Source organism: Stenotrophomonas sp. P2112, assembly GCF_041897515.1.
GTDB classification, from domain to species: Bacteria; Pseudomonadota; Gammaproteobacteria; order Xanthomonadales; family Xanthomonadaceae; genus Stenotrophomonas; species Stenotrophomonas sepilia.
In genome coordinates this window covers 3930584-3987860 of record NZ_CP169216.1, presented here as the reverse complement: position 1 = coordinate 3987860, position 57277 = coordinate 3930584, and the positions used below count along the sequence as shown (strand labels likewise).

Here is a 57277-nt window from a genome sequence, read left to right as displayed (position 1 = left end):
GGTGTGAAAACACCGGGCCGTTTCGTTTTTCTCAAAAAAGGTAAGGAGCCCCCACCCATGCCCTGGATCTACCTGCTGCTGGCCGGCCTGTTCGAGATCGGTTTCGCCCTCGGAATGAAGTACTCCGAAGGCTTCAGCAAACCCCTGCCCACCGTTGCCACGGTGGTATCGGCCCTGATCAGCCTGTACCTGATGAGCCAGGCGATGAAGAGCATCCCGGTCGGTACGGCCTACGCGATCTGGACCGGCATCGGTGCCATGGGCGTGGCTGTGCTCGGCATCTACCTGTTCAATGACAGTGCGTCGCCGGCCCGCCTGGCCTGCGTGGGCCTGATCGTGGCCGGCGTGATCGGCCTGAAGCTGGTCTCGCCCAACTGATTGATGGCCCGACCAACGGTCGGGCCCCCACCGTCGCCCCCCGCACCTCCTGGTAGGCCCGCACCGTTGGTGCGGGCGACCCTTCAAATGCGGTAGGCGATGGTCTTCATCACCCTGGAGGCCAGCGCCATCACGCCAGGGATCGGGAACGGCAGGCGGCGTGCGCCGGCCTGCTCGGCGTGCTCCGCATGGCGGGCTTCGTCTTCCTTCATCACCTCGATGACCGCACGGCTGCGCAGGTCGCCGGCCGGCAGATCGACCAGGTGCTCGTCCAGATGGGCTTCCACCTGGCGCTCGGTTTCGACCACGAAGCCGAGGTTCCAGCCGTCGCCGCGCAGCCCGGCCAGGGTGCCGATGGTGTAGCTGCCGGCGTACCACAGCGGGTTGAACAGGCTCGGGCGGCTGTCCAGCTCGCCCAGCCGGGTGGCACACCACGCCAGGTGGTCGGTCTCCTCCTGGGCCGCTTCCAGCAGGTGTTCACGCGTGGCAGGGTCGCGGGCCACGGCGGCCTGCCCGAAATACAGGCCCTGTGCGCAGACTTCGCCGACGTGGTTGATCCGCATCAGCCCGGCCGCGTGGCGGCGTTCAGCGTTGTCCATGCCCGGCTCGCTGGTGTCCGCGGCCGGGTAGGGGCGGGCTGCCGGCGGGTTGCCGAACACCGTGTCCAAGGCGCGCTGCGCTTCGGTCAGCAGATGGTCCAGCGGTGTGGTCTGGCGGAGCACGGTCATGGCGGTACGCGGTGGGACGGAAGACCCCTCGATTCTCCCCCGGCTCCGGCCCCCTGCCAACCCGGGACATGGCCGGCTTGCACCGGGGGCTTGACCTGCGTACAATCCCGCCTCTTACGCTTCACCTTTCACAACGCGTGGCAGAGTTCCGGCGAGCCGTTCGCCGCAATGAGCCCGACCTAACATAGAGTTCTTCATGAGCACTTTCACTGCCAAGAACGAGACCGTCCAGCGCGACTGGTACCTCGTCGACGCCGAGGGCAAGACCCTGGGCCGTCTCGCCACCGAGCTGGCCCGCCGTCTGCGTGGCAAGCACAAGCCGGTCTACACCCCGCACGTTGATACCGGCGACTACCTGGTCGTCATCAATGCAGAAAAGATTGCCGTCACCGGCAAGAAGCTGCAGGACAAGATGTATCACCGTTTCACTGGTTACATCGGCAACCTGAAGACCGAGTCCCTGGCCCAGGCGCTGGAGCGCCACCCGGAGCGCGTGATCGAGATCGCCGTCAAGGGCATGCTGCCGAAGGGCCCGCTGGGTCGCCAGATGTACCGCAAGCTCAAGGTCTACGCCGGCACTGAGCATCCGCACGCCGCACAGCAGCCGCAGGTTCTGGATATCTAATCATGGCTATCACTCAAAACTACGGCACTGGCCGCCGCAAGTCCTCCACCGCTCGCGTGTTCCTGCGCAAGGGTTCGGGCAACATCACCGTCAACGGTCGTCCGCTGGACGAGTTCTTTGGTCGTGAGACCGCGCGCATGATCGTGCGCCAGCCGCTCGAGCTGACCAAGAACACCGAAAGCTTTGACATCCTGGTCACCGCCGCTGGCGGCGGCACCACCGGCCAGGCCGGTGCGATCCGTCTGGGCATCGCCCGTGCTCTGGTCGAGTACGACGAAACCCTGAAGTCCGAGCTGCGCAAGGCTGGCTTCATGACCCGTGACGCCCGTGAAGTCGAGCGTAAGAAGGTTGGTCTGCACAAGGCCCGCCGCGCCACCCAGTTCTCCAAGCGCTGATCTACCGCGCCTGGTTGGGCTCCTTCGGGAGCCCGCTGGATGGGAAAGCAAAAGCCCGGCTTCGGTCGGGCTTTTGTCGTTCTGGGGGTCATCGATGTCCTGGTTGCCGGCCAGCGGCCGGCACTACCCGGGGCGTCGCATCTCGGAAGGGGTGGGGTGGTGCCGTTTCCTGCGGAGCAGGGTCCGATCCCGCGGGTGCCTCTCTGGAGAAGAGCCCCCTTGTTGTTCAAGGGGGCGCGCCGACAGGCGCAGGGATCAGGTGGAATGCGCGACCAAATTAAAAGCAAAAGGCCAGATCTTTCGATCTGGCCTTTTGCTTTTAATTTGGCTGCCCCGGATGGATTCGAACCACCGAATGCCTGAGTCAGAGTCAGGTGCCTTACCGCTTGGCGACGGGGCAAAACGTGCAACTATTTTCTCACTTTTCACACTGAAAAACAACTTGATTTTCAGTGTGGTGGCTATGGGTGGACTCGAACCACCGACCCCAGCATTATGAGTGCTGTGCTCTAACCGGCTGAGCTACATAGCCTTGGTGAGCCCGCTATTCTGCGGATGTGTATCGGCCCTGTCAACACTTTTGTGCCGTGCTTGTGGGCCGACAGAGGGCATGGGATAGTCCCGACCAGTAGATTTTCTTAGGAGTCCGCATCGTGATCGATCCGGACGGCTATCGACCGAACGTCGGCATCGTGCTGATGCGGCAGGACGGCCAGGTGTTCTGGGCACGACGCGTGCGCCGGGACGGCTGGCAGTTCCCGCAGGGTGGCATGAACACCGACGAGACGCCTGTCGAGGCCATGTATCGTGAACTGCAGGAAGAGACCGGCCTGCTGCCTGAGCACGTGGAAGTGCTCGGGGCGACGCCCGGCTGGCTGCGCTACAAGCTGCCGGCGCGGGCCATCCGCCGCAATGAACGGCAGGTCTGCATCGGGCAGAAGCAGGTCTGGTTCCTGCTGCGCCTGACCGGCGACGAATCGCATGTGCAGCTGGACCATACCGACTCGCCCGAGTTCGACCACTGGCGGTGGGTGGACTTCTGGTACCCGGTGGAGCACGTGGTGATGTTCAAGCGTGGCGTCTATGCGCGCGCGCTGCGACACCTGGCGCCGTTGGCGCGTGGGGTGGCCGGGCAGGGCGTCAGCGCCATGCCCAAGAGTGCCGCCGAGGCCTGGATGCCGGGCCACGCGGCCGGCCATGACAGGCCCCGGAAGCGCACGCCCAAGCGCGGCGGCTACTGGCCGCGCAAGGCCAAGGGGGAGTCCGGGGCGGTTTGAATGGGAGGCCACGCAGGCTGCGGGCCGATCCGTCACAACGCGTCCCCGCCGGCTGTTTCCAGCAGGACCGGGCTGTCCGGCGGGCCGGCCAATCCGACTGTGAACGGTATCGAGAATGGTTCAGGTCTCTGATTGACAACCATTCTCGTTTCCATTGGAATAGGCAACAGGCCGCTTCTGGCCTGCCAGCCCGGTTCCCGCCTGTGTACGTCTGCATCTGCAACGGAGTCACCGACCACCAGATCCGCGAAGCCGCCCACCATGGTGTCAGCACGGTGGCCGAACTGACCATGCGTACCGGTTGCGGTGCCACCTGCGGTTCCTGCCTGGACATGGCCGGCGACCTGCTGGCCAAGGCACGCGCGACGCACGATCTGCCGCTGCCGGTATTGGGCCTGGCCCAGGTTGCCTGATCGTTTCCTCGCGGCCTGTTGACGCCGCGCTTTCGCGTCCTTCACCTGCAACCGCGCAGGCCAATGCGCACGATTCGCGTTCCTTCACCACCGCACGCAAGGCGTTACAGTGCCTGCGTTTTCAGCGTGCAGGAGCATCCCCATGAAGGGCGACACCAAGGTCATCGAATTCCTCAACAAGGTCCTCTACAACGAGCTGACCGCGATCAACCAGTACTTCCTGCACGCCAAGATGCTGAAGAACTGGGGCATCAAGGAGCTGGCCGAACACGAGTACAAGGAATCGATCGACGAGATGAAGCATGCCGACATGCTCGCCGACCGCATCCTGTTCCTCGAAGGCCTGCCGAACTTCCAGGCGCTCGGGAAGCTGCGCATCGGCGAGAACCCGACTGAAATCCTGCAGTGCGACCTGTCGCTGGAACGCGATGGCGTGGTCACCCTGCGCGAGGCGGTGGCCTATTCCGATTCGGTTGGCGACTATGTCAGCCGCCAGCTGTTCGTGAAGATCCTCGACTCGGAGGAAGAGCACATCGACTGGCTGGAAACCCAGCTCGACCTGATCGAGCGCATCGGCGAGCCGAAGTACCTGCTGAGCAAGCTGGAAGAGTGAATCAGCGGTCCTGGCCGGCGCGATGCTGTGCCAGGTAGCCCGTCAGTGCAACGCGCGCCCGGGCGAATTCCGCAACCAGCAGCGCCACCGCGACTGCGGGGCGCTGCAGGCTGCCACTACGGGCCTCGTGCTCGATCCGCTGCGCGATCGCCGACAGCGACAATGCCCCCACGTTCGCGCTTGATGATTTCAGGCTGTGCGCGACGGCCTGCATGCGCGGTTCATCGCTGTTCCGCGCGGCCAGCTGCAACTGCTGCACCATCGCCGGCGCATCTTCAAGAAATACCATGACGATCTGGGTGGCAGCATCGCCGATCACCGCGTGCAGTTCATCCAGTACATCGCGGTCGAGCACCGGTTGTGCTGCTGGCGCCACCTGCTTTTCCGGATTCGGTAGAGCCGAGCCATGCTCGGCTGATGGCGTGCGACTGCAATTGGCCGTCAGCCGAGCATCACCCGGCTCTACAGAAGGCCGTGCAGGTGCTGCGGCTTTACCGCCACCCCAGCGCTGCAGCAGCGCATGCAGCGTGGCGCGTGCGATCGGCTTGGACAGGTAATCGTCCATGCCAGCCTGCAGGCAGCGCTCGCGGTCGCCGGCCATCGCATTGGCGGTCATCGCGATGATCGGCAATCGCGCATGCCCGGTTTCCGCTTCTTCGGCGCGCCAGCGGCGCGTGGCGGCGTAGCCGTCCAGCACTGGCATCTGGCAATCCATCAGCACGATGTCCAGCCCGCCTTCGCGGAGGGCGGCCAGGGCCTGTTCGCCATCGGCGACGTTGCGCACCTCGCACTGGAACACCCGCAGCAGCTGCTCGGCCACCATCCTGTTCACCGTATTGTCCTCCACCACCAGCACGCGCAGATGCAGCGGCGGCAGCGTGGCAGCCGGTTGCTCGTGTTCCGCGCTGGCCAGCAGCGCAGCGGGGCGGGCAGAGGCGACCGGTGCTGCCAGCAGTGCATGCAGGGCGGCGTCGTCGAAGTGGGAGGGCAGCTGGCGCTGGCGGGGGCGTTGCGCAATCGCATCCTCCTGCAGCCACAGTACCTGCAGTGCATCGTCGTCGCCGCGTTCCCCCAGTGCGAGCTGCAGCGTGGCCTCGCCGTTGCGGCGTGCGCGCGCATCGACCAGCAGCCAGGCGGGTGCCGGTTTTCCGGGCCGCGCGGGAGCGCGCAGGCGCTCGACCACGCTGTCCAGTTGCGCCAGCACCTCCACCTGCAGTCCATGGTGGGCAGCGATGCGCTCGATGCGTGCCTGCAGCGTTGCATCGGCACTGAACAGCAGCAGCGGTGCCGGCGCGCGCGTCATCGCCGGCAGGTCGCCAGGAACCTTCAGCAGCGGGATCTCGAACCAGAACGTAGCACCCTGGCCGGGCGTGGACTGCACACCAATACGCCCATGCATCAGGTCGATGATGCGTTTGCAGATGGCCAGGCCCAGGCCGGTGCCGCCGTAGATGCGCGTGGTGGATGCGTCGGCCTGGCTGAAAGACTGGAACAGGCGTGCCTGCAGCGCGTCGTCGATGCCGATGCCGGTATCGATGATCTCGAAGCGCAGCTGGTGCTGCGCGGCACCTTCGCCCAGGCGCAGCACGCGCAGCTGCACCTGGCCGCGGGCGGTGAACTTGATCGCATTGGCCAGCAGGTTGCTCAGCACCTGGCGCAGGCGCACCGGGTCGCCGCGCACCGGCAGGCGCACCGATGGATCCAGCTGCAGGCCCAGTGCCAGGCCCTTGGCGTCGGCGGCGCGCTGCATCAGCTGCACCACGCCATCGAGCAGATCGCGCAGGTTGAAGCTGGTGATTTCCAGCTCCAGCGCCTGTGCTTCCAGCCGGGAGTAGTCGAGGATGTCGTCGACGATGCGCAGCAGCTGCTGCGAGCTGGCCGAGGCGGTGGCCAGCATCTGCCGCTGGTCCTCGCTCAGTGGCCCGCGTGCGATCAGCTCCAGCATCGGCAGGATGCCATTGAGCGGGGTGCGGATCTCATGGCTCATCGTGGCCAGGAACTCGCCCTTGGCCAGCACGGCCGCCTCGGCGGCCTGCTTGGCCTGCAGCAGCTGTTGTTCCAGCTGGCCCTGGCGTTCAGTGGTATGGCGTAGCTGGTCCCGTTCAGCGGCCAGCGCTCCGTGCGTGCGCTGCAGCTGCGCCAGCGCACGGTCGCGCGCGCGAAGCCGCAGGCCCAGCACCATCAGCGCGATGGTGGCCGCGGCGAGGGCAACCAGCAGCACGCCCCACAGCGGCACGTCAGAGCACCGCGTTGTGGAAGTCGAAGTTCAGGTCGCTGCCGGCCGACTGCACCATGTTGCCCTGGATGTAGTCGACGCCGCCGACCCACATCGCCGCCGCAGCCTGCGGATCCTCGATCTGCTGGCCGATGATCTGCAGCCCGGCGGCATGGGCCTGATCGATCGCCTTGCGCAGCTCCTCGCGCGTGGCCGGATTGGCATGGCTGCTGGAAAAGCGCGCAGCCATGCGCACGAACGACAGCGGCAGCTGGTTCAGCAGGGCATCGGCCTCGCCGCTGGGTTCGAACTGGCTCAGGCAGAAGCGCACCCCGGCACTGGCCATGCGCTGGCAGAACTGCTGCAGCGGCACGGTGTGGATCAGTGCGTCCGGCAGGCGCACGTCGATCACCAGTGCACTGCCCGGCAGGTCGCGCTGCTGCAGTGATTCCAGCAGCCAGTCGGCGAAGGCGTCGCGCTGCAGGGTGCGCAGCGACTGCGAGACGAACAGGTTCAGTGGCTGCGTCGCGTGGCGGTACAGGTCCAGCAGCCCCAGCGCGTGATCCATCACCTGCTGGTCGAGATCGGCAATGCGGCCTGCGGCTTCCGCTGCCGGGATCACCTGCCCGGCCGCCAGCACGGTGCCGTCGGCCTGGCGAAGGCGCAGCAGCAACTGGTACTGCGCGGTGTTGCCGCCGGCAACAGCGACGATCGGCTGATAGGCCAGTTCCAGCTGTCCTTCCAGCAGCGCCAGGTGTTCCTGTTCGGTGACTGCCTGGCGGTGCACATGGCCGGCCACCCCGGCGCTGAGCAGGCGCGCCTGCAGGGTGGTGCGCTCGACGGCTTCCAACGCACTGTTGGCATCCTCGAAGCCCGGTGACAGCGGTGCATAGCCAACTACGCCGCGCAGGTGCACGGATTCGTCGTCGCGGATCACGAAGGCACGTGCCGACAGCTGCTCGCGCAGGCTGGCAGCGATGCTTTCAAGGGCGTCCTCGTCGGCGCTGCGGGCCAGCAGCAGGAAGCTGTTGTCGTTCAGGCGTGCCAGCAGGTGCGGATGGCCGGCTTCGGCCAGGCGCTGCCCGGCCTGCACCATCAGCCGTTCAAACGCGGCATAGCCATAGCGTTCGCGCAGGCCCAGCGCGCTGGCCACTTCGATGAAGAACACGCCGCCCTGATCGCGGTGGGCGAGTGCGGTGTTGAGCTGCTGCAGCACGTGGTGGCGCGTCGGCAGGCCGGTTTCCGGATTGCTGGTGGCCGGTGCGCCGGTGGCGCCGGGCAGGGTCGCGGCCTGGGCTCGTGCGCGGCGGATGCGGTTGGCCACCGCTGCGATCAGGTGGCGGGGCCGGATCGGTTTGCTCAGGTAGTCGTCCGCGCCGCTGTCGAGGACTTCGAACTGGCGCTCCGGATCCGGATCACCGCTGAGGAACACGATCGGAAGCAGCTGCAGGCCGGGCTGCTGGCGGATCAGCGCGGTCAGGCGCATGCCGTCCAGGCCGGGCAGGTGAAGATCCATCAGGATCAGGTCGGGGCGGTGCTCCTTGATGGCCTGCAGCGCGGCATCGGCATCGTTGTGGACGATCGCCTGCATGCCGGCGCCGTGCAGCACGCTCTGCGCGAACAGGGCCTGCGCCCGATCGTCTTCAACGATCAGCACGCGGTAGGGCGAGTCCGATGGCGACGGGGCCAGATCGTTGTTGCCGGCGTCGGCCAGTGCGATCGGGCCGGGCAGCGGCGGCGGTGCGCTGTTGGCCGGCGTGGACGCATCGGCCGCGACAGGGGATGGGGTCGCCGCCATCGGTGGGTCCACGGCCGGAGGTGCCGTCTCGGGGGCCCAGCGCTGCCAATGGTCGGCCGGAGGGGTTTCAGCGCGTCCCGGGCGGGCGCCCGCGGGGGATTCGTTTGCGGCCATCGGTGCTCCTGGTGTTCGCGTCCATTATGCGACAAGCCCGGCGCTCAGCCGGTACCGGTGTGCCCTGGCGGTGCTGCCGATGCACCGCGCGCCAGCCAGCGCACGCCCTTCCACAGGGCGCGCCAGACCAGCCACACCAGCAGCGCACCGGCCAGGCTGCAGGCCAGTACCACGATCAGCGCGATCCACGGGTGTGCCAGGGCGAGGGCCAGGCCACCGATCACGACGGTGTCTTCGGCCGCAGAGGCGACCCAGTTGCTGGCCGGTTCCGGCGAGGTGTTGAGCAGGGCGCGGGTACCGGCCTTCAGGCCATGGCTGGCCAGGGCGACGCCGGCGCCGGCGGCGAGCGCACCGGTGCCCAGCTGGCCATCCGGCGACAGCGTGGCCGCCGCAAGGAATGCGCCGGCCGGTACGCGCGCGAGCGTCTGCACCAGGTCCCACACCGAATCCACGCCAGGGATCTTGTCGGCGAAGAATTCGGCCACCGCCAGCGCCGCCGAGGTGCCCAGCACCCACCAGGATTCGGTGGCCTGCAGGGCGGGGGGGAGGTCGACCCAGCCAAGCAGCCCGGCCAGGCCGACACCGAACACGGTGAGGTAGACGCGGATACCGGCCAGCCAGGCCAGCAGGATGCCGATCACGAACAGGTGGGCTTCGGTCATGGCGGTGCTCCGGCGACGGAACTGTGCAGGGGGCCACACTATCGACGATGGCGTGCCTGAACGCCACCGACCGTGGCCGGCCACTGCGCAGGAAACCCACCCGTCCTGTCATACACTAGCCCGTCGTTTGCCACAGGGGCCGTACCGGTGTCGCCCTTGCGATACCCCGGAAACCACCCATGACCAACCGTCCTCCCATGCGCGTGCAGGTCCGCCTGCCCGGCGCGCCGCAACCGCCTGCCGACCGTCGCCGCCTGCTGGTGATCGGCGGCATCTGGCTGCTCAGCCTGGTGCTGGCGGTGCTTGGCGGCTGCTGGATGGCCACCCCGCGCGATGCCCAGGGCCAGCGCCTGCAGGCCGCCGAAAAGCGTGCCGAGGCGCTGCAGGCACAGCTGACCGAGCTGCGCCAGAAGCAGGCCACGCTGGAAGCCTCTGACCGCATCAGCCGTGCCGCCAATACCGAGGTGCAGTCCTCGCTGGCAGAGCGCGATGAGGAAATCGCCGGGCTGCGCGCCGATGTTGCCTTCTATGAGCGGCTGGTCGGCTCGACCAGCCAGCGCAAGGGCCTGAACACCCATTCGATCGAGTTCAGCCCGGAAGCGGCCGGCACCTGGCAGTACACCGCCGTGCTGACCCAGAACCTCAACCGCGGGGCCATCAGCCAGGGGCAGATGCGCTTCACCGTGGAAGGCGTGAAGAACGGCAAGCTGGCCACGATCAGCTGGGATGATCTGCACCAGCGCAGCAAGGTGCCGGGACAGGACTACTCGTTCCGGTACTTCCAGCAGCTCACCGGCAGCGTGATGCTGCCGGCTGACTTCACCCCGCAACGCGTGCGGGTGACATTGGGGAGTGGTACGGGGGGTACCACCCAGGTATTCGACTGGAAACAGGCCGGTGCGCCGGCCAGCAAAGGGGAGTAGGCAGATGTTCGGAAGCAGCAAATCCAACCGTGAAGGCCAGCTGGTGGTGGATGCCCTGATCGGCAACCAGGTGGTGATCCGCGGGGATGTGGAATTCAGTGGTGGCCTGTATGTGGAAGGCCGCATCCACGGCAAGGTGATCGCCGCCGAAGGCGCCAGTGGTGCGACCCTGACGGTTGCCGAGCACGGCGTGATCGAAGGTGAGATCCGGGCCCAGGTGGTGGTCATCAGCGGCCGCCTGGACGGCGATGTACACGCCACCGAGAAGGTCGAGTTGACCCCGAGCGCACGGGTCAATGGCAACGTCCATTACCAGGTGGTGGAGATGAACGCGGGCGCGCAGCTGAACGGCCGCCTGATCCATGCCAGCGCCCCGATGGCAGCCTTGCCGGCGCCGGAAGGCGAAGACGCCCATGATGGCAAGGGCGATACCGCCGCGCGTCGCAAGCTGGCCGAGGCGATGGCTTGAAAGCCGTCGTCGGCACCCCCATGCTGGCAGCATGAGCACGCTAGTCTCCCTGCCCGGCGCCACCCCGGTTGCCGCGCCCGATTACCAATCGCTGGAGCGCCCGCTGAACTTCACCGAGTCGGCGGCCGCCAAGGTCAAATCCCTGATCCAGGAAGAGGGCAACCCCGACCTGGCCCTGCGTGTGTACATCGAGGGAGGCGGCTGTTCGGGCTTCCAGTACGGGTTCGAGTTCGACGAGAACCGTGCCGAGGATGACCTGGCGGTACAGACCAGCGGGGTGACCCTGCTGGTCGATCCGCTGAGCCTGCAGTACCTGATGGGCGCGGAGGTGGATTACACCGAGAGCCTGACCGGTGCCCAGTTCGTGATCCGCAACCCCAACGCAAAGACCACCTGCGGCTGCGGCAGCAGTTTCAGCATGTAACCAGGGCGCGGGACCTGTGTCCCGCGCGACAAGGTGTGTGGAGCAAGCTCCGGACCCACAGGCGGTTTCCGCAAAGCCTGCGGCTTGCCACCTGCATCGATTGGCGGCACGCTTGGCGGATGCCCAATACTCCTTCGCCGCTTTCCGGTTTCGCCTTCGTTGGCGAACCGTTGGAGCGCGCCGATGCCCTGCGCGAAGATGCTGATGCACTGGCGCGCCTGTGGCCGGGCGCGCGCATCCTCGTCCTCGATCACGATGGCAGCGCCTTCACCGGCGATGACGACCAGCCGCTGGCGCTGACCGGCGCCGACGTCGGCGGTGGCCCGGGCGCCGCAGTTTTCCTGGGGCTGCGCGGTGATCAGGCATGGTTCTCGGTCGAAGCCAGCAATGTCACCGTGAGCGCGCCACGCCGACTCGATCTGCGCCAGGCTGCGTTGTTGTGGCCGATGGCCGATGCCACCGCTTTCAGCTATGCCCGTGGCATGTCCTACTGGCACTCGCGCACCCGCTTCTGCGGCGTATGCGGCGGCGCGGTGGCGTTTGCCCGTGGCGGCTTCGTCGGCCGTTGTGCGCAGTGTTCCACCGAACACTATCCGCGCGTCGATCCGGCGGTGATCGTCGCCGTGGAAAACCAGGGCCGGCTGCTGCTTGGCCGGCAGTCGAACTGGGCCCCGCGCCGTTACTCGGTGCTGGCCGGCTTCGTCGAACCCGGCGAGACCTTCGAGCAGACCGTGGTGCGCGAAGTCCATGAGGAGAGCAAGGTGCGGGTGACCGCCTGCCAGTACCTCGGTTCGCAGCCGTGGCCGTTCCCCGGCGCGCTGATGGTCGGCTTCCGTGCACAGGCGCATGACGACCTGCCGACCGTGGATGGCGAGCTGGAAGACGCGCGCTGGTTCAGTGCCGACGAGGTCGGCGCCGCGTTGGCGCGCGATGTGGAGGACGACGGCCAGGGCATCCGCCTGTCGCCACCGATCTCGATTTCGCGGGGCCTGATCGAACACTGGTACCGCCAGCAGCGAGGCTGAGTCGGCGTTTCGGCCGGGCCGGTCGTGGCAGCTGTATTGCCGCCACCTGAACACGGCCCGGGTTACAGTCCGGTTCACCCGCGAGGGCACCGCTGCGACAGGTAAGGTAGCGGCGCCGAGCGTTCTGTTTCGTAGGGAGACCTGCCATGTTCACCACTCTGGCCGCCGTGCTGGTGGCGCTGGCCCTGGGCCACGTTGCCCCGGCCGCTGCCGCCTCGATGCGCCGTTTCGACGGCTTCCGGCGCTGGCTGGGCTGGCTGGACGCGCGTGGTGGCAAGGCCTGGCAGGGACCGGCTGGAGTGGCGCTGGCGCTGCTGCCGCCGTTGCTGCTGATGGGGCTGCTGGCGTGGCTGCTGCGCGGAGTGCTGTTCGGCCTGCCGTCGCTGCTGCTGGGTGTGGCCGTGCTGGCCTGGTGCTGGGGGCCGCGTGACCTGGATCGGGATATCGAAGCGATCATTGATGCGGACGACGCCGCGACGCGGCAGGCAGCCGTGCGCAACCTGCAGGCCGCCGGTGGCAGCCTGCGCGAAGACGTGCCGTCGCTGGTCGAGGCGACCGTGCTCAATGCGCTGCGTCGCTGGTTCGCGGTGCTGTTCTGGTTCCTGCTGCTGGGCCCGGCCGGTGCGCTGGGCTACCGCTTGCTGGCGTTGATGGCGGAAAGCCCGATGCGTGCACGCGTGCCGGTGGAGCCGCTGGCGCTGGCGCAGCGCCTGCTGGGCTGGATCGAGTGGCCGGTAGCGCAGCTGATGGCGTTCTCGATGGCGCTGGTCGGCAACTTCGATACGGCGTGGAAGGCCTGGCGCCAGGCCCATGGCGAACGCCTGGCCGGCTCCATCGGGTTCCTGGGCGCGGTGGCGCGGGCCAGCGTCAACGCCGAGCTGCGCGAGGACGCGCACGATTACACCGAGGCGGGGCTGTTGCCGGTGTGGCAGCGGCTGCCGGACCTGCGTGATGCGATGAGCCTGGTGTGGCGGATGCTGCTGTTGTGGCTGGCGGTGCTCGCCCTGCTGGTGATTGCAGGCTGGGTGACGTAGTTGTTTTGCAGGGCTTGCAGCCCTGCACCTGCAGAGGCAACAGCAACAGCAACAGCAATGGCTGGATTGCTGCGAATTGGCGGGGTGGGTCGGATAACGGGGGACGCCGTGAATCCGTCCATGGAGGCTTGGTCGCCGCATCCATGCGGCTCACACCCCCGCCATCCGACCCACCCCGCCTTCGACAGTTTTCCGCGCACTGACGTTCTGTAGAGCCGAGCCATGCTCGGCTCCGAGCGAGCGCAGCGAAGCGATCCGCTTCCGCTTTTGATCTTCTCTTTCTTTTCCGTGGTGGACGCACACGGAAACTGTCCGTGGCCGGGCGGGATGGGTTTGCGGGGGTGTCTGATCTGGCCCCCCGTCAGCGGACGCCAAGAAGCGATACTTTGATCGCACTTGGAGGTCCCTTATGTCCCGTATCACCCGTCGTAGCTATACCGATGAGTTCAAGCACCAAGCCGTGGAGTTGGCCGAGTCGCTCGGGCCTGCCGCAGCAGCCCGTCAGCTGGAGATGTCGGTCAAGACGCTGGCAAATTGGCTTGACGCGGTCCGTGCTGGCCGGTCTCTGACCTCTGAGGCTCGCAGGCCAACCACCGACCTGGAAAGCGAGATCAGCCGCCTTCGGGCCGAGAACGCCAATCTGAAGATGGAGCGGGAAATCCTAAAAAAAGCGGCGGCGTTCTTTGCCAGAGAGTCCAAGTGAGGTACGCCTTCGTCGCCAGTCAAAGGACTCACTACCCGACCAGGTTGTTGTGTCGGGTTCTTGGGGTTTCTGTCTCTGGATTCCATGATTACCTGCGTCGGCAATGTGCCCAAGCGTGCGATGCCGATTCGGCCCTGCGTACCGAGCTTCGGGCCATTCATGTGACCAGCAAGCGCAGTTATGGGCGACGTCGGCTGGTCAGGGCCTTACGAGCCAGGAATCATCCAGTCGGCCACAAGCGCGTGGCACGGTTAATGGCCGAGGAGCGAATCCAGGGCAAGACCAAAGGCCGATTCCGACCCAAGTCCTCCGGCGGCTCATCTCAGCTCGCCCCCAACCTGCTGGATCGGCAATTTGCCCCCGGAACCGGACCGACGGCGTGGGTCGGGGATATCACGTATGTCCCCACCCGCCAGGGATGGCTGCATCTGGCCGTGGTCATCAGCGTCCAGACCCGGCAGGTGCTGGGCTACAGCGTTTCCAAGCGTCTGACTGAAGAGCTGGTGGTGAAAGCATTTGCCAATGCCTGGGCTCTGCATCCACAACGACCCGGCCTGATCTTCCATTCAGATCGTGGTGGGCAGTACTGGGGGAACGAGTTTCGCCAGCTGCTGCAGTCCCATGACGTGGTCCAAAGCATGAGCCGGCCTGGCAATTGCTGGGACAACGCGGTGGCCGAGAGCTTCTTTGCGACGCTCAAGACAGAAGAGGCTGCCGAGCCTTACGCCAGTAGGGAACAAGCCAGCCAGTGCATCGCTGCTTACATCCACGGCTTCTACAATCCAGCCCGGCTACACTCGGCGCTGGGCTACCACTCGCCTAACAACTACGCCCGGCAGCTCCGGGCTGCCGCCTGAAACGGCTTCATGGCGTCCGTTTTCAGGGGGCCAGATCAGTCCGCGGCATGGATGCCGCGGCCAAGCCTCCACGGACGGATTCACGGCGTCCCCCGCAAACCCATCCCGCCCGGCCAACCCCAAGGCTTCTGCCTTCAAACGCCGCCCACCACGAGGGGCTGCGCCGTCGGCTGGCAACCTAGATCGGTGCCAGCGCGGTGAATGGCGCCCACGGCAGGTTGCGCAGCAGCGCATAGCCGGGAAGCACCCAGAGCCAGAACGTGGGATTGGCCAGTATCCGCATCAGCGGATCGAGCACACGTGGACGGATGCCGGCGACGTTCAGCAGCATCAGCAGCAGGAATGGCAGGCTGATGACCAGCAACGGGTTCATCCCCATCGCGCCGGGCAGGTCGAAATGGACCAGGGAGTACAGGCAGCGCGTGCTGCCGCAGCCCGGGCAGTACAGGCCGGTCAGCGCGTACAGCGGACAGCCCGGCAAGGGATTGCCGGCGGCATACGGATTGACGTTGCGCAACACCGCCGCAGCACCGGCGGCGAGGCCGGCAGAGGCCAGCAGCGGCGCCCAGCGGGCGAATCGGGAGCGGGCGGGAAGCGCGGACATGCAGCAACGGATCCGGCGCGGGCGCCGGATCCGTCCAGGGGCATCAGTAGCTGCTGCCGCCGCTCATGGCGCCCATGCCGCCCACGGCGACAATCAGGATGCCGTACAGCACGCCGACCACGACGGCCGCGATCGCCGACCAGATGGCCCACTTCTTGGCCTTCGCCGAGGATTCCTGCGCGCCGGCGATGTCGCCAGCGGCCAGCTTGCCGTTGACCTGGGCGGCGTAGACGATCGACACGATGCCGGCCGGCAGGCAGCAGAACAGGGTGCTCAGGATCGCCCAGACGAGATTGTTCGGGACCTGCGGAGTAGCGGTGTTCATGGGTTCAAGCTCCTTGATGGGTGGTAGTGGTGAATTACGTTTCGGAAAGAGCGCCCAGTACGGCCAAGCCGCCGAACAGCCCGAACCACAACAGCAACAGGACCGGGAGGGCCACGGCCGAAGCCACTGCCCACCAGCCCGCCTTGCGCGACGCGCTGTAGGCCCCCGGCAGGTCGCCCGCCGCGCGGCGGCCATCGACCTGGGAGGCATACACGATCGACACCACGCCCAGCGGCAGGCAGCAGAACAGCGTCGTCAGGATCGCCCAGACCAGATGGTTGGGGATGTAGACCGGACGGCTGAGCGGTGGTGGTTGATTCAAAGCGAGACTCCATTCCTCGGTGGCCGGCCATGGTGCATTGGCCGGACCTCCCCCCTGTGGGTGCGTAATCTACCTCAACCCGCGCTGCATGTATGCGGTTACAGTCAGATACTGGAGTGTATGGCCATTGACCGGAAGCTTTTGACGGGCCTATGTCATGAGACAGAGGCCGTCATTCCGAGGATTGGGGCTATCGCCTGGAAGCGCTACCGACGGCCGCCGGGCCGATCAGGCGTGATCGCCACGCAGGGCCCGCACCTGCGCCTCCAGCACCGGGGCGCGGGTGGCGTGGCCATCGACGGCCGGTGCCGCCACGACCTCGACGGTAGCGCGGAAACGGCGCGGCACCCGCATGCGGCCGAGGCGGCTGTCGCGGCGACTCCACATGCTCGACCACATGCCGCGCAGCGCCATCGGCACCACCGGCACCGGCCGGCGCTCGAGGATCTTCTCGACGCCGGACTTGAACGGCGCCATCTCCCCGTCGCGGGTCAGCGCACCCTCGGGGAAGATGCAGACCAGTTCGCCTTCGGCCAGCGCAGCGTCGATCTCGTCGAACGCCCGCTGCATCAGTGCCGGGTCTTCGCGCGCACCGGCGATCGGGATTGCCTTGGCGGTCCGGAAGATCCAGCGCATTACCGGGATGTTGAAGATCCTGTAGTACATGACGAAGCGCACCGGGCGCGGAATCGTCGCCGACAGGATCAGCGCGTCCATGTAGCTGACGTGGTTGCAGACCAGCAGCGCGGCGCCTTCGTCCGGCACGTTGGCCTCGATGCCGTGCGGGCGCAGCCGGTACAGGGTGCGCACCATCAGCCAGCTGAGGAAGCGCATCAGGAATTCAGGGACGATGGTGAAGATGTAGATCGCCACCAGCGCGTTGGCGATGGCCAGCGCCAGGAACTGCTGCGGAATGGTCCAGTGCAGCAGCGTGTGCGCGGCCAGCGACAGCAACGCCGCAGCGACGATGAAGCCCGAGTTCTGGATGTTCAGTGCGGCGAACACGCGCGACATCTGCGCCTTCGGCGTGCGGCTCTGGATCAGCGCGAACAGCGGCACCACGAAGATGCCGGTGAACAGGCCGATGCCGACCAGGTCGATGACGATGCGGATGCTGCCGGGCTGCTGCAGGAACGGACCAATGGTCAGCCCGTGCACGGTCGCTTCGCCGCTGCGGGCGAAGTACAGGTCGAGCAGGAAGGCGGTCATGCCGAACGCACCCAGCGGCACCAGGCCGATTTCCACCGTGCGTGCCGACAGCTTCTCGCACAGCAGCGAGCCGACGCCGGTGCCGACCGAGAACAGGGCCAGCGCAAAGATGTACAGGGTCGGCTCGCCGCCCAGGTTGGTCACCGCGTAGGCCGGTAGCTGCGAGGTCAGCACGGTGCCAACGAACCAGAACCAGGACACGCCCAGGATCGAGTTGCGCACGGCCTTCTGCTGGCGCGCCATGCGCAGTACCGCCAGCGATTCCGGCAACGGGTTCCAGTTGATCTTCAGGGTCGGGTCGCCTGCATCGACCCTGGGAATCAGGCGCGCGGCGATGTTGCCGCAGATCGCCAGGGCGATGATCGCGCACGAAGCCACCACCGTACCGTGGCTGCCGGCCACGGTGAACACCAGGCCGCCGACGATCATGCCGGAGAGGATCGACATCGAGGTCCCCATCTCGACCAGGCCGTTGCCGCCGGTCAGTTCCTCGGGCCTGAGCACCGACGGCAGCACCGAATACTTCACCGGGCCGAACAGGGTGGACTGCATGCCGGTACAGAACAGCGCGACCAGCAGCACCGGCAGGCTCTGGGTGAGGAAGCCGGTGGCCGCCAGCGACATGATCACGATCTCCATGGTGGTGGTGATCACGATCAGCCGCGATTTTTCCAGTTTGTCGGCGATCTGCCCGGCCAGCGCCGAGAACAGGAAATACGGCAGGATGAAGATGGCCGGTGCCAGGGTGGCGTACAACCCCAGTTCTTCCTCCGGCACGGCCATGAACAGCAACATGCTGATGATCGCCTGCCGGTACACGTTGTCGTTGAACGCACCGAGCGCCTGTACGACGAAGAACGGCAGGAAACGGCGCTGGCGCAGCAGGGCGAATTGGTTGTGACCGGACATGGAGCCTCCTTGACCGGCGCAGCCTAGCATTCCTGCCCATCCGCTGTGGGTGCGGACCTGTGGGTGCGGACCGCTGGTCCGCACACCTGCCAGCACCCTCAGACGATATCGTCGACCACGCCGCCGTCCACGCGCAGCGCCGCGCCGGAGGTGGCGGAAGCCTGCGGCGAGGCCAGGTACACCACCATGTTGGCCACTTCCTCGACCGTAGCGGTGCGCTGGATCACCGAAGACGGCCGGTGCGCCATCACGAACTCGCGGCCGATCTGTTCCAGCGGCTTGCCGCTGCGCTGGCGTTCATCCTCGAACATCGCGGCGAAGCCATCGGACAGGGTCGGGCCAGGCAGCACTGCGTTGACGGTGACGCCACTGCCGGCCACGCGCTTGGCCAGGCCGCGTGACAGTGACAGCTGCGCGGTCTTGCTGACCCCGTAATGGATCATGTCGGACGGAATGTTGCGCGCCGATTCGGACGAGATGAACAGCACGCGGCCCCAGCCGGCATCGACCATCGCTGGCAGCAGCGCACGCGACAGGCGTACGCCGGACATCACGTTGGTCTGCCAGTAGCGCTCCCAGGTGGCGTCATCGGTCTGGAAGAAATCCTCTGGGCCGAAGATGCCAGCGTTGTTGACCAGGATGTCGACCCTCGGCAGCCCAGCCAGCAGCGTATCGACACCGGCCGCATCGGAGAGGTCGGCGGCGACACCCAATACGTCGGCTACCGGCACGGCCGCGAGCAGGTGTCGGCGGGCGCGCTCGACGCTGTCGGTGCTGCGGCCATTGAGAACGACCCGCGCACCAGCGCTGGCCAGGCCCTGGGCGATGGCCAGGCCGATGCCGGCGGTGGAGGCGGTCACCAGCGCGGTGCGGCCGCTGAGTTCGATTTTCATGGTGATGATCCAGAGCGGGCGATTGCCCAGTATCCGCGTGGCGGCGTGATCGAACTGCATCGCCCGGTGCAACGCGCCGTTGCACGCGGCGCAGCAGATCCACGCCCTGCGTGGATGGGATGCCCGATCAGCGATGAGGGATCAGGTCAGGTTGGTCGCCGCCTCATTGGCCGCGGCACGCACCTTCGGCAGCATGCGCAGTACCAGCGCCATCTGGGTACGGATCAACTGCAGTTTCGGTGGCATCGCCTCGTCGATCTGCTCCAGCTCGGCGGCCACCGCGCGGTCGGCGTCGTTGTCATCGTCCGCGACGGGTTGCCGCGCGGTCAGCGCCGTCGCCAGCTCCTGAAGTGCCTTGCGCACGCGATCGCCCGCGGCCAGCGCCAGTGGATCGCCTGCGTAGCTGTCCACCTGGTCGCGGTGCGCACCCAGCGCCGACAGATGCCCCAGCAGCGTGTTGGACAGCGCCAAGAAGCGGAAGCCGGCATCCAGGTTGCGGCGCACGTGGCCGGGTTCGCGCAGCATGTTCGACAGTGCGGTGGACAGCGCGGCGTCGGCGTTGTGCATGTCGCGGCGGGCGATGCGGTAGGCCAGGTCGTCGCGCATGCCGCTGCGGTACTGGCCCAGCACCGAATCCAGGTAGCGAGCGGCAGTGTCCAGCACGCGTGCCAGGACGAGATGCAGCTGGCGGCCCTGCCAGTCGGGCAGGATCAGGAACGCTGCCGCCGCTGCGATCGCGCAGCCCAACAGCGTATCGACCATGCGCGGTACGATCAGCACGAAGCCATCGCCGATCAGGTTGAAGCAGGTCAGCGCCATCACGGTGATCGCGGCTGATGCCACCAGGTAGCGGTCGGTGCGGGTGAAGAAGAACAACAGTGCCGACAGCAGTGCGATCAGCAGCTGTACGTGCAGTTGCGGGAACAGCTGCAGCAGTGCCCAGGTCAGCACCAGTCCGGCGACGGTGCCGACGATGCGCTGTGCCAGGCGCTGGCGGGTGGCGCCGAAGTTGGGCCGGCACACGAACACGATGGTCAGCAGTACCCATGAACCGTTCTGCGCATTGAACAGCCGGATCGCTGCAAAGCCGGCGATCAGCGCCAGTGCCATGCGCAGGCCATGGCGGAACAGCACCGAGCCGGGCGTGAGCTGCTGGCGGATGCGCACGCCCATCTCGCGCAGGGTATGCGGGTTGCTGTCGCGCAGGCGGGTGTCGACGTTGTCCAGGCTGGCTTCGGAACGTTCGGCATCCAGCAGGCGGCGCTCGATGCTGCGCAGGTTGTGAACCAGCAGGTCCAGCGAGCCGAGCAGGCGCTGCCACTGCGGGCGCTGCTGGTCACGCAGGTAGGCGAGCGCGTCGGCCAGGTCGCGCCCGGCCTGCTGGTTGCTTTCGCCGTATACGAACGGACGACGCAGCCGGATCGCCTCGCCCAGGCGGGCACAGGCCTGGCCCTGCAGGTCGAGCAGGCGCTGGCAGCGGTAAAGCACATCGCTGTGGAAGAAGGCGTCCACCAGCGCGCCATACGGGTAGTGCGAGGAACTGGCGCGCTCGTGGAAATCCTGCGCCATGTAGTACAGGCGCAGGTACAGGCCGGAGTTCACCCCGGGCCGGCCGGAGCGGCCGAAGCGGGCCAGGATCGCGGTCTTGGCCTCGTTCAACGCACCCACCACACGGCGGTTCTGTTCGGCCAGGTCGAGCTGGCGACGTTGCAGGTCGGCTTCGCGCACCGGCTCGAACAGCGCAGCCTTCAGCTGCAGGTAGCGGCCCAGCTCAAGGTACAGCCGCGCCACGCGTTCGCGCACCGGCCGGTTGGCGAACAACGCGGCCCACAGGATCGACAACAGCCCGTACCAGACCGCACCGGCCAGCAGATGGCTGACCGCTTCCAGTGCGCTGTGCAGGTCGCTGGCACCATGTTGTTCCAGGCCGATCATCGTGTAGATCGCCAGCGTCACCGTGGCCTGGGCAATGGATGCGTAGCGCTCGCCGAGCGCGCCAAGCAGGGTCAGGCCGAAGGTGGACAGTGCCAGCGCGCCGATGAAGATCCACGGCCACGGGAACAGCCAGATCACCGAAGCCGCCGCAATGCAGAAGCACAACAGGGACAACACCACGGCCTTGGTCCGGCCCCACCAGTTGTCGTCGGTTTCTGCGATGGCGCTTGCGATGATGCCGAGGAACACGCCGGGCAGGGCGGTCAGCGCCTCGAACTGCCAGCACACGGCCACGGCCGCGGTCAGCGCGATGAACACGCGCAGGCCGTAGCTGGCCTTTTCGTGGGCCCACAGTCGGCTGAGGCGGGATTGGCGGGCGGACATGCAGGCTCGGTGGAAGGGTCTTCCACCATTATTGCGGGCTGCGCGTGAAATATGGAGTGCGGACCAACGGTCCGCACCCACGGTGCTGCCGGACCCTACATGTCGAACCGCACGCTCACAGCGAACGTACGTGGCAGGCCTGTGCCGGCGTTGGACCAGTACTTCCGGTTGGCCAGGTTCTCGACGCTGGCGCGCACGGTCAGCGGATGACCGGAGGCGAGCAGGCGGTAGCCGATGCCTGCATTGACCAGCGTGTAATCGGGCAGCTTCAGGGTGTTGTCGGCGTCGTACCAGACATCGCCGTAATAGCGCACCGCGGCGTATGTTTCCAGGCCATCCACCCGCAGCTGGTAGGTGGCGTGCACGGCCCCGCTCCAGCGCGCCGCACCGGCGGTACGGTTGCCCTCCTGTGCAGCGCTGGCCGGGGACAGCCTGTCGTAGGTCGGGTCCAGCCAGGTGACGCCTCCGCCAACCGTGAGGACATCGCTGAGGTGCAGGTCGGCACTGGCCTCGATGCCTTCGTACAGCGTGATGCCGTCCTGCACCAGGCGCTTGCCGGCCGGTGTGAGTTCATCGATGTTGGCGCCACGTTCCAGCCGGAACGCCGCCACGTTCGCGTTCCAGCGCGCGGCCTCGGCCTTCGCGCCGATCTCGTACTGCTTGCTGAGGGTCGGGTCGAGCACATCACCGGCGTTGATGTAGTTGTTGCCTACGCGGCTGCCCGCTTCCAGCGATTCGATGTAGCTGGCGTAGAGGGTGACCGCCTCGCTGGGCTTGAACATCACGGCATAGGTCGGTGTGACCGGATAGGTGTGGTAGCGGCCCTTGGTCTCGTAATCGTTGTAGCGCCAGCCCGCCAGCACCGACCAGCCGCTGCCGAGATCGACGGTATCGCTTGCGAACACGGCCTGCTGCACGGTCTCGTCGCCGCGGGTCATCACCCGTGAACCGACGGCGTCATGGCGGATGGCATGGCGCTGGTACAGGTTGGCGCGGCCGATCAGGCTCCATTCGTAGGGACGGTCCCAGCCCAGCCCGGTCTGGTGACTGATGCCTGCCACCACCTGATGCTGCAGCGGACCGGTGTGGAAGCTGCCCTGCAGCATCGCCTGCGCCAGCTTCCACTCGCTCTTGCCACCCAGTTCATAGACGTTGACGTCATAGTCGCCATTGGGCGAATCGATGTAGGCGAAGATCTTGTTGACGTCATTCCACGAGGTGGTGACGCCATAACTCAGGCTGGTTTTCCAGTCGCTGTTGATCTGCCAGTCCAAGCGGGTCGACAACAGGCTGGAACGAGTGTCGTAGTAGGTGCCGGGGACACTGTTGCCGGAATTCCCGGCGATCGGCCGTGGCAACGAGGTCAGTCCGCGGAAGTAGTACTGCGGCGATTCCTCGCGCAGGTCGCGTGACTGGAACACGCCGTCGAAGGTCCAGATCAGTGCGTCGCTCAGGCGCGCGTCCAGCGACAGTGCGCCCACCTTGCGATCGACGTGGCCACCATTGAAGGTCTCACCCTTTTCCCCGAAAGCATTGAAGCGATAACCGAACATCTGCTCGTTGCCGAAGCGGCCGCCGACGTCCATCCCGCCACTGACGATGCCCTGCTCGCGCCAGCCCAGCTGGGCGGAGAAGGTGGGCGTGTCGGTCGGCTTCTTGGTGATATAGTTGACGATGCCACCGGGGGCACCGAAACCATAAAGGAATCCACCCGGGCCTTTCAGCAGATCGACCTGTTCCATCACTTCCAGCGGCCACTCGGTACCCCACGAGGAAACCTGCAGGCCATTGACGCGATAGCTGTCGAAGTTCAGGTCGATGCCACGGTTGCGGATCGGCGAACTCCAGCCACTGGCATAGGCGCTGACCTGGGTGGTGACCGAAGGGTCGAGCAGGAACGCTTCGCCCAGCGAGACCACTTGGCGCTGCTCGATCTGCTCGCGGCCCACGGCGGTGATCGCGAACGGGGTATCACGCAGCACGCGATCACCAAGGGCGCCGGTATCGGCGTGGGTGCGTTCGGCGGTGACCTTCACCGCATCCAGATCGGTGGCACTGCGGTTCCGATGGGTGCGCTCGGGTACGGACTGGGCATGCGCGGCACAGGCCAGTGACAGGGAAACGGCAAGCAGCGCCGGGCGGCAGAGTGGGTGCAGGAGCATGGTTCAGTCATCCTCGGCGAACGGCCACGCGCCATCCGCCCGCATGGGGGGAAAGGTTGATGGCTGGGATCACGCAGGCTTGCCGGAGAGGGCAGCGGGGCGCCGCGAAGGGGCGCAGGACCATGGCTGGAGGGGAATTGTTCTCTTTTCGTTACAGCACGTCAAACCCGGAGGCGTGCGGACCAACGGTCCGCACCCACCCTCCGCGCCGGTGGTAGTGCCGGCCGCTGGCCGGCAGATTCGCAGTACCGAGAACTAGATCCACGCCATGCGTGGATGGGCTCTACTACGCCCGCTGCGCGCGCTTGAGCAGCTTCGCTTCGCGCCTGCGCGCGCGACGGGCGCGCCAGCGCTCGGCCAGGCAGGAGAAGATCACGTACAGTGCCGGCGTACTGAGCAGGGTCAGGCTCTGCGAGAACAGCAGGCCGCCGATCATCGCGATGCCCAGCGGGCGGCGCAGCTCGGACCCTTCACCCAGGCCGATCGCCAGCGGCACTGCGGCCAGGATCGCGACCATCGTGGTCATCATGATCGGGCGGAAGCGCACGATGCTGGCCTCGCGTGCGGCATCGCGCGGCGCCAGCCCATGCTCGCGCTGCGCCACCAGTGCGAAGTCGATCATCATGATCGCGTTCTTCTTGACGATGCCGATCAGCAGCACCAGCGCGATCATCGAGATCACCGACAGCTCGGTGTTGGTGCCGAACAGGGCCAGCAGCGCACCGACACCCGCCGCCGGCAGCGTGGACAGGATGGTGACCGGGTGGATCAGGCTCTCGTAGAGCATGCCCAGTACCAGGTACACGGTCAGGATTGCGGCGAACACCAGGATCAGCATGTCGCTGGGATCGGAGTTGAAGCCGAAGCCCGCATCGTCGGCCAGGCGGATGTCGCCGGGCATGCGCATGCCGGCCACGGTCGCGTCGATGATCGCCTTGGCCTCGCCCATGCTCACGTTGGGAGCCAGGTTGTAGCTGAGGTCCATCGTCGTGTACTGGTTCTCGTGGGTGATCTGCGATGGGGCCAGGCCAGGCATCTGCGTGGCCACCGCGGTGATCGGCACCATGTCGCCGTTGCGCGCACGCACGTACACCTCATCCAGCGCCGCCGGGGTGGCGGTCTGCGAGGGCAGGGCATTGACCACGACGCTGTACTGGTTGATGTCCGAATAGATGGTAGAGATCTGGCGCTGGCCGAACGCACCATACAGCGCGCCGTCGATGGCGCCCACTGTGATGCCCAGGCGCGCGGCCTTTGCGCGGTCGATCTGGATGTTCTGGCGCAGGCCGGCATTGTCCACGTCGGTGCCGACGTCGCGCAGCTTCGGGTTCTTCTTCAGTTCCGCCTGCAGCTTGGGCAGCCATTCCTGCAGTGCGGCCAGGTCGTTGCCCTGCAGCGAGATGCGGTACTGCGCGCCCTGGCTGGAACCGCCGCCATCGTTGCTGGGCAGGTCCTGGATCGCGCGCAGGCGCAGCTGCAGGTCGGGATAGCGATCGGCCTTGGCGCTGAGGCGCGCCAACGCATGCGCGGTGGTTTCGCGGCGGCCGTCGCTGCGTGATTTCAGCTCGATGTTGAACTGTGCACTGGAGCCCTGGCGGCCGCTGCCCAGGCGTACACCCACCGTCTTCACCGCCGGGTCGGCCATCAGCATGTCGGTGATGCGGCGCTGGCGCGCGACCATGTCCTCGAACGACACGGTGGCACTGGAGTTGGCGCGGCCCCAGATCAGGCCGGTGTCCTGCGGCGGGAACGCGCCCTTCTTCACCGCGCCGAACAGGAAGATGGTGACGCCGATCAGGATCAGTGGCGTCAGCGACAGCAGCAGCGCGTGGCGCAGCGAGAAATCGAGGAACACGGTGTAGATGCGCAGCATCCGCTCGTGGCCGGCATCCAGCCAGCGGCCGAAACGCGACGGCGGCGCGCTGTGGTCGTGCGCGCTGAGGAAGCGGCTGCACAGCGCCGGGGTCAACGTCAGCGAGACGATCATCGAGACCACGATGGCCGCCACCAGGGTCACGGTGAACTCGCGGAAGAACGCGCCCATCATGCCGCTGGCGAACAGCAGCGGGATGAACACCGCCACCAGCGAGGCGGTGATCGAGACGATGGTGAAGCCGATCTCGCGCGCACCGGTCAACGCCGCCTGCATGCGCGGCATGCCTTCGTCGAGGTGGCGCATGATGTTCTCGATCACCACGATCGCATCGTCGACCACGAAGCCGATCGCGATCACCAGCGCCAGCAGGCTCAGGTTGTTCAGGGTGAAGCCCATCACGTACATGACCAGCGCGGCGCCGGCCAGCGACAGCGGCACGGTCACCGCCGCGATCAGGGTGGGTGCCAGCCGGCGCAGGAACAGCGCCATGGTCAGCACCACCATTGCCAGGCTGATCAGCAGGGTGACCTGCACTTCATGCAGCGACGAACGGATGGTCGGCGTACGGTCGAAGTACGGCGTCATCGTGGTGCCCGGCTGCAGGTAGTCGCGCAGGGTCGGGATCTGCGCCTTGACCCGGTCCACGGTCTCCACGATGTTGGCGCCGGCACGGGTGAACACGTACATCACCACCGCCGGCTTGTGGTCGAACCACGCCGCCTGGTAGGCATCCTGCTGGCCGTCGTAGACGTTGGCGATGTCCTTCAGCCGGATCACCCGGCCGTCGCCCTGGGTCTTGACTACCAGGTCGGCGAAGTCGGCGGCGCGCGCCACCGAGTCGTTGGCGATGATCGCCGTGGTGGTGTTGCCATCGCTGAGGAAGCCGGTGGGCGAGGTCACGTTGGCCGCGCGCACTGCGTTGCGCAGGTCATCGGCGGTCAGGCCCAGCGCGTTCATCAGGCGCAGGTTGACGTCCACGCGCACCGCTGGCGTCGACGCGCCAGCGATGTCGACCGAGGCGACGCCGCTGATCTGGCGGATGCGCTGCGCCAGCAGCGAGTCGGCCACGTTGTAGAGCTCGTCGGCCGACTGCGTCTGCGAGGTCAGCGCGATGGCGATCACCGGGTCGTCGTTCGGGTTCGCCTTCTGGTACATCGGCGAGCCCATGCCCGAGGGCAGGTCGGCCTGAGCCGAGTTGATCGCCGTTTGTACATCCAGTGCCGCCGAATCGATGTTGTGGCCGCTCTGGAAGATCATGAACACCAGCGAGCTGCCTTCCGAGCTCGACGAGCGCATGCGATCGATGCCCGGCAGCTGGCCGAGATGGCGTTCCAGCGGCGCGGTGACCGTCGAGGCCATGGTCGCCGCGTCGGCGCCGGACTGGCTGGCATGCACGAAGATCACCGGGATCTCGATGTTCGGCAGCGCCGATACGCCCAGGCGCAGGTAGCAGATCAGGCCGACCATGAACAAGCCGATGGCCAGCAGTGCGGTGCCGATCGGGCGGCGGATGAAGGGGCCGGACAGGTTCATCGTGCGGCCCCCCACGGCAGCGGGGCGTGGATCATGCCTGCGGCTCCTGCAGCGAACCGTCGCGCAGCGCACGCTGTTCGCGGCGGCGCGCCAGCCACTCGGAGAAGCGCTCCATGTACAGGTAGATCACCGGCGTGGTGTACAGGGTCACCAACTGCGACAGCAGCAGGCCTCCAACGATGGCGATACCCAGCGGGCGGCGCAGCTCCGAACCGATGCCGGTGCCCAGCGCCAGCGGCAGCGCGCCGAGCATGGCCGCGGCGGTGGTCATCATGATCGGGCGGAAGCGCAGCAGGCAGGCGCGGCGGATCGCTTCGTGCGCGTTGGCGCCGGCGCGGCGGGCTTCGATGGCGAAGTCGACCATCATGATGCCGTTCTTCTTGACGATGCCGATCAGCAGCACGATGCCGACGATGCCATCCACCGACAGGCTCAGCCCGCACAGCATCAGCGCCAGCAGCGCGCCGACACCGGCCGGCGGCAGCGTGGAGATGATCGTGATCGGGTGGATGTAGCTCTCGTAGAGCACGCCCAGCACGATGTAGATCACCACCAGCGAGGCCAGCAGCAGCCACACCACATCGGTCTGGCTGCCGGTGAACTCGGCGGCCTTGCCGATGAACTCGGCATGCAGGTGGGTGGGCATGTCCAGGCTGTCCTTGGTCTCCTGGATCGCTCGCACCGCTTCGGACAGCGAATAGCCTGGCGCCACGTTGAACGACACGGTCACCGCCGGCAGCTGCTGCTGGTGGCTGACCACCAGCGGGGCGCTGCTGACCTTGCCTTCGGCCAGCGCCGACAGCGGGATGATGTTGCCGGCGCCGACGGTGATGCCGGTGTTCTGCGCGCCGATGCCGGTGGCGGTGGACGAGTTGGAGGAGGTGACCTGGCCGAAGCTGGTGGCATTGGTGCCGGTCAATGCGCCGGCGCCGTTGGAGGCGACGGCCAGCTGTTCCATCAGCGCAGTGCTGGTGCGGAACTCCGGTGCCACTTCCAGCACCACGCGATACTGGTTGAGCTCGGTGAAGATGGTCGAAATCTGGCGCTGGCCGAACGCATCGTAGAGCGTGTCGTCGATGGTCTGCATCGGCACGCCCAGCACGCTGGCCTTGTCGCGGTCGATGTTCAGCTCCAGGGCGCGGCCCTGGTTGGACAGGTTGTTGTCGACGTCGGCCAGTTCCGGGCGCTTGCGCAGCGCTTCGGTCAGGCGCGTGGCCTGGGTCGCCACCGTCGCCGAATCCACGTCCGACAGCGAGTACTGGTACTCGGTGGCGGCCACGCGGGTATCCAGGGTTACGTCCTGCACCGGCTTCAGGTACAGCGCCACGCCCGGAATGCCGGCCACTGCCTTCTGCAGGCGCGGCAGGATCTCGTCCAGGCCGTCGCGCTGGCTGCGCTCCTTCAGCACGATCGACAGCTGGCCCTGGTTGAGCGTGGGGTTCATGCTGCCGGCACCGATGAAGGCCGACACGCCGGTCACGTCTGGATCCTGGCGCAGCGCTTCGGCCACCTGCCTGGTGCGCTGCTCCATCTGCGGGAAGGCGATGTTCTGGTCGGCCTGCACCACGCCGGTGATCAGGCCGGTGTCCTGTTCGGGCAGCAGGCCCTTGGGAATCAGCACGTACAGCAGCACGGTCAGCACCAGCGCGCCACCGGCCACGGCCAGGGTCAGCCGCTGGTGGCCAAGCACCCAGTCCAGGCTGTGCTCGTAGAGGCCGACGGTGCGCGTCCACAGGTTCTGCTTGCCGGCCGCCGCCGCGCGCTCATGCGCGTCCTCGCCCTCGGGCAGGGCATCGGGCTTGAGCAGGTAGGCGCACATCATCGGGGTCAGCGTCAGCGAGATCAGCATCGACAGCACCACGGCGATGCTCAGCACCCACGCGAACTCGTGGAACAGGCGGCCGGTGACGCCGGGCATCAGCAGCAGCGGCAGGAACACCGCCACCAGCGAGACCGTCAGCGACAGCACGGTGAAGCCGATCTGGCGTGCGCCGATCTCGGCCGCTTCCTTGCCACTCTTGCCCTGCTCGATGTAGCGCACGATGTTCTCGATCATCACGATCGCATCGTCGACCACGAAGCCGGTGGCCACCACCAGCGCCATCAGCGAGAGGTTGTCCAGCGACATGCCGGCGAAGGCCATCACCGCGAAGGTGCCGGCCAGCGACAACGGCACCGCCACCGAGGGAATGATCGTGGCCCACAACCGGCGCAGGAACACGAAGATCACCGCCACCACCAGCCCGATGGTCAGGATCAGGGTGAACTGCACTTCATGCACCGAGGCGCGGATGGTCTCGGTGCGGTCGTTGAAGATCTCCAGGTGCACGTCGGCTGGCAGCACGCCCTGCAGCTGCGGCAGGATGGCGCGGATGCGCTCGACGGTCTGCACGATGTTGGCACCGGGCTGGCGGCGCACTTCCAGCAGTACCGCCGGCTTGCCGTCGGCCCAGGCGGCAAGCTGGTCGTTCTCCACGCCATCGATTACCTCGGCCACGTCCGACAGCCGCACCGGGCGGCCATTCTTGTAGCTGATGATGGTGTCGCGGTACTCGGCGGCGCTGGCCAGCTGGTCGTTGGTGCCGATGCTGTAGGACTGCGTCTTGCCGTTCAACGAGCCCTTGGGCGCATTGACGTTGGCCTGGGTCAGCGCGCTGCGCAGCTGCTCCAGGGTCAGGCCCATGTTCGACAGCTGCGCCGGATTGACCTGGATGCGCACGGCCGGGCGCACATTGCCGGCGATCGAGACCAGGCCCACGCCCTGCACCTGCGACAGGCGCTGGGCCAGGATGGAATCGGCGTAATTGTTGACGTCGCGCAGCGGGCGCGTGTCAGAGGTCAGTTTCAGGGTGACGATGGCCGCGTCGGCCGGGTTCACCCGGTTGTAGACCGGCTGGTAGGGCAGCGACGAGGGCAGGGTGGCCTGGCGGATCGCCGCCTGCACGTCCTGCGCGGCGATGTCGATGTCGCGGTCCATCGAGAACTGCAGGATGATCGTCGACAACCCGGCCGACGAGTCGGAGGTCATCAGCTCCAGCCCGGAAATCTGCCCGAACTGGCGCTCCAGCGGGGTGGTGACCAGCGAGGCCATGGTGGTGGCGTTCGCACCGGGGTACTGGGTGGTGACCACCAGGCTGGGCGCATCGATTTCCGGCAGCGCCGACACCGGCAGCTTGCGGTAACCGAGGATGCCCAGCAGCAACAGGCCCGCCATCAACAGCGAGGTGGCGATCGGGCGGCGGATGAAGATCGTCGAAAAGCCCACGGACTGATCCTTGCTGGCACTTCAATGTCGGCGCCGGCAGGTCCGCCGGCGCGAGGGAGATCAGTGGCCTGCGCTCAGCGCGGGCCACCACCGCGACGGCCACCGCCGCCTGCGTTCTTCTGCTCGGCTGCCTTCAGTTCGGCCTCGGTCGGTGCGGCCGGGGTCTCGCCCGGCTTCAGTGCGGTGACCTTGCTGCCCGGCTTCAGGCGGAACTGGCCTTCACTGACCACCCGCTCGCCGCCCTTCAGGCCTTCGGCGATCTGCACCTGGCTGTCGCCCACTTCCACGCCGCTGCGCACGGTCTGCATCTTTACCGTGTTGTCGCCCTGCACGATGTAGACGTACTCGCCATCCGGGCCACGCAGTACCGCCTGGGTGGGGATCACCACGCCGCCGGCAATCGTGCGCAGCTGCATGCGCACGTTGACGAACTGGCCCGGCCACAGGCCGTTGTCGGTGTTGTCGAACAGGGCGCGCGCCTTGAACGTGCCGCTGTCGGCACTGATCAGGTTGTCGACCACATCGAGCTTGCCGTCGCCGGACAGCACGTGCGAATCGGCGCGGTCCAGCGCCGCCACCGGTACCGTGCCGGCGGCCTGCGCCTGGCGCACATCGCCGAGCTGGCGCTCGGGCAGGTTGAACAGCACGTGGATCGGATGGATCTGGGTCAGCGTGACCAGCGCGGTACCGGCGCTGACCACGTTGCCGGCGTCGACCGCACGGATGCCGGCGATGCCTGAGATCGGCGCGGTGACCCGGGTGTACTGCAGCTGCACCTGCGCCGAGCGCATGCTGGCCTCGTTGGCGGCCACGGCGCTTTCGTACTGTGCCACTTGGTTTCGCTGTGTATCCAGATCGGTCTTGGCGACGTACTGGCGATACTCCGGCGCGTTCGAGCGCTGGTAGTTGGAGCGCGCGGTGGCCAGCAGGGCCTCGTTCTGGCGCTTGGCTGCAGCGGCCTGGTCGTAGCTGGCCTGGGCGGTGCGCGGGTCGATCACCGCCAGCACATCACCCTGCTTCACTTCCTGGCCTTCACGGAAATTCAGGCTCATCAGCTGACCGCCGACCTGCGGGCTGACGGTGACGGTGTTCATCGCGGTCACCGTACCCAGCGCGCTGGCATACACCGGCACGTCCTGGCGCGTGGCCTCCACCACGGTCACCGGCACTGGACCGGCATTCGGATCTTCGCCGCCCTGGCGCGCGCCCGCAGCAGGTTTTCCAGCCTTGTCCTTGCCCCCGCCAATGACGCGCAGGCCGACCACGGCCAGCACCAGGATCGCCACGACCAGCAGCACGATCTTCCAAACACGTGACATTACGAGGACTCCGAGAGGGCTGGACCGGACGGGACGCCGGGACAATGCGCAAAGCATACCTGTGCCACATCACGTTTCCTGCATGACGGATGGGACGGGCGCTAAGACCGGATGCGGCACCGGAGGTTCCCGTGGCGCCGGTGTTGCCCTACATTCAGCTGGAACCCTCTTGCTGTGGAGATTGCGATGCGCCGTTCGCTGCTGCTGTCCGCCCTGCTGCTGGCCCTGCCGGCGCTTGCCCATGCCCAGGACGGGCAACGCCCGGAAGTGACCGCCGCCGCGCAGCGGCTGCAGGCCCGGGTGGTCGAATGGCGCCGTGATTTCCACCAGCACCCGGAGCTGTCCAACCGCGAGGCGCGCACCTCGGCCGAGGTCGCCAAGCGCCTGCGTGCGATGGGCCTGAAGCCGAAGACCGGCATCGCCCACCACGGCGTGGTGGCGATCATCGAAGGCGGCAAGCAAGGCCCGAAGATCGCGTTGCGTGCAGACATGGACGCGCTGCCGGTGACCGAGCAGACCGGCCTGCCGTTCGCCTCCAAGGCCACCGACCAGTACCGCGGGCAGACCGTGGGCGTGATGCATGCCTGTGGCCACGACGCGCATACCGCCACCCTGCTCGGCGTGGCCGAAGCGCTGGTATCAATGAAGAAGGACCTGCCGGGCCAGGTGATGCTGATCTTCCAGCCGGCCGAGGAAGGCGCGCCGCCGCCGGAAGAGGGCGGTGCGGCACTGATGCTGAAGGAAGGGCTGTTTGCCGATTTCAAGCCGGAGGCCGTGTTCGGCCTGCATGTGTTCTCCAGCGTGCAGGCCGGCCAGATCGCGGTGCGCGGCGGCCCATTGATGGCCGCCTCGGATCGCTTCGGGATCAAGGTGATCGGTCGCCAGACGCATGGCTCGGCACCGTGGAACGGTGTTGACCCGATCGTCGCCACCGCCGATCTGGTCGGCACCGCGCAGACCATCGTCAGCCGCCGCGCCAACCTGTCCAAGCAACCGGCAGTGCTGACCTTCGGCGCGATCAACGGCGGCATCCGCTACAACATCATTCCCGATGAAGTGGAGATGGTCGGCACCATCCGCACCTTTGACGAAGGCATGCGCCAGCAGATCTTTGCCGACCTGCGCAACGTGGCCGAGCACACGGCCGCCGCGCACGGTGCGAAGGCGGTGACCGACATCTACGAGTCGGAGGGCAACCCGGCCACGGTGAACGACCCGGCGCTGACCGCGAAGATGCTGCCGAGCCTGCAGGCGGTGGTGGGCAAGGACAACGTGTACGAGCCGCCGCTGCAGATGGGCGCGGAGGATTTCTCGCTGTACGCGAAGGAAGTGCCGGGCATGTTCTTCTTCGTCGGCTCCACCAGCGTGGGCATCGACCCAGCGACGGCGCCGGCCAACCATTCGCCGAAGTTCCTGCTGGATGAGAAGGCACTGGATGTGGGACTGCGGGCGTTGCTGCAGGTGAGCCTGGATTACCTGCACGGTGCCGGCACCCCGGCGGGGTGAGGGTTTCCGGCAGGGCTTGCAGCCCTGGGTACGCGACATCGCATGCGCGCTGTCGCTCCCACAGTTCGCTGCGCGAACGGTGGGCCCCCCTTACCAGCTTCCAGACCCCTGCCGCTTCGCGGCCGCCCCCTGACTCAGGGGGCCTTCCTCCAGACCCGATCCCGTGGCTTGCCGGTAGATCCACGCCATGCGTGGATGGCAGACATCGAAAATGTCCGAAGGATCGGATTTTGATTTTCTGATCTTTCCCGTGGTGGATCGGCGGCAGAAATGTGTCGGGGGGCCGGGCGGGTGGGGCTGGCGGGGTATCCGCGCCATGGATGGCGCGGCTAAGCCTCCAGGGACGGATTCACGGCGTCCCCGCCAGCCCCATCCGCCCGGCCCACTCCCGGGAATCCAGGCTTTCGACGACCCAACACCCCACCACGGAGGGGCTCCGCCGTTGGCCGGCCCGGCCGAAGGCCCGCCCTCCGCGCGATACAATGACCTCCATGAACACCCCACAGGATTCCAGCCTCGGTCGCGAGGTCAGTTACCCGTCGCAGTACGATCCCGGCCTGCTGTTCCCCATCCCCCGCAGCGGCGCCCGCGCCGAGATCGGCCTCGATGAGGCCGCGCTGCCGTTCGTCGGCCACGACCGCTGGCACGCCTTCGAGCTGAGCTGGCTCGACCCGCGTGGCAAGCCGCAGGTCGCCGTCGCCACGGTGCAGGTGCCATGCACCTCGCCGCGGCTGATCGAATCGAAGTCGTTCAAGCTGTACCTCAACTCCCTCAACAGCACCCGCATCGACAGCGCCGAGGCACTGCGCGCGCGCCTGGTGGCGGATCTGTCGGCCTGCGCCGGTGTGCCGGTCCAGGTCGAGTTCGGCCTGCCAGGCCTGCGCGAGACGCCGCTCGGCGAGTCCATCGACGGGCTGGAACTGGAGATCGACTGCTACGGCCCGCCGCAGGCGGACTTCCTCGCCGCCGATGCGGGTGAGGTGGTGGAAGAGACCCTGGTCTCGTCGCTGCTGAAGTCCAACTGCCCGGTCACCGGCCAGCCGGACTGGGCCACGGTCAGCCTGCGTTACCGCGGGCCGAAGATCGATCGCGTGGGCCTGCTGCGCTACTTGGTCAGCTACCGTGAACACGCCGAGTTCCACGAGCAGTGCGTTGAGCGGATCTTCAGCGAGGTATCTGCGCGCTGCCAGCCACAATGGCTGGAAGTGGAGGCCCGCTATACCCGCCGTGGTGGCCTGGACATCAACCCCTGGCGCGCCAGCCCCGGCATCACCGCCCCGGCTGCGACCTACCGCGAACTGCGGCAGTAACCGGTAGTGCCGGTCGCTGGCCGGCAACCGCAAGGAACCCGCGTCCAGGGCAAGGGAAAGCCGGCCAGCGGCCGGCACGACCGGACACCGTCTCTCCCGATTGTTCAGCCGCCCCCGGGGGCGGCTTCACATCTGCACCATCCCCATTTAACAACCGCCATGGCACCGTGCCAATCACGTAGTCATGCAGACGGGAGTTGTGGATGAGTACCGAGAAGAAAGCCGATTTCTCCGGCGTCAGTGGCAGTGTCGACAGTACCGCCGAGCAGGTGCCGAAGGCGGACTTCTCCGGCGTCAGCGCTTCGGTGGACAGCACCGCGGACGTTGTCAGCGGCGGCACCTATACCGTGCAGAAGGGTGACTCGCTGTCGAAGATCGCCAAGCAGCATCTGGGCGACGCCAATGCCTGGAAGAAGATCTTCGAAGCCAACCGCGATGTGCTTGATGACCCGGACAAGATTTTCCCGGGCCAGACCCTGAAACTGCCGCCGAAGTAAGCCGGCCAGAACGCCGTCCGACAATCCCTGGGAGGAACCCCGAATGATCAAGACCACCCCGCTCCAGACCGCCCTGATCGCCGCCCTGCTGGGCAGCGTCGCCCTGGTCGGTTGCAAGAAGAAAGAAGAGTCGACCGACAACAATGCCGCTCCGGCAGCGACTGCTCCGGCCGAACCGGCAGCACCGGCCCCGATGACCGGCGCGCCGCCGCCGATGGCCGAAGCCGCTGCTGTCAGCGTCTCGTCGGTCACGGTCGGCAAGACCGCAGCCGCCGACAAGTCGGTTGCGACGACGGCTTTGTTCGCGCCGAAGGACGACATCATCGTCTCGGTCAAGACCGACGGTGCTGCCAACAACGTCGCCGTTGGCGCGAAGCTGACCTACCAGGACGGCCAGGTGGCCGGCGAACAGAATGCCACGCTGAACACCAGCGGTGCGGAAACCACCAACGTCACCTTCAAGAATGCAAAGGGCTGGCCGGCCGGCAAGTACCGCGCCGAAGTCACCGTCGATGGCAAGGCGGCCGGAACGCCGCAGGAGTTCGAGGTCAAGTAAGTCCAGCCGACTCTCTCCCGGCAGGGCTCACGATGGACGCAGCCGCGAGGCTGCGTCCTTTTTTGTTGGATGATGGTCGGCTTCATCCAGGCGTCGATGGATCACAGCGTTGCCGGCATGCAGTACCGCCGCGTATGGCGTGGCTTTGCCCCGCGCGACTGAAAACGCGACAATGCAGGGGTTTCCCCGCCGCGCGCCCACCCTGACGGCGACGGGGGAAAGCGTGGGGCCCCGCCTCGCGCGCGACACGGTTGCACGTGGGCCGGCGCTGGCGCCGGCCTTCCCCTGAGCATTGCTACAGAGTCCAAGTCCCCCATGTCCAAGATCCTCTACACGCTGACCGACGAAGCACCGTTCCTGGCCACCCAGTCGCTGCTGCCGATCGTTGACGCCTACACCGCCACGGCCGGCATCGTGGTGGAAACCCGTGACATCTCGCTGTCCGGCCGCATCCTGTCGCAGTTCCCGGAACTGCTGTCCGACGCGCAGAAGGTCAGCGACGACCTGGCCGAGCTGGGCCAGCTGGCGACCACCCCGGACGCCAACATCATCAAGCTGCCGAACATTTCCGCCTCGGTGCCGCAGCTGAAGGCGGCCATCAAGGAACTGCAGGACCAGGGCTACCCGCTGCCGGATTACCCGGAAACCCCGGCCGACGACCAGCAGCGCGACTACAAGGCGCGCTACGACAAGGTCAAGGGCAGCGCGGTGAACCCGGTGCTGCGCGAAGGCAACTCCGACCGCCGTGCACCGCTGTCGGTGAAGAACTACGCGCGCAAGCACCCGCACCGCATGGGCGCTTGGGCGCCGGATTCGAAGTCGCACGTCGCGCACATGGCCGCCGGCGATTTCTACGGCAGCGAAAAGTCGGCCACCCTGGCCAACGCCGGTTCGCTGAAGATCACCGTCCACGGCAACGACGGCAGCACCGCTGTGCTGAAGGAAAAGACGGCGGTCAAGGCCGGCGAGATCGTCGACGCCGCCGTGATGAGCCGCAAGGCGCTGGCCGCGTTCATCGGTGAGCAGATCGCCGATGCCAAGGCCCAGGGCGTGCTGTTCTCGCTGCACCTGAAGGCGACCATGATGAAGGTCTCCGACCCGATCATGTTCGGCGTGGCGGTCAATGAGTTCTACAAGGACGTGCTGGCCAAGCATGCCGACGTGCTCAAGCAGGCCGGTTTCGACGCCAACAACGGCATCGGTGACCTGGCTGCGCGCCTGCCGTCGCTGCCGGAAGCCACCCGTGCCGCGATCGAAGCCGACCTGGCTGCCGAGTACGCACAGCGCCCGGGCGTGGCCATGGTCAACTCGGACAAGGGCATCACCAACCTGCACGTGCCGAGCGACGTCATCGTCGACGCCTCGATGCCGGCGATGATCCGCGACTCCGGCAAGATGTGGAACGCCGAAGGCAAGCTGCAGGACACCAAGGCGGTCATTCCGGACCGCTGCTATGCCGGCGTGTACCAGGCCGTCATCGACGACTGCAAGGCGCACGGCGCCTTCGACCCGGCCACCATGGGCTCGGTGCCCAACGTCGGCCTGATGGCACAGAAGGCCGAAGAGTACGGCTCGCACGACAAGACCTTCCAGATCGCTGCCGATGGCGTGGTCAAGGTCACCGACGACGCCGGCAACCTGGTGTTCGAGCACACTGTGGAAGCCGGTGACATCTGGCGCATGTGCCAGACCAAGGACGCGCCGATCCAGGACTGGGTCAAGCTGGCCGTCGAGCGTGCCCGCCTGAGCAGCACCCCGGCCGTGTTCTGGCTGGATGCCGCCCGCGCCCACGACGCGCAGGTCATCGCCAAGGTCGAGCAGTATCTGAAGGACCACGACACCAACGGCCTGGACATCCGCATCCTGCCGCCGGTGGAAGCCACCGCGTTCTCGCTGGACCGCATCCGCAAGGGCGAGGACACCATCTCGGTGACCGGCAACGTGCTGCGCGACTACCTGACCGATCTGTTCCCGATCATGGAGCTGGGCACCAGCGCCAAGATGCTGTCGATCGTGCCGCTGATGGCCGGTGGTGGCCTGTTCGAGACCGGCGCCGGTGGTTCGGCCCCGAAGCACGTGCAGCAGTTCGTCGAAGAGGACTACCTGCGCTGGGATTCGCTGGGTGAGTTCCTGGCCCTGGCTGCGTCGCTGGAACACCTGGGCAACCGCTATGACAACGCCGCCGCCCGCGTGCTGGCCAAGGCGCTGGACGAAGCCAACGGCCAGTTCCTGGACAACGACAAGTCGCCGTCGCGCAAGCTCGGCGGCATCGACAACCGTGGCAGCCACTTCTACATCGCTCTGTACTGGGCGCAGGCCTTGGCCGCCCAGGACGAGGATGCCGCACTGAAGGCACGCTTCGCCCCGCTGGCCAAGGCGCTGACCGACAACGAGCAGAAGATCGTCGACGAGCTGATCGCAGTGCAGGGCAAGGCCGTGGACATCGGCGGCTACTACCGTCCGGACGTGGCCAAGGCCAGCAAGGCGATGCGCCCGAGCGCGACCTTCAACGCCGCGCTGGAGCTGCTGCGCGGCTGATCCGTCGCCGTTCGGCCGTGACCCCGGAACCCGCGCTTCGGCGCGGGTTTCTTTTTTGGCTCTGGGGTCAGATCCCTTTTGCCACGCAAAAGGGATCTGACCCCAGGCGATGAAACCGTGACTTCCGTCGGCTGTCGGAATGCCGTCAACGGGGCATGAAACTTGCCCGCGATAGCCGTCGCAGAACCGATCGGACACCGCCTGCAACCGCTCCCGATCTGAGCAGTCGATCACGACGGCTGCCGCTGGCGATGCCCTAGCCTTGGCGACGCGAGACCACCGGGGAGGTGGTCGCCCGGGGACACGGATGGCACGCGTGCTGGTAGTGGGAACCGACATCCAGGGCGAGAAGGCCCTGCTGCAACGGCTGCGCCTGGCGTCGGCACTGCCGGACGGCCAGGTCCGCCGCAGCCGGGACCTGGACGATTGCGACCTGCTGGTCATCCGCGATACCCCGGCACTGCGCAACGCGGCCCAGCGCATGCGCCAGCAGCGACCGCGCCTGCAATGTTGGATCGAGGACAACGGCGGCCAACTGCGCGACGGCGACGGACACCAGGATGTGCTCGACGACGGTGCCATCGGCCGCGCGCTGCGTCGCATGCAGTTGGCACCGGAGCCCCTGGCCATGCCCGCACCCGCACTGATACGTCTGGCCGATGGCGCACACGCCATCACCCGCCTGCTGCGCGAGCGGTTGCCGCTGCGCCATGGCCAGGCACTGTTGAGTGATGCGGGTGAGCCTTTGCTGCTGATGGATCTGGAGCACGACCAGGCCGTGCTGTTGCAGGAACCCGCGAGCGCGCTGGTGGAGCGCCTGGCCGATGCTTTCGAACGCCTGCAGCTGGATGCCCTGACGCCAATGCGCCTGCAGGCGCTGGCTGGTGAGCGATCACGCCAGCCGCTGCGGCCGCTGTTGTGGCAATGGGCGCAACGCAGCCGCCACTGGCAGGCACTGGACGAACGCCTGCGCGGCGCTTCGGTGAAGCTGCTGCGCTGGCCGGATTTCCGCGTACTGGGACACGACCACGATGGATTCCGCCTGTGCTCGTTGCTGCTCAAGCGCGCCTGTACGGTTGAAGAATGCGCGATGCTGCTTGAGCTGCCGGCGGCGGCCGTTCGCGATTTCATCCACGCGGCCTACCTGTGTGGCTACGCGCAGCTGCAGGCCGCCCCGGCGACGCCGATGATGGCGACCGGTGGCACCCGCACCGACAACGGACTGCTTGCCCGCCTGTGGCGGAACCTGCGCGGGAGTGAGCGCAATGCGTGAGCATAAGGTGGTGGTGCTGGGCGGCATGGGCAGCGGCAAGTCGACGCTGGTGCGCAGCATCGCGGCCGGCGCGGTAGTCGACACCGATGTGGCCAACAGTGATCGCCTCGGTGCCGACAAGGCCTCCACCACCGTCGCCCTGGACTATGCAGACATCGACCTGCCCAACGGAGAACGCCTGCGTCTGTACGGAACGCCCGGCCAGCAGCGTTTCGATTTCCTGTGGCCGATCCTGCTGCAGGGTGCACGGGGCGCGGTGCTGCTGCTGGACGCACGGCGCGCCGGCATTGCCAGCGAGCTGCAGGACTACCTGCAGGTGCTGCAGCCGTTCGCATCATCCCTGGCACTGGTCGTGGCCGTCACCCACCTGGACCAGGCACCACAGGCGGCGCTGGATGACTGGGCCACGCACGCCTGCCTCGATGACCAGCCGCTGCCGTTGCTGGCCGTCGATGCCCGTGACCGCGAACAGGGACTGCTGCTGATGGATGTACTGATGAGCGAAATGGAAGCGCACGCACTGGTGGCTGCGCATGGGTGACGGGCAGATGGCGGTACTGCCCGATGCGGGCCAGCGTGAGCGCCTGCAGCCGCTGCTGCAGGACCTGCAGCAGCGGGTGGAAGGCGTGCGCACGGTGGTGCTGGCCAGCGTCGATGGCTTTGCCCTGGTCAGCGCCGGTGCCGAAGGGCGCGGCGAACGGCTGGCGGCGATGACCAGCGCGATGCTGGCGTTGGCCGCAGCGGTGGGGCGCGAACTGGTGCTGGGCGATCTGCAGACGCTGATGCTGGAAGCGATGGGCGGGAAGGTGCTGATGCTGGCAATCCAGGCCGAAGGGCGTGCGCCGCTGCTGCTGATGGCGGCCTGCGACCAGCGCAGCGTGATCGGGCAGGTGCTGTGGCAGAGCAGGGAATGTGGCCAGGCGATCCTGGCCGAACTCGGCGGATCGTGAGCCCGGCCGCAGGGGAACGAGGGGCTCGAACCAACATCGACAAGGGGTGCGACGTGGCTGGATTGAATGAATCGTTGAACGCACTGATGGGCATCGACGGCGCGCAGGCAGTGGCGCTGGTCGACTACGAAAGCGGCATGCTGCTGGGCGAAGCCGGTGCCGGCATGGACATGGAAGTGGCCGCCGCCGGCAACACCGAAGTGATCCGGGCCAAGATGAAGACCGCTGCCTCGTTGAACCTCAATGACAGCATCGAGGATATCCTGATCTCGCTGGGCAAGGCGTACCACATCATGCGACCGGTCGCGAAGAAGAAGGGACTGTTCTTCTACATCGTGCTGGACCGGACCAAGTCCAACCTTGCACTGGCCCGACGCAAGGTGCAGGACGTAGAGGCCGAACTGGCGATCTGAGCCGGTAGTGCCGGCCGCTGGCCGGCGTCTGCATCGATCCATCGACGGTCCAGGTGCTGCCGGCCAGCGGCCGGCACTACCTTCGCACTCGACGCCATTGCACACGCCAGCGTATGGTGAAGCCGGTCCTCCCGGCTGAGTCCTGCATGTCCGAGCCTGATATCGATGCCGAGCTGGCGTCGCGCATCGCTGGTGCCATCCACGCTGGCTTCGAGCAGTACCACGCCCGCTTTGCGGCGATCACCGCCCGCGCGCGGCAGCGTTTCGAGCAGCGCGATTGGGCGGGCGCGCGCCGGGATGCAGTCGAGCGCATCGCGTTGTACGACCTGTGCATTGCCGAACAGATGGATGCACTGCGGCGCCTTGCCGGTGAAGCGATCGGGGAGCGCGCACTGTGGCTGCAGGTGCATGCACGCTACAGCGAATTGCTGCGGGGGCTGATCGACGCCGAACTGTACAAGACGTTCTACAACACCCTGTCGCGGCGCTTGTTCTCCACCCGTGGCGTGGACCCGGCGCTGGAGTTCATCGCCTTTGACGTCGAGCCGTCCGATGCGATCACCCATCCGGTCGCGCGGCATACCTACGCGGTTTCACCGACGCGGCCGGTGGAGGCCCTGCAGCGCGTGTTGGCCGATTACCGCTTCGACATTCCGTATGCGCACCAGTTGCGCTGCGCGGCGGCCATCGCCGTGCGCCTGCAGGATGATCTGGCCCACTGGGGCGATACGCCGGTGCGCAGCATCGAGCTGCTCGACACCGTCTTCTATCGCGAGCGCCGTGCCTACCTGGTGGGCCGCGTGTTCGGCGAGCACCGCTTCTCACCCTGCGTGATCGCGCTGGTCAACGACGAGCGTGGCTTGCGTGCCGACGCGGTGCTCACCCGGCGCCGCGACGTCGCCCACCTGTTCGGCGTGTCGCGCAGTTATTTCCAGGCCGACCTCGCCACGGTGGGCGATGCGGTGGTGTTCCTGCGCAGCCTGCTGCCAGGCAAGCCCATCGATGAGATCTACACCGTGCTGGGCCGTGCCAAGCAAGGCAAGACCGAGCGCTACCGGACCTTCTTCCGCCACTTCAACGAACATGCGCAGGAGCGGCTGGTGCCCGCCGAAGGCACACCTGGCATGGTCATGGCGGTGTTCACCCTGCCCAGCTATCCGCTGGTGTTCAAGCTGATCCGCGACCGCTTCGCGTGGCCCAAGGCGATGTCGCGGCAGCAGGTGGAAGAGAAGTACGCGCTGGTGTTCAACCTCGACCGCGTCGGCCGCCTGCTCGATGCGCAGCCGTATCGCCACCTGCGCTTCCCGCGCGACCGCTTCGCACCGGCCTTGCTGGAGGAGCTGCTGCAGCAATGCGCGCAGACCGTGCGGGTCGATGGCGACCATGTGGAAGTCGCACTTTGCTACGTACAGCGTCGCTTCCGTCCATTGAACCTGTACCTGCGCGAGCAGGGGGGCGAGGCGGTACGCGCAGCGGTACTCGACTACGCGCAGGCGATCACCGACATGGCGCGCAACAACATCTTCCCCGGCGACATGCTGCCGAAGAACTTCGGCGTATCGCGACATGGCCGGGCCGTGTTCTACGACTACGACGAGCTGTGCCTGGTCAGCGACTGCGTGTTCCGCGCATGGCCGCAGCCGCGCACGCCGGAGGAAGCCATGGCCGATGAACCCTGGTTCCATGTCGGTCCACGCGACGTGTTTCCCGAGCGCTTCGGCCCGTTCATGGGGCTGCCCGCCAGCGAACTGGCGGCGGTGAGGGAGCACTACCCGCACCTGTTCGATCCGGCGTGGTGGCAGGACCTGCAGGCGCGCTTCGCCGAGGGGAACTATCCGGATACGCCGCCCTACGCGGCGGCCCATCGCCTGGCCTGAACGGCGTGGCGTGAAGCGCGTGCCGGTCCGGTCTGAACTGCGGTACGCTCGGTGCTCACTTCATCACCACGGATCCGGCAATGATGCGTTCCCCCCTGTTCCTTGCCCTGGCCCTGGCGTTCTCCGCCGGTGCCCCCCTGCTGCCAGCCGAGGCCGTCGCCCAGAACGCGCGCGCCGTGCGTGCCACCGCCGAGATGAGCATGGCGCTGTCGGGCAGTATCGACGTGGCGGCCGATGGTTCGGTCAGCGCGCTGGTCCTGGACCAGCAGGCGATGCTCGCACCGGGTATCGCCTCATTCGTGGAGGGCACCATCCGTGGCTGGCAGTTCGAGCCGACGCTGCGCGATGGCAAGCCGGTGGCGGTCCACGCACCACTGCGGGTGCGCCTGCGTGGCAAGCAGCAGGAGGACGGCAGCTACCAGGTCAGCATGACCAGTGTCGACTTCAGTGAGTATGACCCGAAGGCTACCGATTCGGTGACCCGGAAGAGCATGCCGCCACCGCGCTACCCCGAGGATGTCTTCCGCAGTGGTGGGCAGGGTGATGTGCTGTTGCTGGTCAAGGTAGCCCGCGACGGGACCGTGGCCGACGTCATTGCCGAACAGGTGAACATGACCGTGGTCGCGCCGGAGCGGACTCTGGCCAAGATGCGCGACCTGCTCGCCAAGGCCAGCATCAGCGGCGCGCGCAAGTGGACCTTCGTCCCGCCCACGACCGGCGAGAACAGCACGCGCGACTTCTGGACCGTACGCGTGCCGGTGAACTTCGCCCTGAACAGCGACACCGGCAGCAACGGCAATGCCCAGCCGGAGCGCTATGGCCGCTGGCGTGCCTACATCCCCGGCCCGCGCCAGGCCGCACCGTGGCGCAAGCCGGATGCCGTCGAACAGGCGGGCAGTGATCTGCTGCCGGCCGGGGGCGTGTACATGGTCGATGGCACCCAGCGCGGCCTGCGCCTGCTGACACCGTTGGCGCAACGCTGAGCCCGGCGCGGTGAAGCGGTCGGCCAGGCCGGCCGCTTTTCAGTCCGCGTACGGGTAGACCACCACCCGGTTGCGGCCCTGTTCCTTGGCCATGTACAGGGCCTTGTCGGCCAGCCGCAGTGCCTGCTCGGCATCGACGTGGAAGCTGGGGAAGTGGGCCACGCCCAGTGACACGGTGATGGTGCCGACCGGCTCGAACGGATGATCGGCGATGTGCTGGCGCAGGCGCTCGCCGGCCTGGCGCGCAGAGTCGGTGCTGATGCCCGGCAACAGCAGCAGGAATTCCTCGCCGCCGGCACGGCAGAGGATGTCGCTGTCGCGCGAGTAGCGGCGCATCTGGTCGGCGATATGGACGATGGCCGCGTCGCCGACGTCATGGCCATGGCTGTCGTTGATCGATTTGAAGCGATCGATGTCCAGCGCCAGGATCGCGAACGGAATGCCCTGCACCTGCAATGCATCCAGCGCCTGCTGCAGGCCGCGGCGATTGAGCAGGCCGGTCAGCGGATCGGTACGGTTGGCGCGGCTGAGCGTGCCGATGCGGTCCTGCAGCGCGTTGAAGCTGTGCAGCACCGCCTGCTTGAGCTGGGCCACCTCGAAGTACCAGGCGCGGATGCCGCTGACGTGGCTGATCGCGTTGCCGGTGTCCTCGCCACCCTGCACGTTGCGCGCCAGCTGCCACAGCGGCATCGAGATGCGGCGGGCGAACCACCAGGTGACCAGCAGTGACAGCAGGCCGAGCGGGATCGCATTCCAGATCACCGCGGTCATCAACCGTGACAATGGCTGCAGCGTGGCCTCGGTCGGCCGCTGGGCGATGATGCCCCAGCCGGTGGCCGGCACCGGTGCATAGCCGGCCAGCATCGACACGCCCAGGTTGTTGCGGACCTGCTGCGCACCGCGTTCACCGCGCACGACTGCCTTCACCGCCGGGTTGCCGACCACGTAGTCGCCGACCCGCTTGCCATCGGCGTGGTACAGCAGGCGGCCATTGCGGTCCACCACGTACAGGTACGAGCCGTCGCGGTAGTAGTGCTTGCCCAGCAGCGTGTGCAGCGCACTGCGTTGGCGCAGGTACAAGGTGCCGCTGACGTAGCCGCGATAGCGGCCCTGGCGATCGAAGATCGGGTGCGACAGCGAGACCAGCAGCTTGCCGGTGGTCGACTGGTAGGGATCGCTGATCATCGGCTGGCGCGCGGCCAGTGCGGCGTTGTTGCCGGCGCTGTGCAGGATCTCGCCCTGCAGCTGCAGGGTCTGCGGCGAGGTGGCGATCACCAGGCCGTCGGCGTCGACCACCAGCGAGGAGTTGAAGCTGTTGGTCTGCAGCTGCAGCCGGCTGGCTTCATCCTGGGCCTGTGCCGGATCGAGATCATTCTGGCCGAGCCGGGTGGCGGCGTAGGCCAGCTCCTGCTGCGCGGCCAGCAGGAAATTCTGGGTGGTCTCGGCCAGCTTGGTGGCATAGACGCGGTTGGCTTCCAGGGTGTTGCCGACCAGCTGGTCGCGCTGCACGCGGTAACTGGCCAGCAGGGTATTGGCCAGGGCGATGATGGCGCTGAGCAGGGCCAGGGCGAGGATCAGCTTGCCCAGGTTGAGGCGGGGGGACAGCGTTCGCATGCGTCGACGGATCCGGCAGGAGGCTGGACCCGACCGGTTCTCCGGAAGGGGCGACAGCGGGAATCGGTGGCCACGCCCTTGGGGCCGGGCAGGGTATCGGGCGAATTATCGCCAAAAGTCAGCGGCGGCAAAGTGAAGCAGGTCGCCCTGCAGGCAAAAAAAAACCTGCCGCAGCGGGCGGCAGGTTCTTTTCAATGCAATGGCGTGGATCAGCGCTTCATCGAACCGAAGAACTCGTCGTTGGACTTGGTGTTCTTCATCTTGTCGAGCAGGAATTCCATCGCGGCCATTTCATCCATCGGATGCAGCAGCTTGCGCAGGATCCAGATCTTCTGCAGCAGTTCCGGTTCGATCAGCAGGTCTTCGCGGCGGGTACCGGAACGGTTGATGTCGATCGCCGGGAACACGCGCTTCTCAGCGATACGACGGCTCAGGTGCACTTCGCTGTTGCCGGTGCCCTTGAACTCTTCGTAGATCACCTCGTCCATCTTCGAGCCGGTGTCGACCAGCGCGGTGGCGATGATGGTCAGGCTGCCGCCTTCTTCCACGTTGCGCGCGGCACCGAAGAAGCGCTTCGGGCGGTGCAGGGCGTTGGCGTCCACACCACCGGTCAGCACCTTGCCCGAGCTCGGCACCACGTTGTTGTAGGCGCGGGCCAGGCGGGTGATCGAGTCGAGCAGGATCACCACATCCTTCTTGTGCTCGACCAGGCGCTTGGCGCGCTCGATGACCATTTCGGCCACCTGCACGTGGCGCGCGGCCGGCTCGTCGAAGGTCGAGCTGATGACCTCGCCGCGCACGGTGCGCTGCATTTCGGTCACTTCTTCCGGGCGCTCGTCGATCAGCAGCACGATCAGGTGCACGTCCGGATGGTTGGTGGTGATGGCGGTGGCGACCTGCTGCATCATCATCGTCTTGCCGGCCTTCGGCTGCGACACGATGAGCGAGCGCTGGCCCTTGCCCTGCGGCGCCATCAGATCGAGGATGCGGCCGGTGATGTCTTCCGACGAACCGTTGCCACGCTCAAGGGTGAAGCGGCGGCGCGGGAACAGTGCGGTCAGGTTCTCGAACAGCACCTTGTTCTTCGACGCTTCGATCGGCTCGCCGTTGATGGTGTCGACGATGTTCAGCGCGAAGTAGCGCTCGCCGTCCTTCGGGAAGCGGATGCGGCCGGAGATGTGGTCGCCGGTGCGCAGGTTGAAGCGGCGGATCTGGCTGGGCGAGATGTAGGTGTCGTCAGGACCGGCCAGGTAGCTGGCTTCGGCCGCGCGCAGGAAACCGAAGCCATCCGGCAGGATTTCCAGCACACCATCGGCGGCGACGCCGTCACCGTGGCGGGTCAGCACCTTCAGCAGGGCGAAGATCACGTCCTGCTTGCGGGCACGGGCCACGCCTTCGGAGATCTGCAGCTGCTCGGCGATTTCCAGCAGCTTCTGTGCCGGCATGCGCTTGAGGTCGCTCAGCGAGTACACCGGGAAGCCCTCGGGCACGTTGGCGTGCGGGCGCGGCACGAACGGCTGCTGCTCGCCGCCGTCATTGGACATGCCGTCGTCGCGGAAGCGATTGTTGCGGTCACGGTCACGGTCGCGGCGGTTGCGGAAGCGGTCGCGTCGGTTGCCCTGACCTTGCCCCTGGCCCTGCTGGCCGTTCTGGTTGTACGGGTTCTGGCCCTGGTTCTGGCCACCCCCCTGGTGATTCTGCTGCCGCGGCTGGCCGGATTCGCGGCCCTCGCCACCCTCGCCACCGCCACTGCTGGCAGGGGCCTCGGCGGCGGGCGCGCTCGGCGCAGGTGCTGCGGCCGGCGCCGGTGCTTCGGGCGCGGCGGCCAGCGGCAGGGTCGGCTGCGCCGGAGCGGCGCTGGTTTCTGCGGCTGCCGGGGCGGCGGCCTTGCTCACGCGGGGCTTGCGCACGCGCTTTTCGGCGGGCGCATCAGCGCTGCCGGTTTCGGAAGTGTTATCGGACAAGAGCGTTATTCCTCGCTTGACGGTGCGAGCGCCCGGCTGGGGCGGCGAACGTTGGGAATGGGTCTGGAAGAAACTGCGTCCAGAGGGTGCGGCACGCGAACGCGGCCGGATATGCCGACACTATCATCGGCCTGCGGCGCCATGCAAGGGTCGCCGGGAACAGCATTCATCATGGGCGTGGTGCGCCCGCCGGCAGCCGCGCTCGGCGGCTGCCGGAGACCGGCAGGATCAGGCCAGGGCCTTGTCCAGCAGGCCGGCCAGCTGGGCCTTGCCCACTGCACCGATCTGCTCGCCGACCTTCTCGCCATCCTTGAACACGACCAGGTACGGAATCGAACGCACGTGGTACTTCGCGGCCAGCGCACGGTTGTGGTCAACGTTGACCTTGGCGATCTTGGCGCGGCCCTGGTAGGCATCGGCCAGCTCGTCCAGCGCCGGGGCGATCATCTTGCAGGGGCCACACCACTCGGCCCAGAAATCGACCAGCACCGGTTCCTTGGAATTCAGTACTGCGCTATCAAAGTCGGCGTCGCCGACATGTACAACCTTGTCGCTCATCTTGGTTTCTCGTCTTGGATTGCACCCGGCCATGCCGGAGGTGGGTGAACTGGGCCTTGCCCGGTGGCGCGACCCTCGTCGTTGCCTCGCGGCGCACTGCCGCGGTGCGTTCGGCGGGATGCCTGGACGCTCACGGCCGGCAGTGTACCCCTATCGCGGGGCAGGGACAGGCGCCGTCTGGAACCCAGCGTATCGTGATCGCTTCGATGGCCGGTATGTGTCGGATTTCACTGTCTTCCTGAAGATGGGGCTGGCAGTGGGCGACACCAGCGCCTCCGTGCAAGCCGTTCAAGTCCGGTGTGGCTGGGTGAAGGTCACGTCTCTGGATGCCATGAGACGTCGCATTCCGGTTTGCCTGCCCGAGTGCGTTAAACTGGGACATTGTGCGGCGCACGGACCGAGGGGTCCCGGCCTGCCAACCCGCCGCAGGGGCCGCAGTTTGCGACGGTTCCCCTAGACGCTGAAGTGCCAGCCGCCCCAAGGGCCGGCGGCCATACCAAGACGGACTCATGAGCGACAAACCGCTGACCGATTTGACCTTTTCCTCCTTCGAGCTGCATCCGGCCCTGCAGGCCGGCCTTGAAGGAGCCGGATTCACCCGCTGCACCCCGATCCAGGCGCTGACCCTGCCGGTCGCGCTGCCCGGTGGTGATGTTGCCGGCCAGGCCCAGACCGGTACCGGCAAGACCCTGGCCTTCCTGGTCGCTGTCGTGAACCGCCTGCTGACCCATCCGGCGCTGGCCGACCGCAAGCCGGAAGACCCCCGCGCCCTGATCCTCGCCCCGACCCGTGAGCTGGCCATCCAGATCCACAAGGATGCGGTGAAGTTCGGTTCCGACCTGGGCCTGCGTTTCGCCCTGGTCTACGGTGGCGTGGATTACGACAAGCAGCGCGAGCTGCTGCAGCAGGGTGTGGACGTGATCATCGCCACCCCGGGCCGCCTGATCGACTACGTCAAGCAGCACAAGGTGGTTTCGCTGCATGCCTGCGAGATCTGCGTGCTCGACGAAGCCGACCGCATGTTCGATCTGGGCTTCATCAAGGACATCCGCTTCCTGCTGCGCCGCATGCCGGAACGCACCATCCGCCAGACCCTGCTGTTCAGCGCCACCCTCAGCCATCGCGTGCTGGAGCTGGCCTACGAGCACATGAACGAGCCGCAGAAGCTGGTGGTCGAAGCCGAGACCATCACCGCTGCCCGCGTGCGCCAGCGCATCTACTTCCCGGCCGACGACGAGAAGATCCCGCTGCTGCTGGGCCTGCTGTCGCGCAGCGAAGGCGCGCGGACCATGGTGTTCGTCAACACCAAGGTGTTCGTCGAGCGCGTCGCCCGCTCGCTGGAGAAGGCCGGCTATCGTGTCGGCGTGCTGTCCGGCGATGTGCCGCAGAAGAAGCGCGAAAGCCTGCTCAACCGCTTCCAGAAGGGCCAGCTGGAAATCCTGGTGGCCACCGACGTCGCCGCCCGTGGCCTGCACATCGATGGCATCAAGTACGTCTACAACTACGACCTGCCGTTCGATGCCGAAGACTACGTGCACCGCATCGGCCGTACCGCGCGCCTGGGTGAAGAAGGTGATGCGATCAGCTTCGCCTGCGAACGCTACGCGATGGGCCTGCCGGACATCGAGGCCTACATCGAGCAGAAGATTCCCTCCGAGCCGGTCACCAAGGAACTGCTGACGCCGCTGCCGCGCCCGGAACGCCCGGCCCCGGCTGCAGGCGAGGAAGGCGAGGACAACGAAAGCGTCGGCCAGATCTTCCGTGAAGCGCGCGAAGCCCGCGCCGCCGAGGAAGAGCGTCGGGGTGGTGGCCGCAGTGGCGGTCGTTCCGGCAGTGGTGGTGGTCGTGGTGGCCGTGACGGCGAGCGCAGCGGCGAACGCCGTTCGCGCGGCCCGCGCAAGCCGCGCGTGGAAGGCGAGCAGGGCGCTGCCGCCCCGGTCGCCGGTGCTGAAGGCGCCGCCGCCACGGCCCCGCGTCCGCCGCGCCCGCCGCGCGCCGAAGGCGCACCGGAAGGTGCCGTGGATGGTGAGCACAAGCCGCGCAAGCGCCGTCGTCGTCGCCATGGCCGTCCGGTCGAGGGTGCCGAGGGCGTGCAGGCCAACGCCGGCAACGGCGCGAGCCCGGTGACCCCGGTGCAGGTGGTGGCCAAGCCGGTGCGTACCGCCGCCGATACCGGCGATTCGTTCCTGACCCGCATCGGCCGCAAGATCCGCCGGATGCTGTCGGGCAACTGATCCTGTAGCACCCGACCGTTGGTCGGGTGGCTTCATGGGCGTGCCGGCCAGCGGCCGGCACTACCGATCCCGTGACCATCTCCACGCCGTCGCGCCGGTCCTGCATAATCGGGGCATGAGTGTCCTGCGCTTCGACAATGTCAGCAAACAGTACGCCGGTGGCCACGAGGCACTGACCGATGTCAGCTTCGAGGTCGCGCCGGGCGAGATGCTGTTCGTCACCGGCCATTCCGGTGCGGGCAAAAGTACGCTGCTCAAGTTGATCCACCTCGACGAGCGGCCCAGCCGTGGCGCGGTGGTGTTCGACGAGCGCAACCTGCTGAAGGTGCGCGGCGGCGACGTGCCGCGCCACCGACGCGCGGTGGGGGCGGTCTACCAGGACCACCGCCTGCTGATGGACCGCTCGATTGCCGAGAACGTGGCGCTGCCACTGATCCTGCGTGGTACCCGCCGTGGCGACATCAACAAGCGCGTGCGTTCAGTGCTCGAGCGCATGGGCCTGGGCCATCGTGAGAAGGCACTGCCCTCGCAGTTGTCGGCCGGCGAGCAGCAGCGCGTCGGCATCGCCCGTGCCATCGTCGGCGAGCCCAAGCTGCTGGTGGCCGATGAGCCGACCGGCAATCTCGACCCGACCCTGGCAGCGGAGATCATGGCCCTGTTCGCCGAGCTGCCCTCGCGCGGCACCAGCGTGCTGGTGGTCAGCCACGACCTGCCGCTGCTGCGCCGCATGCGCAAGCGCGTATTGATCCTCGACCACGGCCGGCTGGTGGATGACATCTCGCCGCAGGACCTGGCGGAGTAACCGATGGCGAAGAACGAAAACAGCGAAGCCGCCGCCCCGTCGCGCGTGGGCGTCTGGTTCCAGCACCACGTGCACAGCGTGGTGTTCAGCCTGGGCCGCGCCTGCCGCAAGCCGTGGGCGACCCTGCTGACCGTGATGGTCATGGCGCTGGCCCTGGCGTTGCCGCTGGGGCTGTCGATCGCGCTGGACAACCTCAAGCAGTTCGCCGGCAGCGTGCAGCAGTCGCGCGACATCAACGTGTTCCTGAAGGGCAACATCGATGGTCCCGGTGCGCTTCGCCTGGCCGGCCAGCTGCGCGACCGCGATGACGTGGCCGAAGTGAATGTGCGCACACCCGAGCAGGGCCTGCAGGAACTGCGCGATGCCGGCCTCGGTGAGGCGATCGATGCGCTCAACGACAATCCGTTGCCCTCGCTGCTGGTGATCACCCCGGGCCAGGGCAAGGACGACGCACGCCTGGCACGCGCGCTGGAAAGCCTGCCCGAGGCCGACCTGGTGCAGCACGATGCGCTGTGGCGCCAGCGCCTGGACGCCTGGCTGGCGTTCGGTGCACGGCTGGTGCAGGTGCTGTCGGTGCTGCTCGGCGTGGGCGCCGCGCTGGTGGTCGGCAACACGGTGCGCCTTGACATCCAGGCCCGTCGCGAAGAGATCGGCGTGCTGCAGCTGCTCGGCGCGAGCGATGGCTTCATCCGCCGCCCGTTCCTGTACCTGGGCGCGTGGTACGGGCTGGGCGCCGGCGCGGTAGCGCTGGCCCTGATCGGCGCCGCCGGTGCCGCCCTGCGCGTGCCGCTGGCCGAACTCTCGCGCAGCTACGGCAGCCCGTTCGTGCTGCATGGCCTGGACCTGCTGCACGGCGGCCTGGTCCTGGTCGGCACGCTGCTGCTGGGCTGGCTGGGCGCCTGGCTGGTGACCGGCCACTTCCTCCGCCAGACCCGCCCGACCGACACCTGAGACCGGCATGCAACCGCAAGCGCTGAAGCACCTTGAAGGGCCCGCGACGCGGGTGATGGTGGTCGATGGTTCGAAGCTGGTCCGCAAGCTGATCGCCGATGTCCTGCAGCGTGACCTGCCGGGCGTGGAGGTGATCGGCTGCGACAGCATCGAGGATGCGCAGCAGGCGCTGGCGCAAGGCCCGGTGGACCTGGTGACGACCTCGCTGACCCTGCGCGATGGCGACGGCCTGGCGCTGGCGCGGATGGTGCGCGAAGCCGCCGGCCAGGCCTATGTGCCGGTGATCGTTGTGTCCGGCGATGCCCAGCAGCACCTGGAGCAGCGTCGCTTCACCGAGTACGTCACCGACTATTTCGACAAGGCGCTGGGCCATGAGGCACTGGCGACCTTCATCCGTGGCTATGTGCAGCCGCAGACCATCCCCGGCGCCACCATCCTCTACATCGAGGACAGCCGCGTGGTGGCCGAGGCCACCAAGCGCATGCTTGAGCGGCAGCAGCTGAACGTACTGCACGTGGTCAGCGCCGAAGAGGCATTCACCCTGCTCACTGCCGAGTCGCTGGGCCGCAGCCGCCACCGCATCGACCTGGTGCTGACCGATGTCACCCTGAAGGGCGAACTGAGCGGGCGCGACGTGGTGCAGCGCGTGCGCGTGGACTTCGGTTACGGCAAGCGCCGCCTGCCGGTGCTGGTGATGACCGGTGACGGCAACCCGCACAACCAGACCGGGCTGCTGCAGTCCGGTGCCAATGACCTGGTGCTCAAGCCGATCGAAGAGCGGCTGCTGGTCACCAAGGTGCTGTTCCAGCTGCGCCTGGCCCGATTGAACGATGGACCCCTGATTCGATGATGGATGAAGTAGCCGACACCCCGACGATCCAGCTGGAACCGAGCTGGAAGCAGCATGTCGGCGATTACCTGCTGCAGCCGCAGATGCGCGAGCTGTCCAGCTTCCTGCGCCAGCGCAAGGCCAGTGGCGCGGCGGTGTTCCCGCCCGGCCCGCAGATCTTCGCCGCGTTCGACGCCACGCCGTTCGAGCAGGTGAAGGTGGTGATCCTCGGGCAGGACCCGTATCACGGCCGCGGCCAGGCGCATGGCCTGAGTTTCTCGGTGCCGCCGGGCGTGCCGGTGCCGCCGTCGCTGCTGAACATCTACAAGGAGATCGAGAGCGATCTCGGCATCCCGCGCCCGGACCACGGCTGCCTGATTCCGTGGGCGCAACGTGGGGTGCTGCTGCTCAATGCCGTGCTGACGGTGGAAGAGGGCAAGGCTGGTGCCCACCAGGGACGTGGCTGGGAGGGCTTCACCGATCACGTGGTGGATGTGCTCAACCGCGAACGCGAAGGCCTGGTGTTCATGCTGTGGGGCGCCTATGCGCAGCAGAAGGGCAAGGTCATCGACACCCGTCGCCATCGCGTGCTGAAGTCGCCGCACCCGTCGCCGCTGTCGGCCCATCGTGGCTTCCTCGGCTGCCGGCATTTCTCGATGGCCAACGAGTACCTGCAGCGCCGCGGCCAGGCCCCGATCGACTGGTCGCTGCCGCCGCGTTCGGCGCTCTGAGCACCGTCGGGCTGCTGGGCCTGAACACCGGGCAACGTCTCCGGGCCTGAATGGGTCTGCAGAACGGCCCGTTCAGCTCCGCTTGACTGAAATCGGCCGGTTTCTGCCAGGTAATTGCTTGAATTCCAAGGGATTGTGAATCCCGAAAAGCATGCTCGCCACTGTCATCAAATCGCGCTACGGTAGGGCTCTGTTTGGGACCAGTGTTGCATCAATAGGATGCTGGAACTTTTTCCTCCTTTAGCAGTCCAAATCCCGGACTGCTAAGATGGGTGCCTATGAGCCAGAACACCTCTACTGCCCTTGTGGCAAACAATCTCCCGATTCCCAGTGCGCTCGGTTCGCTGGACGCCTACATCGGTGCCGTGCACCAGATCCCGGTGCTGTCGGTCGATGACGAACAGGACCTGGCCCGTCGCTTCCGCGACGGCAACGATCTGGACGCCGCCCGCGAGCTGGTGCATTCGCACCTGCGCTTCGTGGTGCACGTGGCCCGCGGCTACAACGGCTACGGCCTCGCGCTGGGTGACCTGATCCAGGAAGGCAACATCGGCCTGATGAAGGCGGTCAAGCGCTTCGACCCGGACATGGGCGTGCGCCTGGTCTCCTTCGCCGTGCACTGGATCCGTGCCGAAATGCACGAGTTCATCCTGAAGAACTGGCGCATCGTGAAGGTCGCCACCACCAAGGCGCAGCGCAAGCTGTTCTTCAACCTGCGCAAGTCGAAGACGCGCCTGGGCTGGATGAACGCGGCTGAAGTCAGCGCGGTGGCCAAGGACCTGAACGTGTCCGAGCGCGAGGTCATGGAAATGGAGTCGCGCCTGTCCGGTCGCGATATCGGTTTCGATGCGCCGACCGACGAGGACAACGAGCACGCCCCGCCGTCGCCGGCTGCGTTCCTGGTTGCCGATGACGAAGACCCGTCGATGGCCTACGAGCGCGAGGACAGCGAAGACAACCAGATGCAGCTGCTGCGCGAAGGCCTGGCCGAACTGGATGCGCGTTCGCGCGACATCATCCGTCGTCGCTGGCTGGATGCCGACAGCAAGGTGACGCTGCAGGAGCTGGCCGACGAGTACGGCGTGTCCGCCGAGCGCATCCGCCAGGTCGAGGCGAACGCGCTGAAGAAGATGAAGGCGCTGTTCACCGCGTAAGGCGGGATGGCGTTGAAGCCAGGAAAAGGCCCGGCATTGCCGGGCCTTTTCTTTTCGGTGGCGTCCTCATCCACGCATGGCGTGGATCTACCCAGTGTCAGTAGAGCCACGCCATGCGTGGCTGCGGCGCGGCCTCAGCCCTCGCGTGCGATCGCGCGCCAGCCGATGTCGGTGCGGTGGAACGCGTTGGCCCAGCTCACCTTGGCCACGCCGGCATAGGCATTGGCCTGTGCGTCGCGCACGCTGTCGCCCAGTGCGGCCACGCACAGCACGCGGCCACCGGCACTGACCACCTGGCCCTGCGCATCCAATGCCGTACCGGCATGGAACACCTTGGCGCTGGCCGGCACGTCGCCGAGGCCGGAAATCACATCACCGGTGATCGGCGCTTCCGGGTAGGGCCTCGCGGCCAGCACCACGCCCAGTGACGGGCGCGCATCCCACTGCGCTTCTACCTGGTCCAGGCGGCCATCAATCGCCGCTTCCACCAGCTCGACCAGGTCCGACTGCAGGCGCAGCATCACCGGCTGGGTTTCCGGATCGCCGAAGCGCACGTTGAATTCAATTACCTTCGGCGCGCCGCTGGCATCGATCATCAGGCCGGCGTAGAGGAAACCGGTGAACGGGATGCCGTCGGCGATCATGCCCTGCACGGTTGGGTTCACCACTTCGCGCATCACGCGTGCATGCACCTCCGGCGTCACTACCGGCGCCGGCGAGTACGCGCCCATGCCACCGGTGTTGGGGCCGGTGTCGCCGTCGCCGACGCGCTTGTGGTCCTGCGAGGTGGCCATCGGCAGCGCATGCACGCCGTCCACCATCGAAATGAAGCTGGCTTCCTCGCCATCGAGGAATTCCTCGATCACCACGCGGGCGCCGGCATCGCCGAACGCGTTGCCGGAGAGCATGTCACGCACCGCGTCTTCGGCCTCGGCCAACGTCATTGCGACGATCACGCCCTTGCCGGCGGCCAGGCCATCGGCCTTGACCACGATCGGTGCACCCTTCTCGCGGATGTAGGCCAGGGCAGCGTCCACGTCGGTGTGCACGGCATAGAACGCGGTGGGGATGTTGTGGCGGGCCAGGAAGTCCTTGGCGTAGGCCTTGCTGCCTTCCAGCTGCGCGGCGGCGGCGGTCGGCCCGAAGATGCGCAGGCCGGCGGCGCGGAAGCGGTCGACCACGCCGGCCACCAGCGGTACTTCCGGGCCGACCACGGTCAACGCCACGCCTTCAGCCTGGGCCAGCGCCAGCAGGCCGTCGATATCGGTCACCTTCACCGCCACGTTGCGGCACTTGTCTTCGCTGGCGGTACCGGCGTTGCCGGGCGCCACGATCACGTCGGTGACACGGGAGGACTGGGCCAGCTTCCATGCCAGGGCGTGTTCGCGGCCGCCGGAGCCGATGACGAGGATCTTCATGGGACAGGGTTCTCGGATACGGAAAAGAAAAGCCGGGCAGGGCCCGGCTTGGTGATGCGGATCAGTGGCGGAAGTGGCGCACGCCGGTGAACACCATGGCCAGGCCATGTTCGTCGGCGGCGGCGATCACTTCGGCATCGCGCATCGAACCGCCCGGCTGGATAACCGCCTTGATGCCGGCGGCAGCGGCGGCATCGATGCCGTCGCGGAACGGGAAGAACGCATCGGAGGCCATCACCGAACCCTCGACCACCAGGTTCGCGTCGGCGGCCTTGATGCCGGCGATGCGGGCCGAGTACACGCGGCTCATCTGGCCGGCGCCGACACCGATGGTGCGGTTGTCCTTGGCATAGACGATCGCGTTGGACTTCACGAACTTGGCCACCTTCCAGGCAAACAGCAGGTCGGTGAACTGCTTGTCGGTCGGCGCCAGCTTGCTGACCACCTTCAGCTCGTCGCGGGTCATGCCGCGGTTGTCTGACGACTGCAGCAGCAGGCCCGAGCCGACGCGCTTGCTGTCGAAGTTGTTCAGGCCGTCGCCATGCGGGATGCGCAGCACGCGTACGTTGGCCTTCTTCTGCGCGTACTCCAGCGCGGCCGGTTCGTAGTCCGGGGCAATCAGCACTTCCACGAACTGGCGGTCCAGGATCACCTTGGCGGTGGCGGCGTCCAGCGGCGTGTTGAAGGCGATGATGCCGCCGAAGGCGCTGGTCGGGTCGGTGGCGTAGGCCAGCTCGTAGGCATCGCCGTTGCCGGCGCCGACGGCCACGCCGCACGGGTTGGCGTGCTTGACGATGACGCAGGCCGGCGCATCGAACTGGCGCACGCATTCCCACGCCGCATCGGCATCGGCCAGGTTGTTGTAGCTCAGCTCCTTGCCCTGCAGCTGCTGGAAGGTGGCCAGCGTGCCCGGGACCGGGTACAGGTCGCGGTAGAACGCGCCGCTCTGGTGCGGGTTCTCGCCGTAGCGCAGGTCCATCACCTTCACGAAGGTGGAGTTCATCTGCGCCGGGTATTCGGCACGGGCCGGCACGGCGGCGTCGGTGGCGGTGACCGCCGACAGGTAGTTGCTGATCGCCGCATCGTACTGGGCGACGCGGTTGAACGCGGCCACCGAGAACGCGAAGCGGGTGGCAGCCGTCAGCTGGCCGTTGTTGGCCTCCAGCGAGGCCAGCAGCTCGGGGTACTGCGACGGGTCGGTGGCCACTGCCACGCGGGCGAAGTTCTTGGCCGCCGAACGCAGCATGGCCGGGCCGCCGATGTCGATGTTCTCGACCGCGTCGGCCAGGGTGCAGTCGGCCTTGGCGGTGACCGATTCGAACGGGTACAGGTTCAGCACCAGCAGGTCGATGGCGCCGATGCCGTGCTCGGCCATCACCGCGTCATCCAGGCCGGAGCGGCCCAGCAGGCCGCCGTGCACCATCGGGTGCAGGGTCTTGACCCGGCCGTCCATCATTTCCGGGAAACCGGTGACCTCGGCCACGTCCTTCACTGCCAGGCCCGCCTCGCGGATCGCCTTGGCGGTGCCGCCGGTGGAAAGCAGCTCCACGCCGCGTGCCGCCAGCGCAGTGGCCAGCTCGACCAGACCGGTCTTGTCGGAAACGGAGAGGAGGGCCCGGCGGACGGGCAACAGATCAGCAGTCATGGGACAGAATCGGCAGCGGAGCGGGGCCGATATTGTAGGCGGTGGCGGCCGATGGCGGGCGCTGGTGGTGGCAATCAACCCGCAC

General features: G+C 67.0%; 49 protein-coding genes and 2 tRNA genes. 30 read left to right on the top strand and 21 right to left on the bottom strand.

All coding sequences use genetic code 11. From position 1 onward, the window contains the following. Nucleotides 1-57: 57 nt before the first annotated feature. The gene (gene sugE / locus ACEPA4_RS18340) at nt 58-378 is read left to right on the top strand and encodes a quaternary ammonium compound efflux SMR transporter SugE (protein WP_005419816.1); all 321 of its coding nucleotides are present in this window, start codon (nt 58-60) and stop codon (nt 376-378) included. Nucleotides 379-461: 83 nt separating this feature from the next. Here sugE and coq7 read toward each other — a convergent pair whose 3' ends face one another. After that, nucleotides 462-1106, bottom strand: a complete 645-nt coding sequence (coq7, locus tag ACEPA4_RS18335) for a 2-polyprenyl-3-methyl-6-methoxy-1,4-benzoquinone monooxygenase (protein WP_005419813.1) — start codon at nt 1104-1106, stop codon at nt 462-464. 196 nt (nt 1107-1302) lie between these two features. Here coq7 and rplM point away from each other — a divergent pair, with 196 nt between their 5' ends. Together rplM and rpsI are read left to right on the top strand one after the other, a co-directional pair. Then, the gene (rplM, locus tag ACEPA4_RS18330) at nt 1303-1731 is read left to right on the top strand and encodes a 50S ribosomal protein L13 (protein WP_005414692.1); all 429 of its coding nucleotides are present in this window, start codon (nt 1303-1305) and stop codon (nt 1729-1731) included. Between the two features lie 2 nt (nt 1732-1733). Beyond that, nucleotides 1734-2126: a 30S ribosomal protein S9 gene (gene rpsI / locus ACEPA4_RS18325; protein ID WP_005411311.1), complete on the top strand. Its 393-nt coding sequence runs from the start codon at nt 1734-1736 to the stop codon at nt 2124-2126. A 325-nt stretch (nt 2127-2451) separates the two neighbouring features. On the opposite strand, the gene ACEPA4_RS18320 is transcribed toward rpsI, so the two are convergent. Continuing rightward, nucleotides 2452-2526: transfer RNA gene (locus tag ACEPA4_RS18320), tRNA-Gln, on the bottom strand. Between the two features lie 55 nt (nt 2527-2581). Further along, a tRNA-Met gene (locus ACEPA4_RS18315) sits at nt 2582-2658 on the bottom strand. A gap of 121 nt (nt 2659-2779) precedes the next feature. Here ACEPA4_RS18315 and ACEPA4_RS18310 point away from each other — a divergent pair. The 3 genes from ACEPA4_RS18310 (at nt 2780) to bfr (ending at nt 4429) form a co-directional block, all read left to right on the top strand. After that, nucleotides 2780-3403, top strand: a complete 624-nt coding sequence (locus ACEPA4_RS18310; protein ID WP_005419809.1) for an RNA pyrophosphohydrolase — start codon at nt 2780-2782, stop codon at nt 3401-3403. A 203-nt stretch (nt 3404-3606) separates the two neighbouring features. Next, nucleotides 3607-3816 (top strand): bacterioferritin-associated ferredoxin, encoded by a 210-nt coding sequence (locus ACEPA4_RS18305; protein ID WP_065178881.1) that lies wholly within the window; start codon nt 3607-3609, stop codon nt 3814-3816. 142 nt (nt 3817-3958) lie between these two features. Continuing rightward, entirely contained in the window at nt 3959-4429 is a 471-nt protein-coding gene (gene bfr, locus ACEPA4_RS18300; protein ID WP_005419804.1) for a bacterioferritin, read from the top strand. A 1-nt stretch (nt 4430) separates the two neighbouring features. Here the strand turns inward: bfr and ACEPA4_RS18295 are convergent, their stop codons facing one another. The 3 genes from ACEPA4_RS18295 to ACEPA4_RS18285 are packed head-to-tail and all read right to left on the bottom strand — an operon-like array spanning nt 4431 to nt 9218. After that, the gene (locus ACEPA4_RS18295) at nt 4431-6665 is read right to left on the bottom strand and encodes an ATP-binding protein (RefSeq protein ID WP_262090094.1); all 2235 of its coding nucleotides are present in this window, start codon (nt 6663-6665) and stop codon (nt 4431-4433) included. A gap of 1 nt (nt 6666) precedes the next feature. Beyond that, nucleotides 6667-8556, bottom strand: coding sequence for an EAL domain-containing protein (locus ACEPA4_RS18290; RefSeq protein ID WP_032954585.1), 1890 nt, complete (start codon nt 8554-8556; stop codon nt 6667-6669). Nucleotides 8557-8600: 44 nt separating this feature from the next. Beyond that, nucleotides 8601-9218: a DUF4126 domain-containing protein gene (locus ACEPA4_RS18285; protein ID WP_005419792.1), complete on the bottom strand. Its 618-nt coding sequence runs from the start codon at nt 9216-9218 to the stop codon at nt 8601-8603. A 179-nt stretch (nt 9219-9397) separates the two neighbouring features. On the opposite strand from ACEPA4_RS18285, the gene ACEPA4_RS18280 reads away from it, so the two are divergent. The 7 genes from ACEPA4_RS18280 (at nt 9398) to ACEPA4_RS18250 (ending at nt 14653) form a co-directional block, all read left to right on the top strand. Next, complete coding sequence (locus ACEPA4_RS18280) at nt 9398-10141, top strand: DUF6776 family protein (RefSeq protein WP_005419791.1); 744 nt, start codon at nt 9398-9400, stop codon at nt 10139-10141. Nucleotides 10142-10145: 4 nt separating this feature from the next. Then, complete coding sequence (locus ACEPA4_RS18275; RefSeq protein ID WP_053497672.1) at nt 10146-10610, top strand: polymer-forming cytoskeletal protein; 465 nt, start codon at nt 10146-10148, stop codon at nt 10608-10610. Nucleotides 10611-10641: 31 nt separating this feature from the next. After that, nucleotides 10642-11034 (top strand): iron-sulfur cluster insertion protein ErpA, encoded by a 393-nt coding sequence (gene erpA / locus ACEPA4_RS18270; RefSeq protein WP_005419789.1) that lies wholly within the window; start codon nt 10642-10644, stop codon nt 11032-11034. Between the two features lie 119 nt (nt 11035-11153). Continuing rightward, nucleotides 11154-12059 (top strand): NAD(+) diphosphatase, encoded by a 906-nt coding sequence (gene nudC / locus ACEPA4_RS18265; RefSeq protein ID WP_065178883.1) that lies wholly within the window; start codon nt 11154-11156, stop codon nt 12057-12059. Between the two features lie 146 nt (nt 12060-12205). Beyond that, nucleotides 12206-13093 carry a regulatory signaling modulator protein AmpE gene (gene ampE / locus ACEPA4_RS18260; RefSeq protein WP_139727835.1) on the top strand — a complete coding sequence of 296 codons (888 nt, stop codon included), beginning with the start codon at nt 12206-12208 and terminating at the stop codon, nt 13091-13093. 409 nt (nt 13094-13502) lie between these two features. Next, nucleotides 13503-13796 carry a transposase gene (locus tag ACEPA4_RS18255; RefSeq protein WP_032954795.1) on the top strand — a complete coding sequence of 98 codons (294 nt, stop codon included), beginning with the start codon at nt 13503-13505 and terminating at the stop codon, nt 13794-13796. Continuing rightward, nucleotides 13793-14653: an IS3 family transposase gene (locus ACEPA4_RS18250; RefSeq protein ID WP_065185370.1), complete on the top strand. Its 861-nt coding sequence runs from the start codon at nt 13793-13795 to the stop codon at nt 14651-14653. The genes ACEPA4_RS18255 and ACEPA4_RS18250 overlap by 4 nt, the downstream gene beginning before the upstream one ends. Nucleotides 14654-14831: 178 nt before the next feature. On the opposite strand, the gene ACEPA4_RS18245 is transcribed toward ACEPA4_RS18250, so the two are convergent. From ACEPA4_RS18245 to ACEPA4_RS18200, 10 genes are all read right to left on the bottom strand, one after another. Next, a complete protein-coding gene (locus ACEPA4_RS18245) occupies nt 14832-15257 on the bottom strand; it encodes a DUF2752 domain-containing protein (protein ID WP_065198180.1) in 426 nt (141 codons plus the stop codon). 43 nt (nt 15258-15300) lie between these two features. Beyond that, nucleotides 15301-15582 carry a CD225/dispanin family protein gene (locus ACEPA4_RS18240; protein WP_065198179.1) on the bottom strand — a complete coding sequence of 94 codons (282 nt, stop codon included), beginning with the start codon at nt 15580-15582 and terminating at the stop codon, nt 15301-15303. Nucleotides 15583-15616: 34 nt separating this feature from the next. Continuing rightward, nucleotides 15617-15904: a CD225/dispanin family protein gene (locus tag ACEPA4_RS18235; RefSeq protein WP_065198178.1), complete on the bottom strand. Its 288-nt coding sequence runs from the start codon at nt 15902-15904 to the stop codon at nt 15617-15619. A gap of 228 nt (nt 15905-16132) precedes the next feature. Then, nucleotides 16133-18022 carry an MFS transporter gene (locus ACEPA4_RS18230; protein WP_262089942.1) on the bottom strand — a complete coding sequence of 630 codons (1890 nt, stop codon included), beginning with the start codon at nt 18020-18022 and terminating at the stop codon, nt 16133-16135. A gap of 98 nt (nt 18023-18120) precedes the next feature. After that, nucleotides 18121-18915, bottom strand: a complete 795-nt coding sequence (locus ACEPA4_RS18225) for an SDR family NAD(P)-dependent oxidoreductase (RefSeq protein ID WP_065178885.1) — start codon at nt 18913-18915, stop codon at nt 18121-18123. Nucleotides 18916-19056: 141 nt separating this feature from the next. Beyond that, the gene (gene yccS, locus ACEPA4_RS18220) at nt 19057-21234 is read right to left on the bottom strand and encodes a YccS family putative transporter (protein WP_139727832.1); all 2178 of its coding nucleotides are present in this window, start codon (nt 21232-21234) and stop codon (nt 19057-19059) included. 95 nt (nt 21235-21329) lie between these two features. Continuing rightward, nucleotides 21330-23396, bottom strand: a complete 2067-nt coding sequence (locus ACEPA4_RS18215; RefSeq protein WP_262089940.1) for a TonB-dependent siderophore receptor — start codon at nt 23394-23396, stop codon at nt 21330-21332. A 286-nt stretch (nt 23397-23682) separates the two neighbouring features. Continuing rightward, on the bottom strand, nt 23683-26805 hold the full coding sequence (locus tag ACEPA4_RS18210; protein ID WP_065186763.1) for an efflux RND transporter permease subunit: 3123 nt from the start codon (nt 26803-26805) through the stop codon (nt 23683-23685). Between the two features lie 31 nt (nt 26806-26836). Next, the gene (locus ACEPA4_RS18205; RefSeq protein WP_065186764.1) at nt 26837-30070 is read right to left on the bottom strand and encodes an efflux RND transporter permease subunit; all 3234 of its coding nucleotides are present in this window, start codon (nt 30068-30070) and stop codon (nt 26837-26839) included. Nucleotides 30071-30144: 74 nt separating this feature from the next. Then, the gene (locus ACEPA4_RS18200; protein WP_005419777.1) at nt 30145-31389 is read right to left on the bottom strand and encodes an efflux RND transporter periplasmic adaptor subunit; all 1245 of its coding nucleotides are present in this window, start codon (nt 31387-31389) and stop codon (nt 30145-30147) included. A gap of 186 nt (nt 31390-31575) precedes the next feature. Between ACEPA4_RS18200 and ACEPA4_RS18195 the strand changes: the two genes are divergently transcribed. The 11 genes from ACEPA4_RS18195 (at nt 31576) to ACEPA4_RS18145 (ending at nt 43292) form a co-directional block, all read left to right on the top strand. Next, nucleotides 31576-32895, top strand: a complete 1320-nt coding sequence (locus ACEPA4_RS18195) for a M20 family metallopeptidase (RefSeq protein ID WP_111200490.1) — start codon at nt 31576-31578, stop codon at nt 32893-32895. Between the two features lie 491 nt (nt 32896-33386). Then, nucleotides 33387-34205 (top strand): NADPH-dependent 7-cyano-7-deazaguanine reductase QueF, encoded by an 819-nt coding sequence (queF, locus tag ACEPA4_RS18190; RefSeq protein ID WP_139727828.1) that lies wholly within the window; start codon nt 33387-33389, stop codon nt 34203-34205. Between the two features lie 203 nt (nt 34206-34408). Next, on the top strand, nt 34409-34702 hold the full coding sequence (locus ACEPA4_RS18185) for a LysM peptidoglycan-binding domain-containing protein (RefSeq protein ID WP_005419771.1): 294 nt from the start codon (nt 34409-34411) through the stop codon (nt 34700-34702). A 43-nt stretch (nt 34703-34745) separates the two neighbouring features. Beyond that, nucleotides 34746-35258, top strand: coding sequence for a hypothetical protein (locus ACEPA4_RS18180; protein WP_072169182.1), 513 nt, complete (start codon nt 34746-34748; stop codon nt 35256-35258). A gap of 315 nt (nt 35259-35573) precedes the next feature. Continuing rightward, nucleotides 35574-37796 carry an NADP-dependent isocitrate dehydrogenase gene (locus tag ACEPA4_RS18175; protein ID WP_164093258.1) on the top strand — a complete coding sequence of 741 codons (2223 nt, stop codon included), beginning with the start codon at nt 35574-35576 and terminating at the stop codon, nt 37794-37796. A gap of 307 nt (nt 37797-38103) precedes the next feature. Continuing rightward, nucleotides 38104-39069 carry a hypothetical protein gene (locus ACEPA4_RS18170; protein ID WP_164093259.1) on the top strand — a complete coding sequence of 322 codons (966 nt, stop codon included), beginning with the start codon at nt 38104-38106 and terminating at the stop codon, nt 39067-39069. Continuing rightward, a complete protein-coding gene (locus ACEPA4_RS18165; protein ID WP_134970516.1) occupies nt 39062-39610 on the top strand; it encodes an ATP/GTP-binding protein in 549 nt (182 codons plus the stop codon). Before ACEPA4_RS18170 ends, ACEPA4_RS18165 begins: the two co-directional genes overlap by 8 nt. Continuing rightward, nucleotides 39603-40019: a roadblock/LC7 domain-containing protein gene (locus tag ACEPA4_RS18160; RefSeq protein WP_005419762.1), complete on the top strand. Its 417-nt coding sequence runs from the start codon at nt 39603-39605 to the stop codon at nt 40017-40019. Before ACEPA4_RS18165 ends, ACEPA4_RS18160 begins: the two co-directional genes overlap by 8 nt. Before the next feature lie 53 nt (nt 40020-40072). Continuing rightward, complete coding sequence (locus ACEPA4_RS18155) at nt 40073-40432, top strand: hypothetical protein (protein ID WP_005419760.1); 360 nt, start codon at nt 40073-40075, stop codon at nt 40430-40432. A gap of 146 nt (nt 40433-40578) precedes the next feature. Continuing rightward, complete coding sequence (aceK, locus tag ACEPA4_RS18150; protein WP_164093260.1) at nt 40579-42309, top strand: bifunctional isocitrate dehydrogenase kinase/phosphatase; 1731 nt, start codon at nt 40579-40581, stop codon at nt 42307-42309. Between the two features lie 80 nt (nt 42310-42389). Then, a complete protein-coding gene (locus tag ACEPA4_RS18145; protein WP_134970520.1) occupies nt 42390-43292 on the top strand; it encodes an energy transducer TonB in 903 nt (300 codons plus the stop codon). Nucleotides 43293-43331: 39 nt separating this feature from the next. On the opposite strand, the gene ACEPA4_RS18140 is transcribed toward ACEPA4_RS18145, so the two are convergent. From ACEPA4_RS18140 to trxA, 3 genes are all read right to left on the bottom strand, one after another. Further along, entirely contained in the window at nt 43332-44906 is a 1575-nt protein-coding gene (locus ACEPA4_RS18140; RefSeq protein ID WP_005419756.1) for a sensor domain-containing diguanylate cyclase, read from the bottom strand. A gap of 209 nt (nt 44907-45115) precedes the next feature. Next, a complete protein-coding gene (gene rho / locus ACEPA4_RS18135; protein WP_065178838.1) occupies nt 45116-46870 on the bottom strand; it encodes a transcription termination factor Rho in 1755 nt (584 codons plus the stop codon). Between the two features lie 228 nt (nt 46871-47098). Beyond that, on the bottom strand, nt 47099-47428 hold the full coding sequence (trxA, locus tag ACEPA4_RS18130; RefSeq protein WP_005411275.1) for a thioredoxin: 330 nt from the start codon (nt 47426-47428) through the stop codon (nt 47099-47101). A gap of 509 nt (nt 47429-47937) precedes the next feature. Here trxA and rhlB point away from each other — a divergent pair. From rhlB to rpoH, 6 genes are all read left to right on the top strand, one after another. Beyond that, the gene (rhlB, locus tag ACEPA4_RS18125; protein WP_374082911.1) at nt 47938-49662 is read left to right on the top strand and encodes an ATP-dependent RNA helicase RhlB; all 1725 of its coding nucleotides are present in this window, start codon (nt 47938-47940) and stop codon (nt 49660-49662) included. Nucleotides 49663-49777: 115 nt separating this feature from the next. Next, on the top strand, nt 49778-50464 hold the full coding sequence (gene ftsE, locus ACEPA4_RS18120; RefSeq protein ID WP_005419728.1) for a cell division ATP-binding protein FtsE: 687 nt from the start codon (nt 49778-49780) through the stop codon (nt 50462-50464). Nucleotides 50465-50467: 3 nt separating this feature from the next. Continuing rightward, nucleotides 50468-51415, top strand: a complete 948-nt coding sequence (gene ftsX / locus ACEPA4_RS18115) for a permease-like cell division protein FtsX (RefSeq protein ID WP_005419726.1) — start codon at nt 50468-50470, stop codon at nt 51413-51415. A 7-nt stretch (nt 51416-51422) separates the two neighbouring features. Then, nucleotides 51423-52265 carry a response regulator gene (locus ACEPA4_RS18110; protein ID WP_005411271.1) on the top strand — a complete coding sequence of 281 codons (843 nt, stop codon included), beginning with the start codon at nt 51423-51425 and terminating at the stop codon, nt 52263-52265. Next, nucleotides 52262-52975 (top strand): uracil-DNA glycosylase, encoded by a 714-nt coding sequence (gene ung / locus ACEPA4_RS18105; protein ID WP_005419723.1) that lies wholly within the window; start codon nt 52262-52264, stop codon nt 52973-52975. Before ACEPA4_RS18110 ends, ung begins: the two co-directional genes overlap by 4 nt. A 278-nt stretch (nt 52976-53253) precedes the next feature. Further along, the gene (gene rpoH / locus ACEPA4_RS18100; RefSeq protein WP_005411269.1) at nt 53254-54129 is read left to right on the top strand and encodes an RNA polymerase sigma factor RpoH; all 876 of its coding nucleotides are present in this window, start codon (nt 53254-53256) and stop codon (nt 54127-54129) included. Nucleotides 54130-54263: 134 nt separating this feature from the next. Here rpoH and purD read toward each other — a convergent pair whose 3' ends face one another. Both purD and purH read right to left on the bottom strand, forming a co-directional pair. Beyond that, entirely contained in the window at nt 54264-55547 is a 1284-nt protein-coding gene (gene purD / locus ACEPA4_RS18095; RefSeq protein ID WP_235646049.1) for a phosphoribosylamine--glycine ligase, read from the bottom strand. 61 nt (nt 55548-55608) lie between these two features. Beyond that, nucleotides 55609-57192, bottom strand: coding sequence for a bifunctional phosphoribosylaminoimidazolecarboxamide formyltransferase/IMP cyclohydrolase (gene purH / locus ACEPA4_RS18090; protein ID WP_095378198.1), 1584 nt, complete (start codon nt 57190-57192; stop codon nt 55609-55611). Between the last annotated feature and the right edge of the window lie 85 nt (nt 57193-57277).

Bases quoted from the DNA above. Each gene is read 5' to 3' on its own strand.
- sugE (WP_005419816.1), top strand. From the start codon at position 58: ATGCCCTGGATCTACCTGCTGCTGGCCGGCCTGTTCGAGATCGGTTTC.
- coq7 (WP_005419813.1), bottom strand. From the start codon at position 1,106: ATGACCGTGCTCCGCCAGACCACACCGCTGGACCATCTGCTGACCGAA.
- rplM (WP_005414692.1), top strand. From the start codon at position 1,303: ATGAGCACTTTCACTGCCAAGAACGAGACCGTCCAGCGCGACTGGTAC.
- rpsI (WP_005411311.1), top strand. From the start codon at position 1,734: ATGGCTATCACTCAAAACTACGGCACTGGCCGCCGCAAGTCCTCCACC.
- bfr (WP_005419804.1), top strand. From the start codon at position 3,959: ATGAAGGGCGACACCAAGGTCATCGAATTCCTCAACAAGGTCCTCTAC.
- ACEPA4_RS18290 (WP_032954585.1), bottom strand. From the start codon at position 8,556: ATGGCCGCAAACGAATCCCCCGCGGGCGCCCGCCCGGGACGCGCTGAA.
- ACEPA4_RS18285 (WP_005419792.1), bottom strand. From the start codon at position 9,218: ATGACCGAAGCCCACCTGTTCGTGATCGGCATCCTGCTGGCCTGGCTG.
- ACEPA4_RS18280 (WP_005419791.1), top strand. From the start codon at position 9,398: ATGACCAACCGTCCTCCCATGCGCGTGCAGGTCCGCCTGCCCGGCGCG.
- ACEPA4_RS18275 (WP_053497672.1), top strand. From the start codon at position 10,146: ATGTTCGGAAGCAGCAAATCCAACCGTGAAGGCCAGCTGGTGGTGGAT.
- erpA (WP_005419789.1), top strand. From the start codon at position 10,642: ATGAGCACGCTAGTCTCCCTGCCCGGCGCCACCCCGGTTGCCGCGCCC.
- nudC (WP_065178883.1), top strand. From the start codon at position 11,154: ATGCCCAATACTCCTTCGCCGCTTTCCGGTTTCGCCTTCGTTGGCGAA.
- ampE (WP_139727835.1), top strand. From the start codon at position 12,206: ATGTTCACCACTCTGGCCGCCGTGCTGGTGGCGCTGGCCCTGGGCCAC.
- ACEPA4_RS18255 (WP_032954795.1), top strand. From the start codon at position 13,503: ATGTCCCGTATCACCCGTCGTAGCTATACCGATGAGTTCAAGCACCAA.
- ACEPA4_RS18245 (WP_065198180.1), bottom strand. From the start codon at position 15,257: ATGTCCGCGCTTCCCGCCCGCTCCCGATTCGCCCGCTGGGCGCCGCTG.
- ACEPA4_RS18240 (WP_065198179.1), bottom strand. From the start codon at position 15,582: ATGAACACCGCTACTCCGCAGGTCCCGAACAATCTCGTCTGGGCGATC.
- ACEPA4_RS18230 (WP_262089942.1), bottom strand. From the start codon at position 18,022: ATGTCCGGTCACAACCAATTCGCCCTGCTGCGCCAGCGCCGTTTCCTG.
- ACEPA4_RS18225 (WP_065178885.1), bottom strand. From the start codon at position 18,915: ATGAAAATCGAACTCAGCGGCCGCACCGCGCTGGTGACCGCCTCCACC.
- yccS (WP_139727832.1), bottom strand. From the start codon at position 21,234: ATGTCCGCCCGCCAATCCCGCCTCAGCCGACTGTGGGCCCACGAAAAG.
- ACEPA4_RS18215 (WP_262089940.1), bottom strand. From the start codon at position 23,396: ATGCTCCTGCACCCACTCTGCCGCCCGGCGCTGCTTGCCGTTTCCCTG.
- ACEPA4_RS18210 (WP_065186763.1), bottom strand. From the start codon at position 26,805: ATGAACCTGTCCGGCCCCTTCATCCGCCGCCCGATCGGCACCGCACTG.
- ACEPA4_RS18200 (WP_005419777.1), bottom strand. From the start codon at position 31,389: ATGTCACGTGTTTGGAAGATCGTGCTGCTGGTCGTGGCGATCCTGGTG.
- ACEPA4_RS18195 (WP_111200490.1), top strand. From the start codon at position 31,576: ATGCGCCGTTCGCTGCTGCTGTCCGCCCTGCTGCTGGCCCTGCCGGCG.
- queF (WP_139727828.1), top strand. From the start codon at position 33,387: ATGAACACCCCACAGGATTCCAGCCTCGGTCGCGAGGTCAGTTACCCG.
- ACEPA4_RS18185 (WP_005419771.1), top strand. From the start codon at position 34,409: ATGAGTACCGAGAAGAAAGCCGATTTCTCCGGCGTCAGTGGCAGTGTC.
- ACEPA4_RS18180 (WP_072169182.1), top strand. From the start codon at position 34,746: ATGATCAAGACCACCCCGCTCCAGACCGCCCTGATCGCCGCCCTGCTG.
- ACEPA4_RS18175 (WP_164093258.1), top strand. From the start codon at position 35,574: ATGTCCAAGATCCTCTACACGCTGACCGACGAAGCACCGTTCCTGGCC.
- ACEPA4_RS18170 (WP_164093259.1), top strand. From the start codon at position 38,104: ATGGCACGCGTGCTGGTAGTGGGAACCGACATCCAGGGCGAGAAGGCC.
- ACEPA4_RS18165 (WP_134970516.1), top strand. From the start codon at position 39,062: ATGCGTGAGCATAAGGTGGTGGTGCTGGGCGGCATGGGCAGCGGCAAG.
- ACEPA4_RS18160 (WP_005419762.1), top strand. From the start codon at position 39,603: ATGGGTGACGGGCAGATGGCGGTACTGCCCGATGCGGGCCAGCGTGAG.
- aceK (WP_164093260.1), top strand. From the start codon at position 40,579: ATGTCCGAGCCTGATATCGATGCCGAGCTGGCGTCGCGCATCGCTGGT.
- ACEPA4_RS18145 (WP_134970520.1), top strand. From the start codon at position 42,390: ATGATGCGTTCCCCCCTGTTCCTTGCCCTGGCCCTGGCGTTCTCCGCC.
- ACEPA4_RS18140 (WP_005419756.1), bottom strand. From the start codon at position 44,906: ATGCGAACGCTGTCCCCCCGCCTCAACCTGGGCAAGCTGATCCTCGCC.
- trxA (WP_005411275.1), bottom strand. From the start codon at position 47,428: ATGAGCGACAAGGTTGTACATGTCGGCGACGCCGACTTTGATAGCGCA.
- rhlB (WP_374082911.1), top strand. From the start codon at position 47,938: ATGAGCGACAAACCGCTGACCGATTTGACCTTTTCCTCCTTCGAGCTG.
- ftsE (WP_005419728.1), top strand. From the start codon at position 49,778: ATGAGTGTCCTGCGCTTCGACAATGTCAGCAAACAGTACGCCGGTGGC.
- ftsX (WP_005419726.1), top strand. From the start codon at position 50,468: ATGGCGAAGAACGAAAACAGCGAAGCCGCCGCCCCGTCGCGCGTGGGC.
- ACEPA4_RS18110 (WP_005411271.1), top strand. From the start codon at position 51,423: ATGCAACCGCAAGCGCTGAAGCACCTTGAAGGGCCCGCGACGCGGGTG.
- ung (WP_005419723.1), top strand. From the start codon at position 52,262: ATGATGGATGAAGTAGCCGACACCCCGACGATCCAGCTGGAACCGAGC.
- rpoH (WP_005411269.1), top strand. From the start codon at position 53,254: ATGAGCCAGAACACCTCTACTGCCCTTGTGGCAAACAATCTCCCGATT.
- purD (WP_235646049.1), bottom strand. From the start codon at position 55,547: ATGAAGATCCTCGTCATCGGCTCCGGCGGCCGCGAACACGCCCTGGCA.
- purH (WP_095378198.1), bottom strand. From the start codon at position 57,192: ATGACTGCTGATCTGTTGCCCGTCCGCCGGGCCCTCCTCTCCGTTTCC.